The following is a 57,671-nucleotide window of genomic DNA, read 5'->3' as shown; positions in this document are numbered from 1 at the left end:
TCAGCGTGTCGATCTCCAGCACCGATGCCTTCGCCTCGGCCGATCCGGCCGATCCGGCGGCGATCTCGGCGGACTCCGGCAGCCGCGGCACCGCGGCCAGCAGGCTGCGGGTGTAGGACTCACGCGGTGTCGCGAACAGCTCGCGGACCGGCTGCTGCTCGATCACCCGGCCGTCGCGCAGCACCACCACCCGGTCCGCGATCTCGGCCACCACGCCGAGGTTGTGGGTGATGAACAGGATCGCGGTCCCGTTGCGGCGCTGGAGATGTCGCAGCAGGTCCAGGATCTCCGCCTGCACGGTGACGTCCAGCGCGGTGGTGGGCTCGTCGGCGATCAGCAGATCGGGTTCGCCGGACAGCGCCAGCGCGATCACGACCCGCTGCCGCTGGCCGCCGGACAGCTGATGCGGATACCAGTCCACCCGGCGCTCCGGCTCCGGAATGTCCACCTGCCGAAGCAGTTCGATCGCGCGGGCGCGGGCCGCGGCCCGGCCGATCTTCCCGTGCGCCCGCAAGGCCTGTGCGAGCTGGGTGCCGATCTTCTGGACCGGATTCAGCGCGGTCTGCGGCTCCTGGAACACCATCGCCACCCGGGTGCCACGCAGCGCGCGCAGCTGTTCCTCGGCGGCGCCGACGGTTTCGGTTCCGCCGAGCAGGATCGAGCCCTCGGCGCGGGCGCCGTCGGGCAGCAGGCCGGCCACCGACCGGGCGGTCAGCGACTTGCCGGAACCGGACTCTCCCACCAGGGCGACGACCTCACCCCGGCCCACCCGCAACGTCACCTTGTCCACAACGGTTCGCGCGCCGAAACGCACCGAGAGCTCCCGGATGTCGAGGACCGGGGCGGTATCGGGCGGGGAGGCGGGGGCAGCGTTCACGACGGGGTCCGTTCCGATCGGCGAGAGGACGGTACTGGATGCGGTCACGGTGGTCACCCCGCCCGACGGGCCCGGCCGAGGGCCTGGGCGATCAACAGGAAGCCGAGCGTCAGTCCCGCCACCAGCACCAGCGGTCCCACGGCGAACGCGGGATTGGCGTCCAGGTTCGGAATCGACTCGGCGATGATCGATCCCAGCGAGGGCTGCGGCGGGCGGACCCCGATGCCGATGAAGCTCATCGCGCTCTCCACGAACACGCCCAGCGACAGCGACAGCGCGAACTGGACGATGAGTGGCTCGAACACGTTGGGCAGCACATGCTTTCGCAGCGTCCACCAGGTTCCGGCGCCGATCACCTCGGCGGCCTCGACATAGGGCTGCTCGCGGACCCGCAGCACCGCCGTGCGGATCTGCCGGCCGAAGCCCGGGATCTCCGCGGCGATGATCACGATCACGACCGCGCCGGTGCCAGGGCCGATCACCGCGGCCAGCGCGATCGCGAAGATCAGCGTGGGGAAGGCGAGGATCACGTCGAAGATTCGCTGCGCCACCACATCCGCGACGGCGTTGGTGGTGGCCAGCAGACCGACCAGGGATCCGACGACCGCCCCGATCGGCACCGCGACGAACACGATGAGCAGATCGACCCGGATGCCGTGCAGCGCACGGGAGAACACGTCCCGGTTGAGATGGTCGGTGCCGAACCAGTGCGTGGCGCTCGCACCCAGCAGATTCGCGCCCGGAATCTGAACCAGCGGACCGTAACCGGTGAGCAGATCGGCGAACAGGCCCGCGGCGGCGATCACCACGACCAGCAGCAGTCCGGCCAGGCCCTGTCCGCTACGGAGGGCGCGCGGCAGCGAATGCGGTCGTCGCCCTTCGCCTTCGGTCGCGACTTCGTCGATCAAGGTGGTCATGCCGTATCCATCGGGCATGACCGGGGGGCCTGCGTGGGTACGCTCCGCTGCCGCCTCCGGCCCCTGACCGGTCATGCCGGGCCGCCGATCCGGATGCGCGGATCCAGCCAGGCGTGCACCAGGTCGGTGATCAGCTGGATGGCCACGAATATCACCACCGACAGCAGCAACAGCACCTGTACCACGGGATAGTCACGGCGGCTGATGCCCTGCTGGATGAGCTGGCCGATGCCCGGCCACGCGAAGGTGGCCTCGACCAGGACCGCGCCGCCGAGCAGTTGGCCGGTCTGCACGCCGAGCGCGGTCAGCGCGGACGGCGCCGCGTTGCGCAGCGCGCCGCGAATCACGATCTGCCGGTGCGGAATTCCCAGCGAACGCGCGGTGAGCACGTACTGCCTGCCCAGTTCGGTGCGCAGCGCCTCGGTGAGGAAGCGGGTCAGCGCCGCGAACACCGGCAGCGCCAGGCACACCGCCGGCAGGATCAGGTACTGCACGGCGATGTCGGGCCGGGCGATGAAGCCGTCCGGCGGTACGCCGCCCGCGGGCAGGATCGGAAAGACCACCGCGAACAGCAGCACCAGCAGCACGCTGGTGACGAAGGTCGGCACCGCGACCGCCACCGTGTTCAGCGCGGTGGCGAACGCGGTCAGCCAGCGGCTCGGCCACAACACCGTGGCCGTCGCCAGCAGCACCGCGGCCACGATCGCCAGCAGCAGCGCCGTCAGCGCCAGGACCAGCGTGTTACCGAAGGCCGCGCCGACCAGATCGGTGATCTGCCCGCCGATGATGTAGGAGCGGCCGAGATTCCAGGTGAAGATGTCGCCCAGCCAGGTGAGGTACTGGGCCGGAATCGACCGGTCCAGGCCGAGCTGGTGCCGGATGGCGGCGACGGTGTCGGGCGTGGCGTCGCCGCCGGCGAGGATGTGCGCCGGGTCGCCGGGCACCAGCCGCAACACCAGGAAGATCAGCACCGAGGCCACGAACAGGACGACCAGCAGAGACGGCAAGCGCCGCAACAGATATCGGATCATGCCAGATACACCCCGTTGTAGAGGGTTTCGCGGCGCTTGGTCCAGTCCAGACCGTGCACCTTCGCCGCGGTCGCCACCTGCTGGAAACGGACGCCGATCTCGATCAGGAACAGGCCCTCGAGCAGTTGGTCGGACAGCGCCTGGTACGCCTGCACCGCTCGGGCACCGGTGCCGTCGGCGGTCTGCCAGGCCGCGTCGGCGGCGGCCACGTAGGCCGGAGAGTCGTAGTGGGAGGCGTTCTTCCGGGCGTTGAACGGGTAGGCGCTCACGGTGAGCGTGGACGGCACGAACTGCGCCCAGGAATGGTCGGTGACCCACAGGCCGGGGAAGTTCGCGCCGATCAGGTTCTTCACGAAGGTCGCGTTCTCCTGCGGGTCCAACGTGGTCTCGATGCCGATCTCGGCCAGATTCGCCTGCACGATCTGCGCGGTCGACTGGTAGAACGGCGACAGGGTGTTGTAGGTCAGCGGCAGTTTCGGCACCGAACCTATCTGTGCCACAAGCGCTTTCGCCTTCGCGAGATCGCGGGAGTACTTCGTGTTGCGGGCCTGGTCGAAGGCCGGGGAGTTCTTCGGCCAGGGTACGTTGATCGGATATCCGCCGCCGCGCAGCACTTCCGAGACGATCCGATCCCGGTCCAGCGCGTAGGCGACGGCCTGGCGCAACCGCACGTCGGCCAGGGCCGCATTGGTGACGTTCGCGCCCACGTACAGTTGCAGCTCCGCGCCGTCGTAGTTGGTGGTCTTGAAACCCGCTGTCTTGCCGATGTTCTCGGTGTCGCGATAGTTGATCGCATCCGCGACGAGCACCCGGCCGGACTTCAGCGCGTTCAACTGCGCCTGCGAATCGCCGACGATCTGCGCCTCGATCCGGTCCAGGTAGGGCCGATCCGGCACCCAGTACCGGCTGTTCTTCTCGAAGACGAACCGGGTGTTGGGCGTGCGCTCGGTGAGCTGGAACGGGCCGGTGCCGATGTACTTGTCGCCGGTGGCGAAGGCGGCGAAACTCTCCTTGTCGATGATCGGCACGGTGTCGAGCAGATCGAAGATATTGCCGAGCGGATGCTCGAATTGCAGGACCAGCCGGTGCGGATCGCTGGAGTCGTAATTCGTGATCGCGGCGGCGGTACTCTTCAGCTGACCGGACCATTTCGGGTCGGCATAGGTGCGCAGCGAGAATTCGGCGTCGGCGGCGGTGAACGGGCGGCCGCTGTGGAAGGTGACGTCGTCGCGCAGTTCCAGCGTCAGCGATTTTCCGTCGGCGCCGGCGGTCCACGACTTGGCCAGCAGCGGGCCCGGTTGCACCTTGTCGTGCGGGTAGCGGATCAGCGATTCGTACACCAGGCCGATGAGCAGGACCGCGCCGGAGGTGTTGGTGAAGAAGTTGCCGGGCACCACATCGCTGATGGTGGCGATGCTGAGCGTGCCGCCCCTCACTGGCGCGGTGTTGTCTCCACCCTGCGACTTCTGTTCGCCGACAGCCGAACTGCAAGCCGCCAGGAGGCCACCGCCGGCGGTCGCGAGCGCGACCACGCTCGCGGTGCGCAGAAACGAACGGCGGCCCAGCGCGCCGGGGGTCGAATTCATCTGGATTCCTCGCGATACGGGCCGGTTCATCTCGTCAACCGGGATGCGTCGCGGTTGCGGTGGCCGGCCGTGGATTCGGCAGCGGCGAAGGAGCGCGCACCGGGACGGTGCGCGTCATTCGCATGCGGTGCAACAGCAGCACTCCGGTTCCGGCGCGGAACCGGCGGTGCGCGCGCTCGGTCGACTCGTGTGCATGGTTGGGACGGTATGACGCCTGCTGTGCCTGGTCACTGGTTATTCGCAGCGTGCACGAAACCCTTGCGAAAGTGTGTAGTCGATTGTGTACACGATGAGCGCAACCCTGGCTCGCCGGTGGCCACCGATGCTTGGCTGCCCGCATGCCCCTACCTGAGCACGCCCGCGGTTACGAACAGTTCGCCGGAACGATCGGCCGCACCACGGCCGGCTCCACTCCGGAGTGGACCTACCCGCCGGCGGCGCCCGCCGGCGCCCCCAACATCATCGTCGTCCTGGTCGACGACATGGGTTTCAGCGACATCGGGCCGTTCGGGTCCGAGATCGCGACGCCGACGCTGGATCTATTGGCACAGAACGGTATTCGACTGACCAACTATCACACCACGCCGTTGTGCTCGCCGTCGCGCGCGGCATTGCTGACCGGGATCAACTCGCACCGAGCGGGTTTCGGGTTCGTCGCCAATGCCGATCCGGGCTATCCGGGCCTGCGGCTGGAGCTCGCCGACGACGTACTGACCCTGCCGGAAATATTGCGGCACAACGGCTACGCCACCTACGCCGTCGGGAAGTGGCATCTGGTCCGCGATGCCACGCTGCATCCGGGAGCACATCGGGACTCGTGGCCGACCCAGCGCGGATTCGACCGGTACTACGGGTCGCTGGAGGGGTTCAACTCGTACTTCCATCCGAATCAGCTGATCTCGGACAGTTCGGCGGTCGACGTCGACGAATATCCCCAGGGGTACTATGTCACCGACGATCTCACCGACAAAGCGATCTCGTACCTGAAGGACCTGCGCGCGCACGACGCCGACAAGCCGTTCTTCCTGTACTTCGCGCATGTGGCGATCCACGGGCCGTTGCAGGCCAAGGACGCGGACATCGCCAAGTATCGCGGCCGGTACGCCGCGGGCTGGGACGAGTTGCGCCGCAGCCGGTTCGCCGCGCAACTGGCGGCGGGCCTGTTCCCGCCCGGCACCGAGCAGAAGCCACGCAACACCGAGCCGGGATACGAAGCGCAGGAATGGGATTCGCTGTCGGCCGAGGAGCAGCAGCGGTTCGCTCGCTACATGGAGGTGTACGCGGCGATCGTAGACAACATCGACCAGAGCCTCGGCCGGTTGCTGGACACCGTCGAACAGCTCGGCGAGCTGGACAACACGATCGTGGTGTTCACCTCCGACAACGGCGGCACCGCGGAGGGCGGTCCGGTCGGCACCCGCAGTTATCTGGCGGAATTCGCACACGTCGACGATCCGGACTGGGTCGGTGACGTCCCGCACGACGTGGATCTGATCGGCACCGCGCGGCTCGGCGTGCACTATCCGCGCGGGTGGGGGCAGGCGTCGAACACTCCGTTCCGGTTCTACAAGGGGCAGACCTTCGCCGGTGGGGTCCGGGTGCCCTTCGTGATCTCCTGGCCGAAGGGATTGCCGGAGAACACTCTTCGCGACGAGTATGTGTACGTCACCGATTTGGCGCCGACCCTGCTGGAGCTGGCCGGGCTGAATCGGCCGAGCGTTCGGAACGGGTTGCCCGCCAAGGAGTTCGACGGCGTCCCCGCGACCGGCGTGCTGCGTGATCCGGCCGTCCGGTCGCGGCATGTCGAGCAGTACTCGGAGATCACCGGGCATCGCGGGTTCTACCGGGATGGCTGGAAGTTGCTGGCGCTGCACGATCCCCGGCACGACGTCGACGATCCGCGGTGGCAACTGTTCGACGTGCGCACCGATCCGACCGAACTGCACGACCTTTCGGAACGGTATCCGGAGAAGGTGGCGGAACTGGCGGCAGCCTGGGACGAGGCGGGCTGGCGCAACACAGTGTTCCCGCTGATCACCCGGCAGGATCTGGCGCGGCGGCGGCCGGAGGAGGCGCGCTGGTCGCAGCCGCTGCGCATCCTGCCCGGCACCCCGACGCTGGAGCGCTACCGGTCGCAGCGGCTGATCGCCTACCGGGACTTCACCGTCACAGTGGAGCTGGGCGGTTACGCCGCCGGCGACGAGGGTGTGCTGGTGGCGCACGGCGATCCGCAGGGTGGCTATCTGCTGTACGTGCTGGGCGGGCGAATCGTGTTCGGTTACAACGGGTACGGCGTCTACACCGAGACCTCCGCGCCGATTCCGGCCGGAGCCCGGCGGATCGCACTGACGGCGACGGTGCGGCCGAAACTGCGCTGGGATTTCACGGTCACGATCGACGACGTGCCGGTGGCCGAACTCCTGGACCGGGTGCAGCTGGCCGGAATGTCGCCCTGGACAGGCATATCCGTCGGCGTCGACGCCCGCGGGCCGGTCGCCTGGGAGCTCCGTGAGCAGCGGGGGCCGTTCCGCTACACCGGTGATCTGCGCGCGGTGGTGTATACGCCTGGGGCGCTTCAGGTTCCGGCCGCAGCCATCCGCGTGCTGGAAACGGAGGCCGAACTGGTCGGCGAATAGATGGCCCGGGGCCGGGCCGGGGGTGGCGGTGTGCCCGGCTCGGCGGCCGCGCAGGGCACCGGCGGGGCAGTCGCACGGTGGCGGGCGACCGACGGGCCGGCGACGGAACGGCGGTGGCGCCAGGCCCGACATCGACATGGCGACAGCAACCCGGGCGGAACAGCGACGCGGCGACGACGGCATCACACCGCGGCGCGGGTGCCCTCGCCGGCCGAGCTGTCGATGACGACGGACTGCGCGCGGTGACCGGCGACGGCGACAGCGGGGGCAGCGCGAGGCAGGGCAGGGGAGGCCGCGGTGCCCCACGACAGACTCGGGCGGAACGGGACGAGGCCGGTGCGAGCGGACCGGGTGGCGGCGACCCGGCAATCTGTCGGCGAACGGTTCCCGCGGGTGCGACGGCGCCTGCGATCACCGGTAGGGACATATCCGTTCGGACCGGTCGCGACCCCTCGCTGAATGTAAACATTTGTTAATCAGCCGAGAAGCGGCGGTTTCCAAAGCTTCACCGATGAGCGTCCGGCGCGCTCTCCGATCATCGGAATTGCACGGTGCGGACGGTATCGGCCCAGGTCGGCCCCTGGACGAGGGTATTACGCGGCAATCGCGCAGTGACCGGCAGGTTTCCCCGAACTCACAGCGCACATTCCCCCGATCCGGGGTGTGAGGTGAATGTTTTGCCGCGCGTGGACGGCTCCCTACAGTCGGGATCAGCAGCCTGTCTCTCGCCCGTTGGGGGTGTCGTGGTTATTTCGGATACGCGGGGTTCGGCACCCGATTCCGCTACGGATCGATCCGGCGGGAATGCCGGTGACGCGCTGTTGCGCCTGGGCCGGTACTTCCATCGGGGTGAGGTGTCGGCGGATCTGCGGACCGTGCACAAGGTGGGCGGGCGGGACGCCGACGAGTTCTATCGGCACCGCTGGTCGCACGACAAGGTGGTGCGCTCGACGCACGGGGTGAACTGCACCGGGTCGTGCTCCTGGAAGATCTACGTCAAGGACGGCGTGATCACCTGGGAGTCGCAGCAGACCGACTATCCGTCGGTCGGCGCCGACAAGCCGGAGTACGAGCCGCGCGGCTGCCCGCGCGGGGCCTCGTTCTCCTGGTACACGTATTCGCCTGCGCGCGTTCGCTATCCGTATGTGCGCGGGGTGCTGCTGGAGATGTACCGGGAGGCGAAGGCGCTGCACAAGGATCCGGTGGCCGCCTGGGAGGCGATCGTCGAGGATCCGGAGCGTGCCCGGACGTACAAGTCGGCCCGCGGCAAGGGCGGATTCGTGCGGGCGGAGTGGTGGGAGGCGGCCGAGATCGCCGCGGCCGCGCACGTGCACACGATCAAGCGGTACGGGCCGGACCGGATCGCGGGCTTCTCGCCGATCCCGGCGATGTCGATGGTGTCGCATGCCGTCGGGGCGCGGTTCATCTCGTTGCTGGGCGGCTCGATGCTGTCGTTCTACGACTGGTACGCCGACCTGCCGGTGGCCTCGCCGCAGGTGTTCGGCGATCAGACCGACGTGCCGGAGTCCGCCGACTGGTTCGACGCCGGATATCTGATCATGTGGGGCTCCAACGTCCCCGTCACCCGGACGCCCGACGCGCACTACATGACCGAGGCGCGGTACCGCGGGCAGAAGGTGGTCGTCGTCTCCCCCGACTACGCCGACAACACCAAGTTCGCCGACGAGTGGATGCCGGCCCGGCCGGGAACCGATGGGGCGCTGGCGATGTCGATGGGGCACGTGATCCTGAAGGAATTCTTCGTCGATCGCGACACCCCGAGGTTCACCGACTACGTCACCCGCTACACCGATCTGCCGTTCCTCGTCACCCTGGACGAGGCCGAGGGCGGGTGGACCGCCGACGGCGAGTATCAGGGCCGCACCTGGCGGCCCGGGAAGTTCGTGACCGCCGCCGACCTCGGCCGCACCGGCGAGGGGGACGAATTCCGCACCGTGCTGCTCGACGGTGACGGAAATCCCGTGGTGCCCAATGGATCCCTCGGTGACCGCTTCACCGGATCGGGCACCGGGCGCTGGAACCTGGATCTGGGAGACGTCTCTCCCCTGCTGACGCTGCACGGCCACACCGACGATGCTGCGGCCGTGCAGTTTCCCCGCTTCGAGGGTGATCGCGCGGGGGTCTGCACCCGCGGTGTGCCGACCACGATCGTGGCGGGCCGGCGGGTGACGACCGTCTTCGATCTGCTGCTGGCCCAGTACGGGGTGGCGCGGCCGGGGCTGCCCGGGCACTGGCCCACGGGATACGACGACGCGACCGAGCCCAACACCCCCGCCTGGCAGGAGGGCATCACCGGGGTACCGGCGAGCCAGGCGGCGCGGATCGCGCGCGAATTCGCCGACAACGCAGAGCGTTCCGGCGGCCGGTCGATGATCCTGATGGGCGCGGGCACCAACCACTGGTTCCACTCCGACCAGATCTACCGCTCCTTCTTCACCTTGACGCTGCTGACCGGCTGTCAGGGCGTCAACGGCGGCGGCTGGGCACATTACGTCGGCCAGGAGAAGTGCCGGCCGGTGACCGGTTGGGCGACACTGGCTTTCGGGCTGGACTGGCAGCGGCCACCGCGCCAGATGCAGGGCACGGTGTTCTGGTACCTGGCCAACGATCAGTGGCGCTACGACCCGTTCACCGCCGATTCCTTCGCCTCGCCGCTGGGTTCGGGCCGGTTCACCGGCCGCACCGCCGCCGACAACATCGCGCTCGCCTCCCGGCTGGGCTGGATGCCGAGTTATCCCACCTTCGACCGCAATCCGCTCGATCTGGTGGACGAGGCCGAGGCGGCCGGCCGGTCACCGGAGGACCATGTCGTGGACGGCCTGAAGTCGGGTGAGCTGCGGTTCGCCTGCGAGGATCCCGATGCGCCGGAGAACTTTCCGCGTTGCCTGACCGTGTGGCGGGCGAATCTGCTCGGTTCCTCCGGCAAGGGCAACGAGTACTTCCATCGGCATCTGCTGGGCTCGGACTCCAACCTGCAGACCACCGATGCCGCGGGAGTCCGGCCGCAGGAACTGGTGTGGCGGGAGCAGGCCGCCACCGGCAAGCTGGATCTGCTGCTGTCGCTGGACTTCCGGATGACCTCGACCACGCTGTTCTCCGATATCGTGCTCCCGGCGGCCACCTGGTACGAGAAGCACGACCTGTCCTCCACCGACATGCATCCGTTCGTGCACGCCTTCTCCCCCGCCATCTCGCCGCCGTGGGAGGCCAAGACCGACTTCGAGGCGTTCCACCGGATCGCGCGCGGATTCTCCTGGCTCGCCGAGAAACACCTCGGGGTGCGCAAGGATCTGGTCGCGGTGCCGCTGCAGCACGACACCCCGGACGCGCTCGCCCAGGCCGGTGGCCGGGTCCGGGACTGGAAAGCCGGTGAGTGCGAACCGATCCCGGGCATCACCATGCCGAAACTGGTGGTGGTGGAACGGGACTACCCGCGGGTGGCCGAGCGGATGGCCGCGCTGGGGCCGCTGGTGGAGACCCTCGGGCTCACCACCAAGGGGGTGACCACCCGGCCCGACGCCGAGGTCGAATACCTGAAGGGGGTCAACGGCACCGTGATCTCCGGTGTCGCGCAGGGCCGTCCGTCACTGGCCAAGGATGTGCACGCGGCGGAGATGATCCTCGCGCTGTCCGGCACCACCAACGGCCGGCTGGCCGTCGAGGGCTTCCACGCGCTGGAGCGGCGCACCGGCACCGAACTCGCGGATCTGGCCGAGGAGCACGGCGGTAAGCGAATCACATTCGCCGACACCCAGGCCCGGCCGGTGCCGGTGATCACGTCACCGGAATGGTCCGGCTCGGAGACGGGCGGGCGGCGGTATTCGCCGTTCACCATCAACACCGAACGCCTGAAACCGTGGCACACGCTCACCGGCCGCCAGCACTTCTATCTCGACCACGACTGGATGATCGAACTCGGTGAACAGCTGCCGATCTTCCGGCCCCCGCTGGACATGACGGCGTTGTTCCGGGAACCGGGTGTCGGCGCGATCGGCGAGGACGGGATCACCGTCCGCTACCTGACGCCGCATTCGAAGTGGTCGATCCACTCCGCGTACCAGGACAACCTGCACATGCTCACGCTGTCGCGCGGCGGCCAGGCGATCTGGATGTCCGAACGCGACGCCGCGAAGATCGGTGTGGCGGACAACGATTGGATCGAGGCGCGCAACCGCAACGGCATCGTGGTGGCGCGGGCGATCGTCAGCCACCGGATGCCCGAGGGCACGGTGTTCATGTACCACGCGCAGGACCGGGCGGTCGACGTGCCACGGATCGAGGACAAGCCCGCGGCCGGCGCCGCCCGCGGCAAACGCGGCGGCATCCACAACGCGCTGACCCGCATCATGATCAAGCCGACCCATCTGGTCGGCGGCTACGCGCAGCAGTCCTTCGCGCTGAACTATCACGGTCCCACCGGTAATCAGCGTGACGAGGTCACCACGATCCGCCGCCGCAGCCAGGAAGTGGAGTACTGACATGCGCGTAATGGCACAACTGTCCATGGTGATGAACCTGGACAAGTGCATCGGCTGCCACACCTGCAGCGTCACCTGCAAGCAGGCGTGGACCAACCGCGGCGGCACCGAGTACGTCTGGTTCAACAACGTGGAAACCCGTCCGGGACAGGGATATCCACGGCAGTATCAGGACCAGGAGCGGTGGAAGGGCGGCTGGACCCTGGACCGCCGGGGCCGGCTCACCCTGAAGTCCGGTTCCCGGCTGAAGCGGCTGCTGAACATCTTCGCCAATCCGGATCTGCCCACGGTGTCGGACTACTACGACCCGTGGAGCTACGACTACGACAATCTGCTCAACGCCCCGGCGATGGACACCACCCCGGTCGCGCGGCCGAAATCGCTGATCACCGGCCAGGATACGAAGGTCACCTGGGGCGCCAACTGGGACGACGACCTGGGTTCCGGGCCCGAGCAGGTCGGCCGGGATCCGTTGCTGTCCAAGCTGTCCGAGCAGGTGAAGCTCGAATTCGAGCAGACCTTCATGTTCTATCTGCCCCGGATCTGCGAGCACTGCCTGAACCCGGCGTGCGCGGCCGCGTGCCCGTCCGGCGCGATCTACAAGCGCGCCGAGGACGGCATCGTGCTGGTTGACCAGGACCGCTGCCGCGGCTGGCGGCAGTGCGTCACCGGATGTCCGTACAAGAAGGTGTATTTCAACCACAAGACCGGCAAGGCGGAGAAGTGCACCTTCTGCTATCCCCGGGTGGAGGTCGGCATGCCGACCGTGTGCTCGGAGACCTGCGTCGGGCGGCTGCGCTACATCGGGGTCATGCTCTACGACGCCGACGCTGTGCTCGAGGCCGCCTCGGTGACCGATCCGAAGGACCTGTACCCGTCGCAGCTCGGCGTCTTCCTGAACCCACACGATCCGCGGGTGGTCGCGGCGGCCGAGGCGGCCGGGATCTCCCCGGAATGGATTGCCGTGGCACAGGATTCGCCGGTGTACAAACTGATCGTCGACTACCAGATCGCGCTGCCGCTGCATCCGGAATACCGGACCATGCCGATGGTCTGGTACGTGCCGCCGCTGTCGCCGGTGGTGGATGTGCTGTCGCAGACCGGGCACGACGGCGAACGGGCCGGAAACCTGTTCGGCGCCATCGACGCCCTGCGCATCCCGGTCGAGTACCTGGCGGAACTGTTCACCGCCGGTGACGTCGGGCCGGTCCGCGCCGCGCTGCAACGACTGGCGGCGATGCGGTCGTTCATGCGCTCGATCAACCTGGGCCAGGAGCCCGATCTGTCGATCCCGGACGCGGTACGACTGGCGCCGGAGGAGATCGAGGCGATGTACCGCCTGCTCGCGATCGCCAAGTACGAGCATCGCTACGTCATCCCCAGCGGTGCGACATCCCGCGCGCACGAACTGGATTCGCTGGCCACCGGATGCAGTCTGGACAACGACGGCGGACCCGGCATGACGGCGTTCGACGTGATGGCGGAGAAGTTCCACCTCACCGACACCAACGGCGCCGCACCGGACCAGAAGTCGCAGCGGATCAACCTGCTCGACTGGGACGGGTCGCGGACCGAGGGACTGCTGCCGACCCGAAACGGGCACGGGGGCAACGGCAGTGCCGCTGATGCCGATCGCAGCGGCGGCAGCGGCACGGCCGATGCCAACGGCAACGGCAACGGCAACGGCAACGGCAACGGCGACGGCAACGGCAACGGCAACGGGGCACACCACCACGACGGCGATGCGGTGGGCCTACCCGCCGGAAACGGCACCGACCGGACCACCGGCGAGACCGCACCGGAGCCGACCGGAGCAGCGCGATGAGCACCACCGATCGGCCGTGGCCGCGCCCCACAGTGTTCCGATCCCCATCGGAGCACCGCCTCGGCAGATCCGCTGCCGCGGGGCCGAACCGAGACGTAGGCATAGGCATAGGCATAGGCATAGGCCAGGGCATGAGCGTAGGCGCAGCCGCCAGCACAGGAACAGGCACGAGCATGGGCACGAGCATGGGCATGGGCACAGCCACCAGCACGGGCACCGGTACCAGCACAGCCACCCGCATGAGCACAGGCACAGCCACTACGCCGGCCGCAGACCGTAGCGCGGCATCGGCTCCGCTGGCACTGTGCCGCAGTGAAATTCGGCCCGCGCCGTTGCACACCGGCGTATTTCCGCACCGACACGCGACGCGAAGGGAGCCGCTGACATGGCACTGCTGAATCTGCGGCGGCGGCCCACCCCGGCAGTCCCCATGCCGGAACGCGATCGGCAGCTGGTGTGGCGGCTCTCGGCTCTGCTCCTGGACTATCCCGCCGCCGAGTTGCTCGCCATGCTCGACCAATTGTCTTCTGCCGCGGAAGAACTCCCGGAGTCGGTGCGCGGGCATCTGCTCGGTGTCATCACCCATCTGCGCGAGACCGATCCGATCACGCTGGCGCAGCAGTACGTCGAGACCTTCGACCTGCGCCGCCGGGCCAGCCTGCATCTCACCTTCTACGCCTACGGCGACACGCGCAAGCGCGGCATGGCACTACTGCGGTTCAAGCACGCCTACCGGCACGCCGGCGCCGAACTCGACGACAGCGAGCTGCCCGATCACCTGCCGGTGCTGCTGGAATTCGCGGCGACCGTGGACCCCGTCGGCGGTGAACGGCTGCTCGGTGAGCACCTCCCGGTCGTGGAACTGTTGCGACTGTCGTTGTCCGACAGCGGTTCCCCGTACGCCGCGATCCTGGCCGCGGTGGTGGCGACGTTGCCGCCGCTGACCACGGCGGACCGCCGGCGGATCGCCGAACTGGCCGCCGCCGGGCCCCCCGAGGAGGAGGTCGGCCTGGAGCCGTTCGCCATGGACCCCTCGATGTTCCCCGCTGGAGAGAGCCGTCGATGACCTCGATCGTCTGGCTGACGTTGCCCTACGTCGCCTTCACCTCGTTCGTGCTGGGCCATCTGTGGCGTTACCGCACCGATCAATTCGGCTGGACCACCCGGTCGTCGCAGATCTACGAGTCGCGGCTGCTGCGGCTGGGCAGTCCGCTGTTTCACTTCGGGATGCTCGGGGTGATCGGCGGACATGTTCTGGGCGTGCTGATTCCGCAGTCGTGGACCGATGCGGCCGGTGTCTCCGAGCACCTCTATCACGTGGTGGCGGTCTCGGCCGGATCGGTCGCGGGGGTGGCGGTGATCGTGGGAATCGGAATCCTGTTGTACCGCCGGATCACCGTGCCCGCCGTGCGGGTGGCGACCACCACCAACGACAAGGTGATGTACGTGCTGCTGGCGGGCGCGCTGATCACCGGACTGCTGAACACGGTCGGCAGCAACCTGCTCTGGGGCACCTACAACTACCGCGAGACGGTGTCGCCGTGGTTCCGCGGCCTGTTCACGCCACACCCACAACCCGACCTGATGGTGGGGACGCCGTGGACGTTCCAGGCGCACGGCCTGATCGTGCTGGCGCTCATCGGTTTCTGGCCCTACACCCGCCTGGTGCACATGTTCAGCGCACCGGTCGGCTACCTGGTCCGGCCCTATGTCGTCTACCGCAGCAAGGAGATCGACGCGCCCGATCAGCGCCGCTACGCCCGCGCCTGGCGAGCCCCGGTCACCCCGCCGACGCGCTGACCCGACTCCCGGCCGGCATCACGCCCCCGACTCCGGCCGGGCGCGCGGCCCGCAGGGCGCCCCACCCTGCGGGCCGCGAACGTCCTCAGCCGCAATAGTGCGGCGTGAGCTCCCGGAGTCCCGGCGACACCACCAGTACCCCGGCAACTCGGACCACCCCCATCCCAGGCTGTCGGCGTCGCGGCCAACTCGGGCTGTCGCCCTCCCCCGCCGACAACTACGACCGCTGTGGTCCCGGCATCACCAAGACGTCACGGCTCGGTCGCTCCCGGCATCCCCGAAGCGTCACGGCGGTCGCTCCCAATCGGCGGCTTAGTCGGTCCGCAGGAACTGCCCAGTGCGCCGGGACCCGAGCTCTGCCGAAGCCTCGCCGTTGCCGAAAACGTGTGTCCCGCCGACGAATACCGCGTTCACGGTGTCATCGTTGCGGTTGACCATGCGGGACAGTCCGCCGTAGCACGGCACCGCGCTCTCCGCGTACGCGTCGAGGCTGTCGTCCAGTTTCGCCGGATCGATCACGACCAGATCGGCCGGGTCGCCGGCGCGCAGGTGGCCGGCGTCGAGGCCGTACCAGTCGGCGAGTTCGCCGGTGAGCCGGTGCACGGCGTGCTCGACCGTCATGAACGGCCGTCCCGCCTGCTCCGCGCGGTACACCCGGCGCAGCAGCCGCAGCCCGAAGTTGTAGAAGGCCATGTTGCGCAGGTGCGCGCCGGCGTCCGAGAAACCCAGTTGCATACCGGGATCGGCGGCGAAGCGGTTCAGCACCTCCTCGCGGTGGTTGGAGATGGTGGTGCGCCAGCGCACCTTCGCGCCGTGCTCGACCACGAGGTCCAGGAACGCGTCCACCGGATGCGCCCCGCGGTCGGCGCCGACCTGCCCGAAGGTGCGACCGATCACCGATTCGTCCGGGCAGTCGACGATCTCGGCGTCGAAGAAGTCCCGGTGCCACACCCGGGTGCCGAACTTCCGCTCGTAATCCTTGCGGAACCGCCGCCGGTACGCCTCGTCCTGCAGCAGTTGCCGCCGTTCCTCGACCTGGTTCGACAGGTGCAGAGCCGCCGCGCCGGAGCCGAATTCCTCGAAGATCACGAAGTCGATGCCGTCCGCGTACACCTCGAACGGCACCGGGAGTTGCTGCCAGCGCAGGTTGCCGCCGAATCGGTTCAGCAGCCGGGCGGTGATCGGGAAGACCTTCGCGATCCGCGGATCCGCCTTGAGGTCGGCGGCCGACAGCAGGGACACCTTCAGCGGATTGCGCCACAGGCCCAGGGTGCTCATCGCCATCGACACCACGCTCTGCGGGTGGGTGACGTCCGGGCCGCCCTGCAGCGCGCGATCTCGTTGCCGCAGAATCGCGTTGAGCCGGTGGCGTTCCCGGGTGGTGGCGTAGGTGGAGGGCAGGGTCCGGGAGCGGCACAGTTCGCCGTCGATCTTGTCGAACAACAGCTGCTGCGAGGACATTCCGACGAAACCGGCGTCCAGCGCCTCGATCAGGTTGCGCTGCATGGCCTCCAGCTCGCCGGCGGTGGGCTTCACCTCCTTGCGGGTGGCGCGGTCCAGTCCCATCGCCGCCGTGCGGATGTCCGAATGCCCCAGGAACGCGGCCACATTGGGCCCGAGTGGCAGTCGTTCCAGCGCCGCGGCGTACTCGCCGGCACTGTTCCAGGTCTTCAGGTCGCCGATCGCGTCGATGACGAACTGCCGCGGAATCGCTTCCACGCGCCCGAACAGGTCGCCGGCGCCCTCGGCGTCCACGTGCACGGTGGACAGCGAGCAGGAGCCGAGCAGGATGGTGGTCACCCCGTGCCGGACCGACTCGGTCAGCGCCGGTTCCAGCAGGACCTCGACGTCGTAGTGGGTGTGGATGTCCAGGATGCCGGGGATCACCCACTTGCCGGCGGCGTCGACGACTGTGCCGCAACCGCTTTCGTCGAGCGGCGCCGCGGAGATCTCCGCGACCCGGCCGTCCCGGACCCCGAGGTGACGGACCGCCGAGGCGGCGCCGGTTCCGTCGAACCACCGGCCGTTCTTGATGATGCTGTCGAACATTTCTCGCAACCCTTCGATCGCCCCGACCCGAGGCGGGTCTGTCGTCAGATCGTTATCCCACGGCGGAGCACCTTGCCGGTCGCATTGCGCGGCAACGGTTCCGCGGTGATCAGCCAGCGAACCGGCACCTTGAAATACGCGAGCCGGGACGCGGCGAATTCGCGCAGGCTCGCCTCCTCGACGGCGGCCGGATCCTCGACCACCGCGACGGCCGCGACGATCTGGCCCAGATCCTCGTCGGGCAACCCGATCACGGCCGACTCGACGACCGCCGGATGTTCGTCGAGCACGCTCTCGATCTCGGCCGGGTACACGTTCTCGCCGCCGCGCAGGATCAGATCGCTGCGGCGGCCGGACATGAACAGGCAGCCGTCCCGGAGATAGCCGAAATCGCCACTGCGGAGCCAGCGTTCGCCGTCGATCGCCGCGGCGGTGGCGGCCTCGTCCTGCCAGTAGCCGAGCATCACGTAGGGACTGCGGATGCAGATCTCGCCGTCCTGCCCGTCCGGCGCCGGGCGGCCGTCGGCGTCGCGCACCTCGACCTCGACGCCGAACACCGCCCGCCCCACCGTGTCCGGATACGCCGCCAGATCGGCGGTGGTGGCCACGGTGGCGGCCGAACCCGCCTCGGTCAGGCCGTAACTCACCGCCAGCGCGACCTCCGCGACCGGCAGCCGCTCGCGCAGCCGCCGATGGAACGCCGCCGAGGACGGCGCCGTGTTCAGCGAGAAACCGGCCAGCGAGGACAGGTCGTATCCGGACAGGTCCTGCTGCAGCAGCCGATGCGCCATCGTCGGCACCGCCCCCCAATGGGTGACCCGCTCGCGCTCCACCAGGCGCAGCACCCGGTCGACATCGAAACCGCCGGAATGGATCACGACCGCCGCTCCGGTGGCCAGCCGCGGCAGGGCCAGGTTGTGCAGGCTCGCGATGTGGAACAGCGGTGAGGTGAGCAGATAGCGCTTGTCGCTGGGTTCGGCGAAGGGCTGCCCGGCGAAGCCCGCCATGACGGCGTCCATGAAGCGGTGATAGTCCACGATCGCCAACAGGTTTCGCTGGGTGGCGACCACGCCCTTGGGCCGGCCGGTGGTGCCGCTGGTGTAGAGGATCACCGCCGGATCGTCCTCGCTGACCGGGGTCCGCGGCCGCGGGCCCGGATGCTCGGCGATCAGGCGCGGCAGATCCTCCGCCATGGTGAGTACCGGTACCGCGGCGCCGGCCTCGGCCAGGGCGGCGGCCCGTTTCGCGTCGGCGACAACCACTTTCGGGGTGGTGTGGGCCAGCCCGTAGGCGATCTCGGGCAGCGCCCACCAGGCGTTGTAGCCGACCGCGATCGCGCCGAGCGCCTGGGCGGCGCCGAAGGCCACGAGCCATTCCGGGGTGTTGGCCGCGAGAATGCCCACGCGGTCGCCCTTTCCGACCCCGTAGCGCTGCGCCAGAGCCCGCGCCAGCCCGGCGACGGCGGACTCGTACTCGGCGAACGACATCCGGCTGCCGGCGGTCACCAGGTAGTCCCGGTCACCCCATTCGACGGCCTGGTCGAGCAGTTCCTGCAGCGAGCGGCGGCGGCGCGCCAGGACCGCCGTGGGCACCCCCAGGACGTCCTCCACGACCGTCTCGAAGGGGGCGCCGGGCTCGGACAGCCGAGCCCGGATCTGCGCCACGAACTCTCGCGGATCGACGGCATTCGTCATGCCTGCCCCTCACTGTGTCGAAGGTCGCCGGTGTCCGCACGATCATCGCGCCCGCGGCCCGGCCCGCGGGGCGGGAATCCCGCAGAGTGAACGCGGCCCCGAAACGCCGGACGTGATCCAGCACACAGGCTACACTCGCCGGCCGGCGAGCCGCCTCACTTGGGCGGAAGGGTGCGCACGAAACGCAGGCTGCGCTGCACCCACTGTTCCAGCACCTCGTCGGTGGCGATCAGTTCGGTGGCCACGTGCAGCCATCCGGACCGCTCCCGGCCGCCCATCACCATGGGCACCACCAACTCGCCGTCGATGAGGCGGTCGGACTCCCGCGGATCGACCCGGGACAGCAGGCCGCCGCGCCCGCTGGCGGCCACCGCCATATGACCGCCGATCAGAAAGGCCAGCCCGCCGAACATCTTCTTCTGGACCACATCCGGCAGTGCGGGACCCAGCAGATCCCGGATCCGTTCGGCCAGCTCCTCGTCGTATGCCATGCCCGTATTGTGGTCCGGGGCACCGACATATTCGCTGCGTGCGACCCGTGCGGCCGCCGTCGTTCCGACTATTCACCCAATGTTCGCGATTTCCGATTTGCCTCGCGGTTTCCGGTCGACCAGCATCCAGACACATGCCGTCAGATCGCTTGACCCCCGCCGGTGAAATCCCCGACACCGGAATCCCCGCTCCCCTCGCCGCCCACATGACCATGGCCGAACAGCACGAGTGGCACCGGGCGTATCTGCGCCGCCGGTCGGTGTCGCGCCGCAACTTCCTGCGCGGCTCCACGGCCGCCGCGGCGGTCGCGGCCCTCGGCATCACCCCGTTCGGCAAGCGCGCCTACGCCGACGACGCACAGCTGCTCGTCGGCGGCCGGCATGTCGGCTACGGCGCCGACTCGACCAGTCAGCTGCGGTTCGCCGGTCAGCTGTCGCGGAATCCGGGCGGTACCAAGGTATTTCTCGAGCACGGTCCCACCCCGGCGCTCGGCGGCTCGGTCGAGGCCGAGGTGCGCAACCTGGTGACCCAGATCCCCACCAGCGACGGGGGCGTGCTCGGGGCCGAGCAGTTCTACGTCCACGCGCCGGTGGACGGGCTCGGCGGCCGGGTGCCGCACTTCTACCGGTGGCGGACCGCCGACGGATTCGTGAGCGACATCCGTTCGGCCGCACCGGCGATGGCGTCCGCGCGGGACGCGGTGCTGCCCTTCCGGTTCACCATGCTCGGCGACCAGGGCACCGACGACACCCCGGCGCAGCCCGGCGGTCTCGCGCCCGGCGACTACGACGACGTCTACTACAAGGACGACAACGATCCGGCGGTGCCGCACACCGCCAACGTGCTGCGCCAGATCGCCGCCAGCAAGGGCGATTTCCACATCCTGGCCGGCGACATCGCCTACGCCGATCCGTCGGGTGCGGGCAAGAAGCCCCAATTCGTGCCGCACGGCGCCACTCCCGCCGACGGCTTCGACAAGTACAACCCCTTCGTGTGGGACGTGTACCTGAACTCGATCGAGCTGAGCAGCTCGGTGACGCCGTGGATGTTCGCGACCGGCAACCACGACATGGAGGCCGCCTACGGCGACCACGGTTACGGCGGACACGCCGCGCGCCTGGATCTTCCGAACACCGGCCCGGCGGGCTGCCCCTCGGTGTACACGTTCACCTACGGCAACGTGGCGGTGCTGTCGCTGGACGCCAACGACGTCTCCTACGAGATCAAGACCAACACCGGCTACTCCGGCGGCGCCCAGACCGGTTGGGTGGAGCGGACTCTCGCCGCGCACCGGGCGAACCCGAACATCGACTTCATCGTCTGCTTCTTCCACCACTGCGCCTACTCCACCACCGACTCGCACGCCAGCGACGGCGGCGTGCGCGACGCCTGGACCGGGCTGTTCGACAAGTACCAGGTGGATCTGGTCCTGCAGGGCCACAACCACATCTACGAGCGGACCGATCCGATCCGCGGCGGGCAGCCGACCCGGGCCGCGGGCGACAACTCGATCGTGTACGGCGCCACCGACGGCACCGTGTACTACACCGTCGGCGCCGGCGGCCGTCCGCGCTACGGCTTCCAGCCCGGCTCGCAGGAGACCTACCGCGGGCACGAGGTCGCCGACACCAGCGTCCCGAACAGCTATGTGTGGGGCGCGGACGGCAAGAAGCAGGACGAGGCCATCGGGTGGTCGCGGGTGCGGTTCCGCAACTACTCGTTCATCCGCGTGGACGTGCGCCCCGGCTTCTTCTCCAGCGAGATGGACGTCGTCGCGGTCGACGAGTACGGCCGGGAATTCGACAAGGTCACCTACCGCCGCCAGGTCCACGCCTGACGGATACGACGAGGCCGGTCCGCGATCGTCGCGGACCGGCCTTGCCGGACAAGCGTTTCCGGTTGCGGTTCAGACTCCGAGGGCGCGGGCGAAGACACTCCAGGAGTTGTGCAGATCGTCCTGCCAGTACGGCCACGCGTGAGTTCCGTTGCGGTGCACCACTGTTGCCGGGATGCCCAGTTGCTGAAGCCGGCCGAGCAGACTGCTGTTGCAGTTGTCGACGAAGGTCTCCATCCCGCCGCCCACCGCGATCCGGTCGGCCAGCGCGCCGATGTTGCCGTGCAGCGACGGATCCTCCAGCCGTTCGTGCGCACCGAGCGTGCCGTTCCCGGTGGAGATGTAGAGGGCGGTGCCGCGCAATCGTTCCGCGTTCACCACCGGATCGTGGGCGACCCAGGTCTGGTCGGTCCAGCCGCCCCACATGTTGTCCGCGTTGGCGCCGTAAGGACTCAGCTGCGCGTGGACATAGACGCGGGCGACCGGATCGCTGACCCGGGGACAACCGCTGTAGGAGCCGACCGCCTGGTACAGGCCGGGCGACTCGATCGCCAGATCCAGTGCCGAGGTCGCCGACATCGACACTCCCGCAACGGCATTGCGTCCGGTCATCTGGAACTGCTCGTTCAGCAGCGGCGGCAGTTCCCGACCGAGGAAGGTGGCCCACTTGTTGCGGCCGAGCACCGGATCGTCGGCCACCCAGTCGGTGTAGTAACTGGCCCGGCCGCCCATCGGCACGATGACGTTGACCGGCTTGTCGGCGAAGAACTCGGCCACGTCGGTGCGGTTCATCCACGGCCCGCCGTCCTCACCGCCGTCGACCGCGTTGAGCAGATACAACGCCGGCGCCGGGCCGTCCGGATGCGACATCCACAGCGAGATGTCGCGATTCATCGCCGCCGAGTGCACGACCACATCGAACTGACGGCCGCCGAGCGGCCGGACGGAGACGACAGCCGACCCGTTCGGGTCGGCGACCGGGGCGTCGGGCTCGGCCTGCGCAGCTGCGGGCAACATACAAGCAAATGCCGCGGACGCTGCGACCACATAGCGTAGTAGCGGTTGCATGCCGGAAGTATTTCACCGGCAAGACGGAATTTTCGGGCACTCAGCGGGCGTGTTCCGCCGCGCGATGAACGCGCAGCGCGGTGATGTCCTCGGCCGCCGGACCGTCGACCCGCATCCGTTCGGCTATCGCCCACCGCAGCTTCTTCGGCAGATCCGGGGCCAGCGCCGTGAAATACGCGTACAGCCAGTCCGCCCGGCCTGCCAGGAACGGGAAATCGGTGCTCATCATCGTGCGCAGCACCAGCATCGGCACCGGCGCGTCCAGCGGGTGGAATTCGCGATTCCACAGGCCCGGCACATCGCAGCCCGGATAGAACTGGCCGAGCATCCAGCCCCGCGACACCACCTCGGACTTGCGCGCGCGGTGCACCTCATCGATCCGGTCCGTGCGGGTGAGTCCGGGGAAGATCGTGATCAACGTCAGGCTGCGGGCCTCGGCCGGGGTGCGGCCGCGCAACCCGCCATACACCTCGATGGCCTCGGCCACGGCCGCGTCGATGTCCGCCACCCCGAGCGCGTCGCCACCGGTCACCAGCCCGGCCCAGAGCACCCGCCGGGTGCTGCTGTGGCGGACGAACGGGCACACCGCGCCGTCCCGGCCGAGCTCCGGATGCGGCCGGGCCAGATGCTCGTCCACCCATCGGACCAGCCGCCCGGCCGCCGGATCCAGCCGTGCCCAGCGATGTGGATCGTCGTAGACGTTCCACCATTGAATTCCGGTGTCCGCCTTCCTCTTCGACGCCCGCATCGCCATCGCGATCACCGCGCGTCTTCGGTTTCCAGGTGCGCGGCCAGGAGCGGGCCGATGACCGCGACGACATCCGCGTTGGTGAGCTGGGCGTGGGTCGCGTCGACGGGATGTTCGATCAACCGGCCTCGCACGTGCGGCCGCCACATCCGGGAATCGAACAGTTCGGTCTGCCCGCGCGTGGCCGAGAAGTAGAGCAGATCGCCGTCGAACACACCCGGCCGATAGCCGTGCGACAACCGGACGCCGTCGACGTACCCGCGATGCAGGCGGGTCAGCTGGTCGGCGGTGAGACCCGACCCCAGCGACGCGCCGGTGGCCAGGATCTCGGCCGCCTCCTCGGCGGTGAGATCCGCGAGCGAATCGGCGTCCTCCGGTTCGTCGCCGAGCAGGTGGGTGAGCAGATCACGCATCCGCGGGACCGGTGGCGGCGGCATGTCGTCCGGGAACACGACACTGTCGAGCATCGCCAGCACCCGCACCGCGAGGCCGCGCTGCCGGAGCCGCACCGCGACGGCGTGCGCGATCTGACCGCCCAGCGACCAGCCCAGCAGGTTGTACGGTCCGTGCGGCTGCACGCGGAGGATCTCCGTCACGTAGCCCTCGGCGAGATCGTCGATGGACGCGTCACTGCGGGGCTCCCCCGACAGGGTGAGTGCCTGCAGACCGTAGACCGGGCGATCGCTGACGTAGCGCGCCAGCCCGGAGTAGCACCAGGCCAGTGGCACCGCGGAATGCACGCAGAACAGCGGTGACCGGGCACCGCCGGAGCGCAGCGTCAGCACGACGCCCAGCGCGTCGTCGGCCACCGTACCGTCGTCGGTCGCGATCCGTTCCGCCAGCGCCACCACCGTCGGCGCCGTGTAGAGCCAGCGCACCGTCACCGCCTTACCGGTGGCGGCCACCAGTTCCGCCGAGAGTTCCACGCCCATGAGCGAATCGCCGCCCAGATCGAAGAAGTCGTCGTCCAGGCCGACGCGCTCCGCGCCGGTGATCGCGGCGAACTGCTCGGCGACCAGGATCTGCAACTCGGTCTCGGGTGCGCGATAGGGCTGTAGCACCATCGCGGGTGCGGGCAGTGCCGCGCGGTCCACCTTGCCGTGCGCGGTGACCGGCAGCCGATCCAGTTGGACCAGCTGCGTCGGCACCAGTGCGGCCGGCAGCAGTTCGCGCAGCTGGTGGATGAGATCCGCGGTGTCCATGTCGGTTCCGGCCACCGCCGGGACGACGTAACCGATCAGGCGGGCGTTGCCGTGCGAGGTGTCCACCGTCACCACCGCGCGGCCGACCGTGGGCAGTCCGTTCAGCGCGGTCTCGACCTCGCCGGGTTCCACCCGGCGGCCACGCAGGGTCAACTGGTGGTCGGCGCGCCCGAGGAAGGTGAATCCGGTTGCCGCCGTGGCGAGTACGAGGTCGCCGGTGCGGTAGAGGCGTTCGCCGCCGCCGAACGGATCGGCCACGAACCGCTCGGCCGTCGTGCCCGGCCGGCCGAGGTAGCCGTGCGCGACACCCGGACCACCCACGTACAGCTCACCGCGGCCACCCGGCGGCACCTGCTGCAACCGCGAATTCAGCACCACCGCACGCACTCCCGGTAGTGCCGCGCCGATCGGGGCCGGTTCGTCGGCGACCAGCGGATCCGACTGGGTCACCATGATCGTGGTCTCGGTGGGACCGTAGCCGTTGAACATTCGCAGTGCGGGCGCCCATTTCCGGATCAGATCGGCCGGGCAGGCCTCACCGCCCACCACCACGGCCCGCAGGCCGGGCAGATCCTCCGGCGCGAGCGTCGCCAAAACCGCCGGGGTGGTCAGGAAATGGGTGATCCGCTCGGACTCGAGCAGCCGCCGCAGCTCGGTACCCGCCACCACCGCCGGCGGCACCACCACCAGCCGCGCGCCGGATGCGAAGGCGGACAACAGTTCCAGCAGATGCGCGTCGAAGGAGGGCGCGTTGGCGTGCGACACCCGGGCGGTGGCGTCGACCCGATAGCGGTCGACGATGTGATCGGTCAGCGCGCCGAGGCCGCGGTGACCCACGAGCACGCCCTTCGGCCGGCCGGTGGTGCCGGAGGTGTAGATGACATACGCCGGATGATCCGGATGCAGGGCCGAGATCCGATCGCGGTCGGTGACGGGTTCGCCGGACCGCCGCGCCACGCGCGCCGCGAGTTCCGGATCGTCCATGGCCAGCCAGGTCACCTCGGGGGGCAACATGGTCAGCGTCGCCCGGGTCGTGAGACCCAGGCGCGCACCGGAATCCGCGACCAGGGAGGCGAGGAACCGGGCCGGGTCGGCGGGGTCGACCGGGGCGAAGGCCGCGCCGGTGCGCGCCACCGCCAGCAACGCCAGCACCGACTCCGCCGAGCGCGGGACCGCCAGGGTCACCACGGTTCCCGGGCCCGCACCGTGATCGATCAGCTCCCGCGCCCAGCGCGCGGATATCTCGTCCAGCTCCCGATAGGTCCAGCTGCGGGTGCCGTCGGCGAGGGCGACGCCGGTCGAGGACATGTTGGCGCACAACAGATCCGGCAGCAGCCGCCCCTCGGCGGTGCGCGGCCGGGCGGCGGGCGGCGGCGCCGGCTCGGGATCGAGGGTGCGCACCACCTGATCCGGTTCGGCGTCCAGGAAACGGTGGAAGTAGGCCAGGAAGCCGCGGTGGTGCCAGGCGAGCGTATCCGCCGAGTACAGCGCCGGATTGGCCTGCATGTCGATGCTGGCGGCGCGGGCGTCCGGGCCCAGCTGGAATCCGTTGACCAGCAGGTCTTCTACCATGCCCAGCGACATCAACCGGGCCTGCGCGGTCATCGCGCCCAGTTGCAGTGGCTCGATCATGCCGAGCGCGTTGAGCACCGGCCCGAATCCGCCGCGCACGACCTGATAATCGCCGCGGTCGTGCATCATGTCCTCGTAGCGGTATCGCTGGTGCCGCAGCGCGCCGATCACCCGGGTCCGGACCTGCTCGACCGCGGCGGCGACGGTACCGCCGCGAATCGCCTTCAGCCGCAACGGAACCACGTTGGAGACCGAGCCGGCCGATCGGCGCAGCGCCGCCGTCGCGCGCGCCGCCACCGGCAGCGACAGCACCACGTCCTCGTTGCCGCTCATGGCGCTCAGATAGCAGGCGAAGGCGGCGACGGTCAGCTCCGGGAAGCTGGCGCCGCTGCGTTCCTGGGCTGCCTCGAGCAGCAGAGCCGTCGCCTCCGGCAGGGTCGCCTCGACCCGGTGCGGCAGCGGCATCGGCGCGGCCCGGCGGCCCGCCAGCCCGACCACCTCGCCGCCCTCGGCCAATTGCTCATGCCAGTACGCACTGTCGGCTCTGGCCCGTGGCGACTCCCGATAGGCGCGTTCGTCCTCGAGGATCTCCAGCATCGACATCGGCCGCTGCGTCGCGGTGATTCCGGTGTGCCACTTCGGCCGTTGCGTACTGGCGCGCATCCGCAGCAGCGCGTCCGCCGCCTCGTCGTCGCCGAACGAGGCCGGATCGACCGTCAGCGCGTACAACTCGGTGGTGCGTCGCAGCACCGCGACCGTCCCGACGCCGTCGAGCACGATGTGATGGCTGCGCAGGTACAGCAGATGCCGGTCCGGGCCGACCCGGAACAGGGTGGCCAGCGAGAGGCGGTCGCGCAGCAGATCCATCGGCAGCCGGTAGTCGCGCTCCATGATCTCCGTGGCGGCCGCGATCGGATCCGGCCGCCGGCTGACATCCTCGATGCGCGGCACACTGAACGCGTGCGGATCCAGGTACTGCCGCGGCTGCCCGTCGACGAGCCGAAACCGCAGATGCGGCGACTGCAACTCCCATGCCGACTGCGCGGCGCAGTGCCGCAGCAGATCCACGTCGATGCGGCCGGCCATATCGAGATACAGGGCAACCGTATTCGGCACCTCCGGATACAGCTGCTGGGCCACCCACCAGCGCAATTGCGCGACGGACAACGGATATTCGATGTCGGGCCCGATCGCCGTGGGCGCCGCCGGCGGCGGAGTTCCGAGGTGCACCGCGCGATCGGTACAGAGGGCGTTCACCCCCTTACCGCCGTTCCGCATTTCAGTGCCGAAATCCGGCCCCGTGGCGACAGCCGTTGCACCCGGTGCGCCCTGCGACCCGTCGTCAGCTCCCGTCACCATGCCTCCTCGCATGCGGAGAACACCTACACGTACGTACCTAGCAACTGAACGGCATACACGATGGAGCGGGCGGGTTTTCGGTGACGCGCCACGAAACCGGCACCGAGACCCCGCTTTCCCACCGAACGCAGAAATTCATCGGCGAGCAAGCGCCAATGATTCTATAGCTGAAACGTTGCCAAAGTCCGAATCCGCGTCGCCGATCGCCCGTCGTGGACGTCACCGTGTGCTCGGCGCAGCCGTAGCCGGCGACGCCGCCGACCTCCGGCGACACCGGCACGGCCGGGCTCCGCCGCCCGGCGTAGGCCGGAAATCGAAGTGCCCCAACCACTTCTACTTTTCGGTGATTCCCGGTCCGGAGATGCCCCTGACCGCCCCACCCGCCACCGGCACGACGCCGGCGATCCGGTCGGACATCGGCGCCCTCCCGGGCGTGCCGGGTCTCGCGGCCCACCCGATCACATGGACCGGATCGGACCGGTGCGCGCACGCCGGCCGGACGGCACCGCGCCCCGGAGCCGCCCGGGCAGCCGGCGTTCCGGATCGTGCCGCTCCGTCGACCGCATTCGGTGACGCGGCCGCCCGGATCGCGCGGTTCAGGGCTGGTCGTGCGCGTCGCGCAGACCTTGGATATCAATCTTGGACATGCCACGCAGCGCGTCGCCGACCGCCGCGGCCCGCTCCCCGCTCATCAACTCGGGCAGCGTGGTCGGGATGATCTGCCAGGACAGTCCGTAGCGGTCCACGAGCCAGCCACAGGGGCCCGGCGCGCCACCATCCGAGGTCAGCGCGTCCCACAGCCGGTCCACCTCGTCCTGGGTGTCGACGAGTACCTGCAGCGAGGCCGCCTCGGAGAGCGGGTGGTCGGGACCGCCGTTGAGCAGGCTGACCGTATGCCCGGCCAGCACCAGCGAGACGACGAAAGCGGACCCGTCCGCGTTACGGGCGATCTCGGTGATCTCCGAGCCGGGAATCAGCCCGGTGTAGAACACGGCGGCTTCCTCGGCGCCGTGATCGAACCAGAGAAACGTGGTGACGATGGTCATGCGGACACTCCTCGAGGTGGTGGGAAGCCGGTTATCCTCATCGATGGCACCGGCCACCGGGACTCATCGGCCGACGCCGCACAGCATGTTCAGGGCCGATCGGCTCGCGGGATCGGCGGCCCGATAGATGACAACGTAGTGGTCCGGATGCTGTACCGGCATCAACGCCTCGAAGTCGACGGTGAACCGCCCGACCTCGGGATGCAGGATGGTCTTCGCACCGCTGCCGTGCACCCGCACATCACGATCGGCCCACATGGCCGCGAATTCCGGACTGCCGGAGACGAATTCGTCGATCCGCTCGGCCAGTTCGACGTCGTCCGGGTGTGCGGCCCAGGTGGCCCGCAGATCGGCGATGCATTCTCGCAACCGCTCCTCGCGGTCGGCGTAACGGTCGCGAATCTCCGGATGGAACAGGAACAGCCAGATGCCGTTGCGCTGTTGCGGCGGCAGCGCCCCGTAATCGAGGATCACCCGCGCCATCTCGGGATTCCAGGCCAGGATGTCGTTGCGATGGTTGCGGACCATCGCCGGCAACGGCGACAGATCGTCGAGCAACCGCACCAACTCCGGCGGCGCGGCGACCGCCGACCGACTGTCGTGGGCGGGCCGCTGTTGAGCGAGATCGAACAGATAGGAGCGCTCGTCGGGGGCCAGCCGCAAAGCGCGCGACAGCGCCTCCAGCACCTCTGCCGAGGGCCGCAGCCCGCGCGCCTGTTCCAGCCGCACGACGTATTCGGTGCTCACCCCGGCCAGTTCGGCGACTTCCTCGCGCCGCAGCCCCGGCGTCCGCCGCGCACGCCGCCGCACGGGCAGTCCGAAATCGTCCGGATCGAGACGCTCGCGCCGCGCCCGCAGGAACGCGGCAAGCTCCCGAGCCGTGTCCACCGCACCGGTCGTCATCCCTCGATCCTACGGGGCACGAATGGCACCGGCCCTACCAGGAAATCCTCAGTTCCTTGTACAGACAGCTACTTACGGAGCGGACGGGCTGCGCCGCACGCCGAGCGACGCAGCTGCGGGACCGAGGCGGTCAACCAGACAGCGCGTTTGTACCGATCGCCGGCGAGTGGGATTCGAGCGGCTTCCTCAACCCAAATAGGGTTGACTCCGTTTCTCGGCGTAATGATTCAGCCGAAGCCGCACCGTGTCGTGGACAGGCAGCTTCGAGAGTTCATCCAACCGTAGAAACCGAACCTCCGTCGATTCCGCACTGACGGCTATACACCCACCGACCACTCGTCCATAGAAAGTTATATTGAACTCTTGCCGCACCTCGCCATCAGCATAGGCGATGACATGCGCCGGATCTGTGTATATGCCGAGCAGCCCGGTGATTTCGATGTCGAGACCGGACTCTTCTTTCGTCTCACGGACCACGCACTCCTCCAGCGTCTCACCTATCTCCATCACACCGCCGGGCAACGACCAATTGCCCGAATCGCTACGCCGCTGCATGAGAACGGCACCGTCTTCGTCCACAACGAGAGCAGAACCACCTGGAACCAAACTGTTCGCTGCCGGCGCATCTGCGTCACGATAGTAGTCACGCCGTCTGCCCATAATCGACCGCTCCCAACTCATAAGGGGTCACCGTATCCCAGATCTGTTCTACCTGATCCGCAAACGAACCGAACATTCCGTGCGGCGAAAGCTGTCGAAGATACAATGCCGGATGCTGGTACCCGCGAGCACGGAAAAGATACGGGGTCACTATCATCCGGTCATCGAATCTGAATACGGAGTTGTATAAATGAGCAGTGTGGAGACCGACTCGGCACCCAGGTGTCTCCGTGAGCCGTCCCAGAGTGCTCAGCGCATTTCGGATTCGCCCCGGCAGGGTACCACCCATCTGCTCCAGATCATCCCGTTCCATGACATGCGGACAGTCCGGATCCGCGAAGGCCAATCGAACCCGAGTACCCGAAAGACATTTCTCTGCGATGACATCATTCGCGTCGGGGAGTAGTTCGAGAACGAACGGATACGCGTATCCAACGATATCGATGCGCTCACGCGCACCCTGTAAGAGGGAGATCCACAACTCGTTCGGAATATGAGCGCGGTGGGCGTATGCACTCAGGATCTCCGCAGTCGCCGGAGCGCCGGCGGTCAAATCGGGCCGACTCTCCGGCCACAGCACCGTCTCCGACTCGCCGAGTACGGCTGCCACCGCTATCCGCGTGCGGCGATGCGGAACTCGGCCGGCCAGCCACCGATTGACCGTCTTCACATCGACGCCGACAGCCGCTGCGAGTGCAGCCGAGTCGAGTTGCGCTCGCAGCATGGCCGACTGCAGACGGTGAGTCATGTCCACATGCTAGGGGACGCGGCGTGGACGTTTCGAGGACTTCGAAATGTCCACGAAAACGTCCCTGGCGCAGTTCAGCTGTCCGCCAGTGATTTATAGCGTTCACAAGTAGCACCCCGGCACCGGTTCGAATGCTCCGACGCCGGGCGTGCACTCCAATTGCGCATCCGATCGATGTCCGCCGTTCGGCCAACAGTGACGATCCGAGCGGCCGACATCGGAGGTAACGCATTCAATGATCGAATGAAGGGGGCACGGCGATGCTCCGTGTCGAAATCCCTGCCCACATCGACCGAGACGCCACTCTGCGCGTGAAGATCCACGACGCATGCGGTTTCACCTGCACGTTCTGTCACAACGAAGGCACACCGGTCGCCGCCGACAACCGACACCGACCGGCAGGACCGTTCGCTATCGCCGGCCCGAGCGGTCGAATGTCGATCTACGCCACCACCAACGGGGCAACATTCCTCCCGGCACCCGTTCCGGATGACCAGACGTTCGCCCATGCGCTGGTAGCCCTCAGGAATGCTTTCGAGCTGACCGAGTTGCATCTCACCGGAGGGGAACCGACCTTGCACCCCGCCGTCGCCGGTCTGACCCGGATCGCCGTCGACGCCGGCTACCGAGTAGCCATGACCTCCAACGGAGAACGCGGCGAACGCGTCATCCCGGAGTGCGCCACCGCCGGCCTGGACCGAGTGAACTTCTCGATCTTCGGCACCACCGCAACCGAACTCGCCGAAGTCCAACACACCCGATTCCGTAACCCCGTTCTGGCGCAACGGAAAATAGACGCACTCCAGCGATCCATCGCCACCTGCGCGGAGCACGGCGTACGCGCCAGCGCCAACATCGTCGTACCCGACCACACCCACGCACCGCGCGTACACCGTCTCCTCGACGAGTACTCGCCCCGGCTGACCGTCCGACTGCTCAACTCACTCGACCGGGGCGCCGTCTCGATCCAGGCGATCGAACGTGTCCTGGCCGAGCGGGGTGCCGTCGCCGAGGCGCACTATGTGACCGCCGGGGTATCCGGTGCGCGCACCGCCTACCGCCTGCCGGACGGACGCAGGGTCTACTTCAAGCAGATCCGCCCAGTCCGGCTCCCGAGGACGTGTGCGGGATGCCGTTTCAACAACGGCACCGATTGCGAAGAAGGCTTCTACGGAATCCGCCTGTACTACGACCGGTCCGGCACCTTCCACGTCGGTGTCTGCATCCAGCGCATGGACCTCTGCATGCCGTTACCGCAATTCCTGACCAGCCCACTACGCCACGAAATCCTGACCCTGCGCCGAGCCGAATACCACCGGCTCACCGCGCGTCGTGCCGGATAGCGTTGACCGCCAACCAACCCTGTAGAGGAGACGTCCATGCCCATCGAGCACGAAGCGAAAATCCTCGGCATCGACCCCGACACGATCGAACGCCGCATCCTCGAACTCGGCGGCAACAACCACGGCGAACGCTTCATGCGCCGCTACGTCTACGACATCACTCCCAGCGACGAATCCAGGTGGATCAGGCTCCGCGACAACGGAAACAGCGTCACACTCGCCGTCAAGGAGATCACCAGCGACGCCATCGACGGCACCCACGAAGTGGAAGTCACGGTAGACGACTTCGCTGCCACCAACAGCCTGCTGGGCATACTGGGCTTCACCCCGAAGTCCTACCAGGAAACCAAACGGGTCAGCTTCACCCTCGACAACGCACAACTCGAACTCGACTCCTGGCCCCGGATCCCGCCGTACCTGGAGATCGAAGCACCGACCAAAACCGACGTGATCCGGATCGCCGAGCTGCTCGGCTACAGCGAGTCCGACCTCACCGGCGAGAACACCATCAAGATCTACGCACGCCACGGCATCGACCTCAACACCCTCCCGGAACTGCGATTCTAGAACCGAAACGATCACCGCACCGCCGCGCCGACACCGGCGCGAAAAGCTCCCCGCTCAGCGGAAGGATCAGGCCGTTGACGCGAGGAGAGGGCAGCCCCCGGCTCCCGACAAGCGCTCGGGGCAGAGGCTGCCCCCTCATTCTTGGAGCAGATGACAGCAAGCAGGGGGTTAGGCGAGCTCCCGGCCGGGTCCACCGCACCGGTCGTCATCCCTCGATCCTACGGGCCATGGGTAGTACCGGCCTTACCAGGAAAAACTCTCCCTTATCGGATGCTCGCGCGGTTCGCAGACTGGAACTCGAATCACGGAAGCGATCAAGGAGATTCGATGTCACGCACTCTCGACACGTACCGGCTGCTCGGCCGCTCCGGTCTGCGCGTCTCGCCATTGGCGCTGGGCGCCATGACGTTCGGCGCGGACTGGGGCTGGGGCGCCGATACCGAGGACGCCCGCAAACTGTTCGACACCTATGTCGAGCGCGGCGGCAACTTCATCGACACCGCCAGTATGTACACCGACGGCACCTCGGAGCGGCTGCTCGGTGAGTTCACCCGGGGCAATCGCGAAAGTTTGGTGCTGGCAACGAAATACACCATGTTGCGGCGGCCCGGTGATCCCAATTCCGGTGGGAATCAGCGCAAGAGCATGTTCGCCTCGGTGGAGAACAGTCTGCGGCAGCTGAATACCGATTACATCGATCTGCTGTACTTGCACGCCTGGGACGGGCTGACGCCGGTCGAGGAGATCCTGCGCGGGATGGACGATCTGGTCCGGCAGGGCAAGGTGTTGTACGTGGCGATCTCGGACGCGCCGGCCTGGCAGGTGGCGCGGATGCAGACCATCGCGGATCTGCGTGGCTGGTCGCCGCTGGTGGCGTTGCAGGTCGAGTACAGCCTGCTCGAGCGCACCGTGGAGCGCGAACTGATCCCGATGGCCGGCGAACTGGGGCTGGGGGTGATCCCCTGGTCGCCGCTGGCCAGCGGGGTACTGACGGGGAAGTACGGGCGCGACGATCTGCGCGGCGAGGCGGTCGCCGAGCCGGAGGGCACTCGCAAGAATCTCGCGAAAGCCCAAGGATCGCTGACCGAACGCGGACTGGCGATCGCCGATGTGGTGCGGGAGGTAGCGGCCGAGCTCGGTCGCACCCCGGCCCAGGTGGCGCTGGCCTGGACCCTGTGCAATCCGGCGGTGACGGCGCCGATCATCGGCGCCCGCACCGCCGCCCAGCTGGAGGACAACCTCGGCGCGCTGGAGGTCGAATTCGAGCCGGTGCATCTGGCCCGCCTCGAGGCGGCCAGCGCCATCGATCTCGGTTTCCCGCACGAATTCCTGGACCGCGCGATGACCCGCGCGGTCACCTTCGGCGACCTGAAGATCGAAGCCCGACGCTGAGCAGCGAGCACGACTCGCTCGGCGGACGGATCGATACCCGGCGAAGAGGTGCGTCCCAGCCAATTAAAAATGAACGAGAATCCGCCCCTCGTTCCCCGGATCTGCTTCGACACGCCGGTAGAGTTTCTTCAAGCTCGGCTGCGCGAGCTTGGCGAGGACGCGGCGTTTCAGGGTTCCGGAACCTTTGCCCGGAATGATCTCCAGCAGGTCCGCTTTCTGCGCGGCCGCACGAAAGACCGCACTGCGGATGGCCTTGTCGATGTCGCGATCGCTCCGGAAAACCGGGTGAAGATCGACTGTGAGCGTGCCGGCCACGTTGGACTCCTGAAATCCGCGATCCTGGCGGTCATCATGCCACGCCGGATCGCGGATCCGGATGATCCCCGGGTCGGGACGGCTTCGCCGGCGGCCCGGCACCTGGAGGTACGACCGCTACGACTTCGGCGACGAGGTGTCCTGCCGCCTCGATCAGGCGACGGCGTCGAGCAGGATGTCCGCCGCGGTGCGGTAACGGTCGGCGAGCAGGCGGACGACCGACGAGTGCACGCCGATCGGGTCGGCCACACCGTCGGCGCCTGCCGTGTGCAGGCGCTGCTGGAACAGGCCCTCGGCGAGCAGGTACGAGCTCACGAAGACCCTTTCCTGTCCCGATTCGCGTAGTGCGGCAATCACTTCGGGGACGCGCGGGCCGCCGGTGGCGATCGTGCCGACTCGCACGGTGGTGTGCAGGAGGTCGCCCAGCAGGGCGGCCGCTCGGCGGACGTCGTGGCGGGCACGGGCATCCGAGGATCCGGCGGCGGCGAGCACCACCGCGTCACCGGATCGCCAACCGGCCGTGCGCAACCGGGCGCGCAGTACCCGGGCCAGTGCGAGGTCGGGGCCCATGGCCGGGGTGACCGTCACGGCCGGATGGCCGCTCTCGGCCACCTCGCGCGGTACGTCCCGGTACACGTGGTAGCCGGAGGCCAGGAACGCCGGAACCACTACGGCCGGACGCTGATTCAGGTCGCGCAGCACTTCGGCCGGGGTCGGGCCGAGGACGTCCACGAAGGCCGTCCGGACGATCGGTGCGTCGGAAAACCCTGCGCTGCTGCGCAATTCGTGGTCGACCGCGGCGGCGAGGTCGGCGATCATCTGCACGCCCCGCGCGCTCCTGGTGCCGTGGGCGGCCAGCACCAGGGCCGGTGCGGTCACCAATTTCCCGCCACGGGCGCGAGCCGGCGCGGGCGCAGCGACGGGACGTAACCGACCGGGGGGCGCGGGTTGTCGTCGCCGCACTCGGCCGGATCCAGGGCGAGGCGGTAACCGCGTTTCACCACGGTCTGAATGGCTTTCGGGGATCCGAGGCCGGCGCGCAAGCGGGCGATGCCGGTCTCCACCGCGTGCGTGTCGTCACCGCCGCCGGGCAGCGCGGCGAGCAGGTCCTCGCGCGACACCACCCGGCCGGGCTGCCGGGCCAATGCCCGCATCAGGGCCATCGGCGCGGGGGCCAGCTGACGGACGGTGCCGTCCACCACGACACAGCCGCCGCGCACGCTCAGGATGTGGCCGCCGGCGTGAATCTTGTTGGCGCGCCGCGGCAGTTCCTCGGCGACGTGGCGGGCCAGCGCGCCCAGCCGGGCGCGGCCCGGCGAGGTGGTGGGCACGCCGAGCTCCTCCAGCGGGGCGGCGGTGATCGGGCCCACGCACGCGGGCAGCACCCGGGTGCGGAAGGCGTGCACGACGGCGTCCAGCAGGCCGGTTTCCTTGGCGCGCATCAGGAGTGAGGCCACCGCGGGCGCGCTGGTGAAGGTCACGCAGTCCAGCCCGAAGGTGACGATCGCCTCGATGAGGCGGTCCATCGGCTGCCGATCCTCCGGCGGCGTCCAGCGATACACCGGCACCGGCACGACATCCGCTCCGGCGCAACGCAATACCTCGCAGAAGTCCGGTACCGGCTCCCATTCGGTGGTGGCGCCGTGCAATTGGACGGCGATGCGGACGCCCTCGACGCCCTCACCGAGCAGGTGGTCGAGCACCTCCGCCGACGACTCCGACGCCGGGGACCACTCCTCGCGCAGTTCCGCGGCGCGGATGGCGCCCTTGGCCTTCGGGCCGCGGGCCAGCAGGCGGGTGCCGGCGAGCGTGGTGCGCAGGTCCTCGGCGAGGCCCCAGCCCTCCGCGGCCTCCATCCAGCCGCGGAAGCCGATGCCGGTGGTGGCGACCGCCACCTGCGGCGGGTCGGCGACCAGCTGCCGGGTGACCCGCTCCAGCTCGGTGTCGTCGGCCAGCGGGATGATCCGGATCGCCGGGGCGGCCACCACGGTCGCGCCCCGGCGGGACAGCAGCGTGCCGAGTTCGTCGGCGCGGCGCGCGGCGGTCACGCCGACGGTGAAACCGTCCAATTCTCCCGTCACGGTAGCTCCGCCGGTTCGCACGGCGCGACCGGCTCGTTCGAGACGGACACGATCCCGTCCGACACCTGGACCGCGTGGACCGGCAGCGTGACCGCCGAGTCGTCCAGGCAGCGGCCGTCCAGCAGCGAGAAGGCCTGCTTGAGCAGCGGCGACGCCACGATCGGCACGCCGCCGCGGTCGCCGACGATACCGCGGGACATCACCGCGGCCCGGCCGAACGGATCGATGTTGCCGACGGCGTACAGCGAACCGTCCGGCAGCAGGAACAGCGCGGCCTGCTGGCCACCCTTCAGCAACACCGCCACGCCGCGGCCGGAAATCAGATAGTCGAGACGGCAGGCCTGGGTCCAGCCGGTGGTGGTGACCGGCGTTGTCACGGTCGTATCGATCACGGTCATCGGTAGCTCTCCTCCGAACGCCTTACCTAGTTGGTACCGGCACGCTGTTTCCGGGCGATTACGCGCCCATTTCCCCCGCATGCCACCGGGTGGACCAGCTGTGACGCGAGTCTCATCGGGCTGCGGAGCCCTCCGCGATACCGGGCATACCGAGCAGAACGGGTGTCTTGCGCTCGCCACTGTCGTCGAACGTGATCGTCGGATCGGCTTCCTCGGGAGCGTTGACGAAGGAGACGAACCGCGACAGCTTCGCCGGATCGTCGAGCACCGCAGCCCACTCGTCGCGGTAGCCGGCGACATGCCGGACCATCGCCGCCTCCAGTTCCGCCGCGATCCCCAGCGAATCGTCGCACACCACCGCTTTCAGATAGTCGAGCCCGCCCTCGAGGGCCTCCTGCCACGGCGCGGTGCGCTGCAGCCGGTCGGCGGTGCGGATGTAGAACATCAGGTAGCGGTCGATGTACTTGATCAGCGTCTCGTCGTCGAGATCGCCGGCCAGCAGCACGGCGTGCTTGGGGGTCAGGCCGCCGTTGCCGCCGACGTACAGGTTCCAGCCGTGCTCGGTGGCGATGACGCCGACATCCTTGCCGCGGGCCTCCGCGCATTCCCGGGCGCAGCCGGAGACGGCGAGCTTCAGCTTGTGCGGCGAGCGCAGGCCCCGGTAGCGCTTCTCCAGCAGCACCGCCATGCCGACGGAGTCCTGCTGACCGTAGCGGCACCAGGTGGAGCCGACGCAGCTCTTCACCGTGCGCAGCGATTTTCCGTAGGCGTGCCCGGACTCCATGCCGGCGTCGACCAGCCGCTGCCAGATCTTCGGCAGCTGCTCGACCCGGGCGCCGAACAGGTCGATCCGCTGGCCGCCGGTGACCTTCACGTAGAGGCCGAAATCCTTTGCGATGCTGCCGATCTCGATCAGCTGATCGGCGGTGACCTCACCGCCGGGCATCCGCGGCACCACCGAATAGGTGCCGTTCTTCTGCATGTTCGCCAGGAAGTGGTCGTTGGTGTCCTGCAGCGCCGCCTGCTCGCCGTCCAGGATGTGATCGCTGGAGGTGGACGCCAGGATCGACGCCACTGTCGGCTTGCAGATGTCGCAGCCCATGCCGCGGCCGTGCCGGCCGATCAGCTGCGAGAACGTCCGGATGCCGGTGCTCGCCACGATGTGGAACAGCTCCTGCCGGGACTGGTCGAAGTGCTCGCACAGCGCCTTCGACATCTCCACACCGGACTGTTCCAGCAGCTTCTTCAGCATGGGAACGCAACCGCCGCAAGAGGTTCCGGCCTTGGTGCAGCCCTTGATCGCCGGTACGTCGCAGGCGCCCTCGTGGATCGCGCCCACGATGGCGCCCTTGCTCACGTTGTTGCAGGAGCAGATCTGGGCCTCGTCGGGCAGCGCGTCCGCGCCGAGTTCGGCGCCGGCCGGCGAGATCAGCGCCGCCGGTTCGGCGGGCAGAACGCTACCGACCAGCGGCCGCAGCGCCGCGTACGCCGAGGCGTCGCCGACCAGGATGCCGCCGAGCAGGGTCTTGGCGTCGTCGGAGACGACCAGCTTGGCGTAGGTGCCGCGGGCCGCGTCGTGCAGCACCACCGACAGCGCGCCCGCGGTGACGCCGTGCGCGTCGCCGAAGCTGGCCACGTCGACGCCCAGCAGTTTCAGCTTGGTGGACATGTCGGCGCCCGGGAATTCGCCACTGCCGCCGAGCAATCGGTCGACCGCGACCTCCGCGGTCGTGTAGCCGGGGGCGACCAGGCCGTAGCAGCTGCCCTCGACCGCCGCGACCTCGCCGACGGCCCAGATGTGCGGGTCGGAGGTGCGCATCCCGAGATCGGTGATCACGCCGCCGCGCGGGCCGACCTCGAGGCCGGCGTCGCGGGCGAGCTGGTCCCGCGGGCGGACACCGGCGGAGAAGACCACCAGGGCGGCATCGATCACCGACTCGTCCGACAGCGTGATCCGAAGTCCCGCACCGTCTTCCGCGGGTTCGATGGCCGAGGTGCCGACGCCGGTGTGCACCTCCAGGCCGAGATCGGTGACCAGCCGCTCCAGGATGGCGCCGCCGCCCTCGTCGACCTGGGCCGGCATCAGGCGGCTGTTGTACTCGACGACGTGCGGGGTCATGCCCAGCAGCCGCAGCGCGTTGGCGGCCTCCAGGCCCAGCAGCCCGCCGCCGACGACCACGCCGACCGCGCCGGGCCCGGCCGCCTGCGCGGTGGCCCGGATGCCGTCGAGATCCTCGAGGGTCCGGTAGACGAAACAAGCGGGCAGGTCGTGGCCCGGCACCGGCGGCACGAACGGGTACGAGCCGGTGGCCAGCACCAGGGCGTCGTAGCCGACGACGTCACCGGTGGAGGTGGTGACCTTGCGGGTCGCGGGGTCGATCGCGTCGGCCCGCACCCCGACCCGCAGGTCCACCAGATCGTCGCCGGCGTACTCGTTGCCGGGCAGCGCCAGCTGCGCGGCGTCCCAGCTGCCGACGTAGGACGACAGTCCGACCCGATCGTAGGCGGGCAGCGTCTCCTCGCCCAGGACGACGACCTGCCAGCGGCCGTCCAGGTCACGGGCGCGCAGCGCCTCCACGAACCGGTGACCGACCATGCCGTGTCCGGCGACGACCACGGTCTTGCGGGCACCGGGCTCCACTGCGGCGTTCATGCTCTGTCCTTTGTGGTGTCGGGTCGGAATGTCGGATCAGTGAGCGGTGTTCGGCACGACTGCCGCGCCGCTGTCGGTGGCCTCGGCCTCCAGCACCAGCGCCTCGGCCTCGGTCACCACACCGGTCGCGGACCCCTCCTCCGGGCGGGCCGATGCGCTGGAGCGCGGGCGGCGCAGGAACACGGCCCAGCAGACCAGCGCGCAGACCAGGTAGAAGACCGTGAACACCCAGAACGCGGTGGTTGCGGACTTGGTGGCGGAGTACGAGGAGCGCAGCACCAGGTTGATGCCCACGCCGCCGAGCGCGCCGATCGCGCCGACGACACCGATCAGGGCGCCGGAGGTGTTCTGTGACCAGGCCGCCCGGGCAGCCGGATCGAGCCGCAGCCCACGGGATTTCGCGTCGAAGACAGACGGGATGATCTTGGTGACCGCGCCGTTGCCGATGCCCGACACCAGGAACAGGACGATGAATCCGGCCACCAGCGCCACCATCACGCCGCCCTTGGGGGCGTGCTTGTGCCCGTCGGCGACGGCGCTCGCGGCGGCCACCATGATCGCGCCGGCGGTCATCGCGAGGAAGCTGTACAGCGTCACCTTGCTGCCGCCGATCTTGTCGGCCCATTTACCGCCGTACGGCCGCGACAGCGAGCCCAGCAGCGGGCCGATGAACGCGATCTGCGCGGCGTGCAGAGCGGCGGCCGCCGCCTTCGCCCCGCCGGCGATGAAACCGATCTGCAGCACCTGGCCGAAGGCGAACCCGTACCCGATGAACGACCCGAAGGTGCCGATGTACAGGAAGGCGATGGCCCAGGACTGCGGGACCTTCAGCGCGGTCAGCATGTAGCCGTAGTCGGCCTTCTGGTTACGGACGTTGTTCATGTTCAGCGCCGCGCCCACCGCCGCGAGCACGATCAGCACCAGGTACACCAGGCAGACCACCGAGGCGTGCCCGTACTGGCTGCCGAGCGTCGCGATGACGGCCAGGCCGACCAGCTGGATCGCCGGCACGCCGATATTGCCGCCGCCGGCGTTCATGCCCAGCGCCCAGCCCTTGCGCCGCTGCGGGTAGAAGACGTTGATGTTCGCCATCGACGACGCGAAATTGCCGCCGCCGAGTCCCGCGAATGCCGCCACGATCAGGAATGTCGTGTAGGAGGTGCCCGGGTGATTGACGAAATACAGCGTGAGCAGCGTCGGAACCAACAGCGCGAGCGCGCTGAAGATGGTCCAGTTGCGGCCGCCGAACTTCGCGGTGGCGACGGTGTAGGGAACGCGGAGGATGCCACCGACCAGAGTGGGGACGGCGCCGAGGAAGAACTTGCCGGCCGGGTCGATGTGGAATACGTCGGTCGGCATGAACAGCACCATCACCGACCAGATGGACCACACCGAGAATCCGATGTGCTCGGCGAACACCGACCAGATCAGGTTGCGGCGGGCGATCTGCTCACCGCCGCCCGCCCAGGCCTCGACGTCTTCGGCATCCCAATGGTCGATGTCGTGATTGCGTGGCAGCGTGGTGGTCAACTCGGGCCTCCTGGAATTCGGATGGCCCAACCGTAGGAAACGGGTATTGCGGTGATGCTGCGCGAAATCACCGGTGCATCAACGGTTGCTCACGTGGTTTCGGGGGCTCCGGTGAGGGGGAAACCATTGTTTCGCCCGTGTGACACAGGCGTTTCCGCCGGTCAAGAAACACCGACAATCGCAGGTCGGAGCGGTGAGAGGTGCCGCGGGCGTGTGTTGTCGCCCACACATCGTTGCTCTCGCAAGAAATGATGCTCCGGCCCTCACCGCCCGGCAAGCCGTGCGATGAGCATTCCCGGCGCGCGCATTTCCGATATCAGCGCGACCGGGCGAACCCGAGGGTGTCCTCCAGCAGCCGCGGCTTGCACGCCTGCCAGCCGGCGATCAGCAGTACCACCTGGACGGCCGCCAGCAACGCGAACGGCGCGGCCCAGCCGCCCGAAACCCCGTGCAGCACACCGAACAACAGCGGGCCGACGCATGCGACGATGTACCCCACACCCTGGGTGAAGCCGGACAGCGCCGCCGATCCGGCCTGGGTGCGGCTGCGCAGATTGATCAATGTCAGCGCCATCGGGAAGGTGCTCGGGCCCAGGCCCAGCAACAGCACCCACAGCACCGGCGCGCCCATCGGCGCCAGCAACAGTCCCGCGAAGGCGGCGAAATAACAAGCGACGCAACCGATCACGACCACGAACGGATTGCGCATCCGCGCGGCCAGCGGCGGCGCGGTCAGCGCGGACACCAGTCCGATCAGCGCGAACACGCCGACCATGCCGCCGCCGAACGCGGCGCTCGCGCCGGCGTCGGTGAAGATCTTCGGTAACCAGGTGAACATGGCGTAGGTGGTCAGCGAGGTCATGCCGAACATGCCCGCCATGCCCCACGCCACCGGCGAGCGCCACACCGGGCCGGCGACCGGCCGCTCGGCGGCGGCCTGCACTGCCGGCCGGTCCGTGTCGGCGAGGTCCGGCAGCGCGTCCAGCGCTGTGCGATCCGCCAGATCCCGGCCCCGGCGGCCGCGCAGCACGCCGGCCCACGGCAGCACCGCCACGAACGCGAGCACGGCCCACATGCCGAGCGAGATCCGCCAGCCGTGCGCCTGCGCCACCGGCACGGCGACCAGCGCCGGCACCACCGTGCCGAGCTGCACCATGGTGATGTAGACCGAGCTCAGCACCGACACCCGGTCGGCGAAGTACCGCTTGACCAGCGGCGGGATCACCACGTTGCCGACGCCCATCCCGGTCAGCGCCAGCGCCGAGCACACCAGCAATTCCCAGGTCTGCGGGACCACGGCCCGCACGACCTGCCCGGCCCCCGCGGCGAGCATCGCGACCAGCACCGTGCGCTCCAGGCCCAGCCGCTGCACCAGCACCGGGGTGAGCAGCCCGGCCAGCGCGAACATCGCGGTCGGGATCATGCCGAACACGCCGACGACGGCCGTCGAATAGCCGATGTCGTGGCCGATCCGCTCGGCCAGCGGGGTGAACGCGGTGACCGCGGTCCGCAGGTTGAGCGCGGACAATACGATCGCCGCCAGCACGAGCAGCCGCCCCTCGCGGAGGGAGGGGCGGGACAGGGCGGCGGTGGTCCGGCGATCGGCGGTTACGGTCACGTAAAAATCATAGGATGATTGGACGATACGAAGCAACGGGATACCCGCGCTGTAGGCTGTGACGCGTGCAACCCGTCCGCCGCACCAGCCTCATCGCGCAGGTCACCGAGCAGCTGCGTGCCGAAATCCGCTCCGGCAGCTGGCCGGTCGGCTCCCGCATCCCGACCGAGCCGGAACTGACCGAGCTCACCGGCACCGGCCGCAACACCGTCCGCGAGGCCGTGCAGGCCCTCGTGCACGCCGGCATGCTGGAGCGCCGGCAGGGCTCGGGCACCTACGTCATCGCCACCTCCGACCTCGGCGGCACGCTGACCAAATACTTCGCCGACGCGCAGGCCCGGGACGTGCTCGAGCTACGGCAGGCCCTCGACACCACCGCGGCGCGCCTGGCCGCGCAGCGCCGCGACGACGCGGACATCGCGGCCTTGCAGCGATTGCTGGAGGAGCGCAGGCAGGCCTGGGACGAGACCGGCGCCGAGGCCCTCGACATCGATGTGCAGCTGCACCGGGCCATCGTGGTGGCCAGCCACAACGCGGTGTACCTGGAGTTCTACGATTCGCTGCTGCCGGTGATCGAGCAGGGCATCCGGGTCAACATCGCCCGCGCGCTCGGCCCGTACCACCACGAGCACGCCGAACTGGTGCAGGCCGTCGTCGACGGCGACGCCGACCGCGCGGCCCGCGCCGCCAATTGTTTCCTCGGCCTGCTCATCTCCGAATATTCGGACCGCTGAACGACTTTCACACCATCAGGCGCACCATATCGGCGGTGCGGGCCAGTCCCGCGAACGCCTCCGGGGTGGACCGCGGATGCAATGCGTGTACCGCGAGCCGGAACATGACCGCCCGCAACAACATCTGCGGCCATTCCGGCAGATCGGTCCAGCGCCGCAGCAATCCGTCGTCGGCGCCGCCCCAGGACAGCGCGTCGACGACGATCACGCCCGCGGCCCAGGCCGCGGGCCGCCAGTACGGGGTGATGTCGGTGAGGCCGGGGCCGTCCTCGGCGGCGAACAGCACGGTCCCGAACAGATCGCCGTGCACCAGCTGCGGTGGGGTCCGGACCTGCTTGCGCAGGGTGGACAGCTGGGTCAGCATCTGCAGGCTGCGCTGACCGTCCGGGGAGGTGGCCGGTTGCATGCCACCGAGTTTCAGGGCGCGCAGCGGGACCGGCTCCCACGCCGCCCGGTCGGCCGCCGCGAACACGTCGACATCCCCGTAGGGCGCGACCGGCTGCTGTGACAGGAACCGCGGACGCTCCAGCGCGCCGGTGGACCGGTGCAGCCGCAGCGACACCGAGACGACCTCGTCGTGCCGGGCGTCGGGGACACCGTCGAGATAGGTGTCCGCGCGCCAGCCCGACACCACGTATCGGCCGTCGGTGGCCCGCACCGGGCGGGCCAGCCGCAGCCCGTCGACCTTCAGGTTCTCGCGGACCTTCGCCGACCACGCCGCGCGGGCGTGATCGGCCACCGGGCTGAGCACCACGTCACCGCAGCGCCATCCGCCGTCCCAGTCGCCGAGCGCGACCGGCGTCACCTCGCGAAGCCCGAACGTGCCGCGCACGTGTTCGGGAGGTTCCACAGAAGTCACGGACCGTACCGTATCCCGGACCGGTCGGCATCCACGGGAGCCGCGCCGGGACCGCCGGGCGGCTCAGTAGACGGGCAGGGACGGGTCGATCTGGTTGGCCCAGGCGAGGATTCCGCCCTGCAGATGGGTGGCGTCGGAGAAACCCGCCTGCTTGAGCGCGGCCAGCGCCTCGGCCGAGCGGACCCCGGACTTGCAGTGCAGCACGATCGGGCGATTCTGCGGCAGTTCGGCCAGCGCCTCGCCGGAGAGGATGCGGTCCTTGGGGATCAGCGTGGCGCCCTCGATGCGGACGATGTCCCACTCCACGGGCTCGCGCACGTCGATGATCGCCACGTCCTTGCCGGCGTCGAGCATGTCCTTCAGCTCGCGCGCGGTGATCGTGGAACCGATCGCGGCGGCCTGGCCCTCCTCCGACACCACCCCGCAGAAGGCGTCGTAGTCGATCAGTTCGGTGATCGGCTCGCGGGCCGGGTCGCGCCGCAGCTTGATGGTCCGGTAGTTCATGTCCAGTGCGTCGTAGACCATCAGGCGGCCGAGCAGCGACTCACCGATGCCGGTGATCAGCTTGATCGCCTCGGTGACCATGACCGAGCCGATCGACGCGCACAGCACACCCAGCACGCCACCCTCGGCGCAGGAGGGGACCATGCCCGGCGGCGGGGCCTCCGGGTACAGATCGCGGTAGTTGATGCCGCGGCCGTCCGGGGCGTCCTCCCAGAACACCGAGACCTGGCCCTCGAACCGGTAGATCGAACCCCACACGTACGGCTTGCCCGCCAGCACCGCGGCGTCGTTCACCAGGTAGCGGGTGGCGAAGTTGTCGGTGCCGTCGACGATCAGGTCGTACTGCCGGAACAGGTCGACCGCGTTGTCCGGCTCCAGCCGGATCTTGTGCAGGTGCACGGTCACATGCGAATTGATCTCGACGATGGAATCGCGTGCGCTGTCGGCCTTGCTGCGGCCGATATCGGATTCGCCGTGGATGATCTGCCGTTGCAGATTCGACGAGTCGACCTCGTCGAATTCCACGATGCCGAGGGTGCCGACGCCGGCGGCCGCCAGATACAGCAGGGCCGGCGAGCCCAGCCCGCCCGCGCCGATCACCAGAACCTTGGCGTTCTTCAGGCGTTTCTGCCCGTCGACGCCGACGTCGGGGATGATCAGATGCCGGCTGTAGCGGGCGACCTCGTCCTTGGTCAGCTCCGCGGCAGGCTCCACCAGAGGCGGCAGGGTGGCTGATGACACGTTTCTCGGACTCCTCGAATCGACTTCGCTCGGCGCGCGTGGCTTCGAACGCCACACGTGCAACGCCACGAATCGCATCGTTCTTCCCCACCATGGTGCCGCACCCCCGGACCGGCGCCACGACCGCCCCGGCGCTGCTACAGGCGTGGATACGGCCAGGGGTTGAATCGGCACTTCTTGCCGTCCATCGGCACCACACCCTGCGGATCGAGGGCCGCGATGTCGTCGTTGGCGGTACCGAAGGTCTGTTGCATCATCACCGGGGCCAGCCCGCCGTCGGTGCCGCACGGCTGGTGCTCGTGGTAGCCGATCGCGTGGCCGACCTCGTGATTGATCTGGTACTGGCGATACGAGCCGATGTCGCCGTCGAACGCGACCGCACCGCGCACCCAGCGCACCTCGGACAGCACCACGCGGCCCTCGTCGGAGTCGTAGCAGGACGAGTCGATGGGGATCTCGAAACCGCAGAGCGTCCGGGTGGTCTGGCGGGAGGCCAGCGCGATCCGGAAGTCCGGGGTGCCGGTCGCGATGCGCTGGAAACCGAAACGAGCGTCGTGGATCCAGCTCTTGGGATTGGCCAGCGTCGCCTCCACCATGGCCGCGACCGCCTCGTCGCCGCCGAGTTCGGCGGTGTTCACGCCGTTCTCCACCTCGACGGTGTAGGTGAAGAGGTGGGTCTCGGCCGCGCCCACCCGCGGCGAGCCGCCGGGCACCTGATGCCAGGTACCGGCGCCGACCTCGGCGTACTGGCCGCCGTCGGGAAGCGATCCGGACAGCCGCCCGACGAAATTGCCGTCGCCCTTCGGCGGGGCGCCGATCACGCCTGCCTTGTCGGAATGCCTGCTCAGATTGCCGACGACCGGCGCCGGGCCGAGGACGGGCTCGCCGACCCCGCGGACCGCGTCGACGGCCACCAGGACCGTGATCACCGTGAGGATCGGCAGCGCGTAGGCCCGCCAGCCGTAGGTGGTGACGAACCGACGTAGCCGGCCGGGTTTCGCGGTCTCCGGTTCGGGTAGATCCTCCGGTGCCGGGTCCCATTGCGCCCGCAGTGGCTCCCCGGGCGGGGAGTACCCGGCCGGTCTGGCCCGTTGGTCGGTCACCACCACAGAGTCTCACAACCAGCGGCGTCGCTTTCCGGCGCCCGGCACTCGATGCGTTACGGTTGCGGGTTTCCTCGCGGAAATGCGACATTTCCCACCACATCCAATTACTGACCGATTGCCAACAGCAATTGCGGTGCCGCGACAACCCCCAGCGGTGGTTGCCTGGATGCCGTAAGCTCCCGCCCCGGTGGCCTCGAGCACCGGCACTTCGCCACTGGATGCGGGTATCGTTCTTGGGATACCCCCTGGAGAGCTCTGCCGGACCGGCACCGTCAACGGGAAAGATGTGGGAGAAGCGAAATGACCGACCTCGTGGACCGGGCGACATCGCATCGAGCGTCGTCCGAGGCCATGGCTCCGACCAAGCGCGGCACCCGCCTGCCCCGTGACGCGCGGCGGGCGCAACTGCTAGCGGCGGCCAGCGAGGTCTTCGTGCTACGCGGCTATCACGCGGCGGGTATGGACGAGATCTCGCAGTGCGCGGGCGTCTCCAAACCCGTTCTCTACCAACACTTCTCCAGCAAGCTGGAACTGTATCTGGCGGTCCTGCAGAACTACATCGACATGCTGGTCTCCAGCGTCCGGCAGGCCCTGCGCTCCACCACCGACAACCGGCAGCGGGTACGGGCGGCGGTGCAGGCGTACTTCGACTTCGTCGATCACGAGACCCAGGGCTTCCGGCTGGTGTTCGAATCCGACCTGACCAGCGAGCCGCAGGTGCAGCGCCGGGTGGAGCAGGCCACCGAGGCCTGTGTGGACGCGGTGTACGACCTCGTCGCACACGATTCCGGATTGGACCCGTACCGGGCCCGCATCCTCGCCGTCGGGCTGGTCGGCGCGAGCCAGATCACCGCCCGGTACTGGCTGGAGGCCGACCGCCCCATCCCGAAGGAGGAGGCGGTCGACACCACGGTCGCCCTGTGCTGGGGCGGACTCTCGCACGTGCCCGCCCGCGGACCGGGCAACTAGACCGCGGCGAACCCGACCCGGCCGCTGGTGGTGCTGCCGATCTCCACGTAGGCGACCTTGGCGGCCTGGATCAGGTACTTGCGGCCCTTCTCGTCGACGAGGGTGAGCACGGCGTCGCCGCCACCCAGTGCGCCGGACACCAGCGTTTCGACCTCTTCCTGGGTCTGCGAGCTCGCGATGACGAGTTCGCGCGGGCTATCCGCAATGCCGATCTTGACCTCCACGGCCGAACCTCCTACGTGTCCAGTGACTAGTTGGTCCAAGGCTAGTGCAGCGGCGGGCGGCGCCGTTATCGGTGCGGGTGCGCTGTCAGCGAACGGTTCCCGCGCCGAGCGGACGGCAGCGGATCAGGCCAGGCCCAGGACGCGCATGCGCTCGGTGTGCCGGGTCTGCATGTGGTCGAACAGGGCGGCGATGCCGTTCAGGTCGCCGGTGGCGCCGAGGACCAGCTCGGTCAGCTCGTCGCGCTGGGCCATCACGAACTGGGCCTGGGTGATCGCCTCGCCGAGCAGCCGGCGGCCCCACAGAGTGAGGCGGTCGCGCTCGGAGCGGCTCACCTCGACCGCGCTGCGCACCTCCTCGACCACGAATTCGGAGTGGCTGGTCTCGGCCAGCACGTCGCGCACGACGCTCGAGACCTCGGGGGCCAGCGCGACGGCCAGCACGGTGTAGAAGTCGGCGGCGATGCCGTCGCCCACGTAGAACTTGACCATCGACTCCAGCCACGTCGACGGATCGGTGGAGGTGTGGTAGTCGTCCAGCGCGTCCACGAACGGCGCCATCGCGTCGAAGACGTCGACGCCGCGGCCGGCCAGCGCCTGCTCGAGTGTGCGGAAGTGCTCCATCTCGGCGGCGGCCATCTTCGCCGCCGCGACCTTCCCGCGCAGGGTCGGCGACAGCTCGGCCTCCTCGGCCAGCCGATAGAAGGCCGAGATCTCGCCGTAGGCGAGGACGGCGAACAGGTCGGTGACGCCGGGGTGGTCGGCGGGGATACGGACCTCGAGGTCGTCGGACTGGGGCGGCGCGGCCGGCGGGTTCACTCCCATGCCTCCAGCCTAGCCGCCGGTCCCGTGCCCCGGCACCCCGGCCGGGCCGCCGGAAATGCGGAAATACCGCGAATTCCGGTGCGCCACAGCGCGAATACCGATCGCGTCGAACACGCGCGCCGCGGCGGTTCGGAAATCCGATCCGCAATTGCGGGTGGCGGAAATCGGGTGCAGAAAGCTATCACGCTACAATCTCTGTGGGCAACGAAAATTTCGGCTCACAGACGCCGGTTCGCAATCGAGCCGGAGCAGCCGAGCAGGGGTTGATCGTCGCCCGTGAAAATGTGCGCGCACCAGATCCGCGACACCGCCGCGCCGGGTAGCTGCCCGTCCCCTCGGGCCCGTTGCGCCGGATGCGGCGCCCGCCGGCCCCCCGTGGCTGCCAGAGCAGCCGCGTCGGCCGCAGCGAGCGCCGGCAGCGGCTGCAGCGCCGGAAACGGCACAGGCGGCAGGCAACCGCCGGATCCGTGGTCCGCCCCGTCGGCACGCCGTCCGCATCGGACCGGCCGCCGCCGGTGCTTCCCACACCTCGTGCGCGCGAGATGCGATAACACGAGGAAGGCACGAACCTGAGCAAGATCACCATCGAACCGGAGCCCGGTTTGACCGACACGCTGCTGACAGCGGAACTCGACCCGGCTCATACCGCACCCACCTTCGCCGAACTGGGCGTACGCCCGGAGATCGTCCGCGCGCTGGGCGAGCTCGGCATCGAACGCACGTTCGCGATTCAGGAACTCACCCTGCCGCTGGCCCTGGCCGGCGAGGATCTCATCGGCCAGGCCCGCACCGGCATGGGCAAGACCTACGGCTTCGGCGTGCCGCTGCTGCACCGGGTGGCCACCGTCGGCTCCGGCACCACGCCGCTGGACGGCACGCCGCGGGCGCTGATCATCGTTCCCACCCGCGAACTGTGCATCCAGGTGACCGCCGATCTGGAGAAGGCCGCCAAGCACCTCGGCAGCAGCCAGGGCCCGCTGCGGGTCACCTCCATCTACGGCGGCCGCCCCTACGAGTCGCAGATCTCGGCGCTGCGCACGGGCGTCGACGTGGTCGTCGGCACCCCCGGCCGACTGCTCGATCTGGCCGAACAGCAGCATCTGATCCTCGGCAAGGTCGGCGTCCTGGTGCTCGACGAGGCCGACGAGATGCTCGACCTGGGCTTCCTGCCCGATATCGAGCGCATCCTGACCATGGTGCCGGAGCGCCGGCAGACCATGCTGTTCTCGGCCACCATGCCCGGCCCGATCATCACCCTGGCCCGCACGTTCCTGCACAAGCCGACGCATATCCGGGCCGAGGAGGCCAGCGATTCGGCGGTGCACGACCGCACCGCGCAGTTCGTCTACCGGGCGCACGCGCTCGACAAGAGCGAACTGGTCGCGCGCATCCTGCAGGCGGAGACCCGCGGCGCCACGATGATCTTCACCCGCACCAAGCGCACGGCCCAGAAGGTGGCCGACGACCTCGCGGACCGCGGCTTCGCGGTCGGCGCGGTACACGGCGACCTGGGCCAGGTCCAGCGGGAGAAGGCGCTGGACAAGTTTCGCAAGGGCAAGATCGACGTCCTGGTCGCGACCGACGTCGCCGCGCGCGGCATCGATATCGACGACGTCACGCACGTCCTGAACTACCAGTGCCCCGAGGACGAGAAGACCTACGTGCACCGCATCGGCCGCACCGGCCGGGCCGGGCGCACCGGTGTCGCGGTCACCCTGGTCGACTGGGACGAACTGAACCGCTGGGCGGCGATCAACGCCGCGCTGAGCCTCGGCATGCCCGAGCCGGTGGAGACCTACTCCCGCTCCCCGCATCTGTACTCCGACCTCGGCATCCCCGAGGGCACGACGGGTGCGCTGAGCCGCAAGCCGCAGCGCGACGAGGACGCCGTGGTGGTGGAGCGCGAGCCCCGCGCCACCCGGTCCCGCTCCCGCCGGCGCACCCGCGCCGGACAGCCGATCGACCCGGCCGCCGAGGGCATCCTCGAGGCCACCGACGGGGGCGCCGCCGAGGCGGCCTCCCCCGCCGAGGGCGAGGACGCCGACAAGCCCCGTCGCCGCCGGCGCCGCCGCCGGACGGGTGCGGACGGCGCCGACGACACCACGGCTACGACCGACACGTCGAGCACCGACGACGGCGAGAGCACGGTCGTCGCCGAGGAGTCCGACGGTGAGGGTGCGGACAAGCCCGCCCGTCGCCGGCGCCGCCGTCGCAAGCCGGCCGGTGCGCACGACGCCGAGGCGAGCACCGAGGTGGCCGCCTCCGCCTGATCCCCGCATCACGCACTGCCCCGGACCCGAGGTCCGGGGCAGTGTCGTCCGGCAGGTCGCGCGAGTGCTGCCGCGAAACGCGGTCCGCGGCGGCCGTGTGCGCCGGTCGGCCACCGGCGTCGGTGTCGGCGGCGGCACACCGTGGCCGGCGATCCGAGGCCCTCCTGTTGTGGCGCCGGGCCCGAGTGCTCGGACCGGGCGAGAGATTATCGGCGTTCGAAGACCTGCGTGGGATCGGATAGGCTCGCTGACGTGCTCGTACCCGAACGGCGGACGCGCGCCGACCTCGTTGCCGCAGCCGTGATCGCCGTCGTCGTGGTGATCCTGGTGGTCGTCGTGTGGGCGAAAAGCGATGCGCGCGGGACGATCTCCGAGCCCGCCGGGCGCGCGGCGGCTCCGGCCGCGCCCATCGACCGGCTGCCGCAGTCGCTGCACGAACTGTGGCACGCGCCGGACGGGTCGACCGATCGGGCGCTGGCGGTCAGTGGGGTCGCGATCACGGCCGACGACGGGACCGTCACCGGCCACGATCCGGTGACCGGCAAGCAGTTGTGGAAGTACCAGCGGAACATGCCGCTGTGCGGCGCGGAGAGCCAGTACGGCGCCGTCATCGCCACCTATCGGGATCGGCGAGGGTGCAGCCAGACCGCGCTGCTGGCCGCCGACACCGGGGCCCGGCGGACGGCGCGCAGCAGTTTCATGGACCAGCGGGTGACCTTCGTGATGGACGGCACTTACACGGTCGCCCAGGGCCCCGATCGGCTGGAGGTGTGGCGTTCGGATCTGGTGCGCACGCTGGAGTACGGGTATGTCGACGCGCCGGTGAACCCGCGGACCCAGCCCCGCAAGGGTTGCCGATTGCTCTCCGCCGCTTCGAGTTCCACCCGGCTGGCGGTGCTGGAACGTTGCCCCGACGATGTCGCGGATCGGCTGACCGTGCAGAATCCGGCGCCGAAGGACAGCACGGTGCCCGAGGAATACGGCTCGCACGTGCTGACCGAACCCGGCGCCACCGCCGACGGCGCCCGGGTGATCGCGGTGTCGGACAACCGGGTCGCGCTGTATCTGCCCGGAACAGAAAGCACCCCACCGGAATTCGCGGTCTACGATGCCTCGGCCAATCTGATCGTCACACATCGGCTCACGGCGCCGCTGTCGGATCGCACCACCGTGGCGCGGGTCGGGTCGGCGTTCACCGTGTTCACCGGCAACAGTGTGATCGCTTTGAACACAACGACTTTCGATCCGATGTGGACGGCGGCCGACGCACTGGGCACCCCCACCCAGATGGCGGGGCAACTGCTGCTCCCGGTGTCCGACGGCATCGCGGTGATCGATCCCGCCACGGGTGCCGCCACGTCACGAATCCCGTTGCAGCGCACCGACTATCACGGTGAGTTGATCACGCTCGCGGGCACCGGGTCGACCGTCCTGGAACGCCGGGGCACCGAACTGTACGGCGTCGGGCAGTCCTGATCCGCCGCGAGGCGACCGGCCGGGGAACCCGGCGCACGGTCCCGGTGGGGCGATCGACCACGGATGGACCCGACCCTCAGCGGCGGGTGAGCGGCGGGCGCAGTTCCAGATGTTCGCGCAGGGTGGTGCCGGTGTAGGCCGTGCGGTACGAACCCCGTTCCTGCAGTTCGGGAATCAGCCAGTCGACGATCTCGTCGAGCCCGGTGGGTACCAGGTACGGCGAGATGTTGAAACCGTCGCTCGCACCGTTGCGGACCCAGCGGGTCAGTTCGTCGGCGACCCGGCCAGGGGTGCCCTGGAAACCCGAGCGGAAGGAGGTGGCGACGGCCACCTGCCGGAGGCTGAGCTTCTTCTCCTCGGCGAGGGCGCGCCACTGCTGCGCGATCGCGAGGCGGCTCTGACCGTCGCGTTGCGCGCCGCGGGTGCCGCCGATCGCCGAGTCGTCCGGATCCTCGTGCGGCAGTGGGCCGTCGGGGTCGTAGCCGGACAGATCCCGGCCCCAGACCTGACCGACCAGCGACAGGGCGGTGGCGCCGGTGATCTGATTCTCCAGCACCCAGCGGGCCTTCTCCTCGACCTCGGATTGCTTCTCCGCCAGCACGATCTGGGTGCCGGGCAGGATCCGGATGTCGTCGGCGGGCCGACCGGCGTCGACCAGGCGGCGGCGGATGTCGTGGGCGAACGCCAGCGCGTCGTCGAAATGCGTGCCGTGCGGGGAGAAGATGACCTCGGCGTGCGCGGCGGCGAAATCGCGGCCCGCCGGGGAGACACCGGCCTGAAAGATCACCGGGTGGCCCTGGGGGCTGCGCGGCAGGGTGGGCGTGATCGACGCGCGGAAGTGCTCGTTGTCGCGCTCGACCCGGCGCACGCCGCCGCGCAGCCAGCCGGCGCTGTGCCGGGAGGGGGCGATCGCGTCGTCCGGCCAGGAATCCCAGATCTCACGGGCCACCCGGAGGAATTCCGCGGCCCGCTCGTAGCGCTGCGAATGATCGAGGTAGCCGCCGCGGCGGAAATTCGCACCGGTCCAGGCGTTGTCGGTGGTGACCGCATTCCAGCCGGCCCGGCCGCCGGACAGCACGTCGAGCCCGGACAGCCGGCGGGCCAGGTCCGCGGGCTCGTTGTAGGTGGTGTTCTGGGTGGCGACCAGGCCGATCCGGTCGGTGATCCCGGCGAGGGCCGCCAATTGGGTGACGGCGTCCGGGCGACCGGCGATATCGGTGTCGAGCAGCTTGCCGTCCTGCTCCCGCAGCCGCAGACCCTCGCCGAGGAAGAACGCGTCGAACAGGCCCCGCTCGGCGGTGGTGGCGACGCGGCGGAAGGTCTCGAAGTCGATCTGCGAGCCGCTGGTGAGGTCCGACCAGATCGTGGTGTGGTTGACGCCCTGGAAGAAGATCCCGAAATGCACGCGGGCGTCCGGGAACGGCACCTGGCCGGCGGCGCGTTCGTCGGTCATCGGCTGAGCTCCTTCGCGTAACGATTGGCGGGCCGGGACAGGCCGAGATTCGCGCGCAGCGTCGACCCCGGGACGGGCCGCCGGATCAGCCCCGAGCGCAACAGCGGGGGCAGCACCAGCCGGAACAACTCCGGCAGATCCTCGTCGACGACCGCCGGATGCAGCCGCACGCCGTCGAGACCGCCGGACAGCTCGGTGAGCAGCGTGACCAGTTCGGCGGCGGCGCCCGCGAACCTCGAACGCTCTGCCGCCGTGGGGTTCTCGTGCCCGTCGAGCTCCGCGAGCCGGTTCGTCGCGGTGGCCGCAGGCGTATCCAGCGCGATCTCGAGATCGGCGAAAACCAGTGTGGCGCCGGCGCTCCGGGCCTCGTCGGCGGCGGCCAGGGTCGCGGCGGTCGTCGCGCCGCGCACGAGCACGACGTCCACATCCCCCGGCTCGTACCCGAAGACCACGACCTGCCCCTGCGGCGGCCGCGGCACGATGGCGGGCCCCTTCACCGCGAAGGTCTCACCTTCGAAGTCGATGTAGTGCAGCCGATCCCGATCCAGGAACCGGCTGGTGGCGAAGTCCCGGATCACCGCGTCGTCGTCCCACGAATCCCACAGTCGCCGAGCGACTTCGACGGAATCCACCCGCTCGCGCCGGATCTCGGCCTCGGTCAGCCGCGGTGCCGCACCCCAGGCGACCGCCGCGGCGGGATCATCGGCGACGAGCCAGCCGGCCCGCCCGCGCGACGCGTAGTCCAGCGTCGCCAACTGCGAGGACAGGTGGAACGGTTCGGCGTAGGTCGCCGCGGCCACCGGTACCAATCCCAGCGTGCTGGTGGTGGCCGCGACGAAACCGGCCCTGGTGAGCGCGTCGATCCGCCCCGCCGGGCCGGCACCCGGCGGCAGGATCGAATCGTCGAAGGTGGCGAACGTGAAACCGGCGTTCTCCGCGGCCGACACCCGATCCCGCAGCGTCCGCCCCGTGAGCAGACCATCCGGCTCGTGCGTGGCCCGCCGCCACGCCGCGGGGTGGTATCCCTCCCCGTCCAGCTCGATACCGACCACGAACGGATACGTCCGCGCACCGCTGTCGCTCGCCATAGGTTCGACTGTCATCGAACCGCGCTCCCACCACCATGCTTTCCCTCACCCTGATCCGAATCCCGCCCCCGCCCAGCCCATCCCGCACCCCAGCCGGACTCCTGACCGGCCGGGAGCACGCGGCCGGGAGCACACGGCACCCCCGCCTATGCGGGTGGTGCCGGGTTCAGAGGTGTTGAGGTGGTGGCCTTTCAGCGGGAACGTCCGGGGAGCAAGCGGATGAGGGGGTTGCGGCGGGGAGTGGGGGCGATCCAGTCGGCGATGTCGGTGATCACGGACTCGTCCACGTGGTGGGGGCGTTGGTAGTCGGCGGGGGTGGAGGGGCCGGTTCCGAAAAAGAGCATGTGGTCGAGAGCGTCGTGGATTCGAAATGTCGTGCCGGGGTGCTGGGCGAGGCCGGTTTGCCAGCGGGGAAGGTCGTCGGTGACCGTCACCTGATAGTCGCGGCCGCCCTGGACGATCAGGATGGGGCGGTTCAGGGTGGCGGCGGTGGCGACCGGGTCGTAGGCGCGCAGGTCCAGCCAGTAGGAGGCGGGCCAGCCGAAGAGCAGGTCGGTGGTGGGGGTGTGCGGAGAGAGGGCCGGGTTCGCGGTGGCGGCGGCTTGTGCCGACAGTGTTTCGATTGTGGCCGTGGCGTTTTCGCCGGGGTCCAGTTCCGCGAGGTAGCGGGCCACCCGGACCGCGGCTCGGGGCAGGGGGACGGTGTCGCCGGCGAGGATCGCTACGCCGGCTACGGCGGGTTCGGCTGCCGCGACTCGCGGGGCCGCCTTGCCGCCGCCGCTGTGGCCGGCGACGAATACCCGCGCAGGGTCGACGGCGGGGTGATGCCGCAGGTGGTGGACGGCCGAGATCGCGTGCGGCAGATACTCTTCGGTCATCGTGAAGCCGGGCTCGGCGGCCACCTCGCCGTGCACGAGGGTGAGTTTGTCGAAGCGCAGCACCGCGATTCCCCGAGTGGCCAGGCCGTGGGCGAGATCCTTGAAGGGCTTGTTGGGGCCGGTGGTCGCGTCGCGATCGGTGGGGCCGGAGGCCAGCAGGACCACCGCGGGGTGCGGACCGCGGCCGCGGGGCAGGGTCAGGGTGCCGGGGACCGCCCGGGGAGCCTCGCCGAGGGTGACTTCGTGCTCGGTGTGCTTGCCCCGGCCGTACGGCGGCGGTGTCCAGTCGTCGCCGGCGGCGGGGGCCAGGCGGAAGCCGTGCAGTGCTCCGGTGGCGTCGACGGCGAACACCGCGGTCAGGCCGCCACGGGCACAGGTGAGTGGAATTCGCACGCGCACAAGGCCTTCCGGGGACGGTTCGGTGACGCCGGCGGCCGTCTCGCGGACCTCGCCGACCCGGGCGAGCTCGCCGGTCCAGGCGACGGCGACGGTCTGCGCCGACACGACCGCCCGCAGCCGGGGAGCGAACATCCGCTCGAGGTCGTCGAACCGCTGGGCGCGCAGCAGCGCCACCGCGGATTCGGCCACAGCCGTGGGGTCTGTCGCCATCACGCTACCTTTCTCATTTTTGAGAAAGGTAGCAGGTTGTGAGAACGTTCGATAGTGGACGTCTTCGAACTGCTGGCGCATCCGGCGCGGTTGCGCATCGTGCACGCGCTCGGCGGCGACCGGACGCTCACCACCTCCGAACTGTGCGCGCGACTGCCGGACGTGTCGAAGGCGACGGTGTATCGGCACGTCGATCTGCTCGCCGGCGCGGGGGTGGTCGAGGTCGCCGAGGAACGGCGGGTGCGCGGGGCGGTGGAACGTCGCTATCGGTTGCGGCGCGAGCGGGCCGTCATCGATGCCGATGCCGCCGCGGCGCTGCCCCGGGACGACCACCGCCAGGTGTTCGCCACCGCGCTCGGTGTGCTGCTCGCCGAGTTCAACGCATATCTGGACGACGAGAACGCCGATCCCGCAACAGATCTCGTCGGTTACCGGCAGCACGCGATCTGGCTGGACCGGGCCGAACTGGAACAGCTCATCGCCGGGTTGCGCGCGGCGATCCTCCCCCACCTGGCGCATCCGCCGGACGGGCGGGGCCGATACCTGCTCAGTCCCATCCTGTTCCCCGTCGAGTCGCCCGAGGGCTGACCGGCCATGGCCCGCCGCACGTGCGGCATGATCGGAGTCATGGCCGAAACCGAGTACCGACTGGTGTTGTTGCGGCACGGTGAGACGGCGTGGTCGGCGGCGCACAAGCACACCGGGCGCACGGATGTCCCGCTCACCGAGCTCGGCGAGCGGCAGGCGCGCGCGGCGCGGGCCCTGCTGGACGGGCTGCGCCTGCACCACCCGCTGGTACTGACCAGCCCGCGGCATCGGGCGATCCGGACCGCCGAACTGGCCGGGCTGTCCGGGGCGCGGCCGGACGACGACCTGGTCGAATGGGATTACGGCGACTACGAGGGGCTGACCACGCCGGAGATCCAGCGCACGGCTCCAGGGTGGACCGTCTTCACCGGCGAGGTACCCGGCGGCGAAACCCTCGCCGAGGTGGCGGCCCGGGCGGATCGGGTGCTGGATTCGGTGACGCCGGCGCTGGCCGGGCGCGACGTGGTCCTGGTGGGACACGGGCACTTCTCCCGGGTACTGATCGCCCGCTGGAACGAGTTCGATGCCCGGGAGGGGCGCCGGTTCTTCCTGTCCACGGCGGGCATGTCGGTGCTGGGGCACGATCACCAGGCTCGGAGCACGTTGGCGCACAATCTGGTTCCGACTCTGGAGGATGATCGATGATCCGCCCGGCCACCGCCGCCGACGTTCCCGCCCTGGTGCGGCTGGTGTACGACCTCGCCGACTACGAGAAGGCCCGCGATCAGTGTGCGCTGACCGAGGAGCAGTTGCGGACCGCGCTGTTCGGCCCCGCCCCGGCGCTGTTCGCCCATGTGGCCGTGGACGATTCGGACGGGACGGTGCTCGGCGGCGCCATCTGGTTCCTGAACTTCTCCACCTGGGACGGCGTGCACGGCATCTACCTGGAGGACCTGTACGTCACGCC

The 57,671-nt window shown here is 69.2% G+C and carries 45 protein-coding genes (2 of these 45 only partly in view); 16 read left to right on the top strand and 29 right to left on the bottom strand.

Features of this window, described 5'->3' with window-relative positions; all coding sequences use genetic code 11:
* From NRB56_RS19435 to NRB56_RS19420, 4 genes are all read right to left on the bottom strand, one after another.
* Positions 1–877, bottom strand: the 5' portion of a protein-coding gene (locus NRB56_RS19435) for an ABC transporter ATP-binding protein (protein ID WP_319943254.1). It extends 779 nt beyond the left edge of the window; the window shows 877 of its 1,656 coding nt (coding positions 1–877); the start codon lies at positions 875–877; the stop codon falls past the left edge of the window.
* Positions 878–930: 53 nt separating this feature from the next.
* Positions 931–1,794, bottom strand: coding sequence for an ABC transporter permease (locus tag NRB56_RS19430; protein WP_153344171.1), 864 nt, complete (start codon positions 1,792–1,794; stop codon positions 931–933).
* Between the two features lie 71 nt (positions 1,795–1,865).
* On the bottom strand, positions 1,866–2,825 hold the full coding sequence (locus tag NRB56_RS19425; protein WP_153344169.1) for an ABC transporter permease: 960 nt from the start codon (positions 2,823–2,825) through the stop codon (positions 1,866–1,868).
* On the bottom strand, positions 2,822–4,411 hold the full coding sequence (locus NRB56_RS19420) for an ABC transporter substrate-binding protein (RefSeq protein WP_153344167.1): 1,590 nt from the start codon (positions 4,409–4,411) through the stop codon (positions 2,822–2,824). The genes NRB56_RS19425 and NRB56_RS19420 overlap by 4 nt, the downstream gene beginning before the upstream one ends.
* A 338-nt stretch (positions 4,412–4,749) precedes the next feature.
* On the opposite strand from NRB56_RS19420, the gene NRB56_RS19415 reads away from it, so the two are divergent.
* The 5 genes from NRB56_RS19415 to narI all read left to right on the top strand — a co-directional run bounded on the left by NRB56_RS19415 (position 4,750) and on the right by narI (position 15,171).
* Entirely contained in the window at positions 4,750–7,047 is a 2,298-nt protein-coding gene (locus NRB56_RS19415; RefSeq protein ID WP_153344166.1) for an arylsulfatase, read from the top strand.
* A gap of 743 nt (positions 7,048–7,790) precedes the next feature.
* Entirely contained in the window at positions 7,791–11,546 is a 3,756-nt protein-coding gene (locus NRB56_RS19410) for a nitrate reductase subunit alpha (RefSeq protein WP_406603503.1), read from the top strand.
* 10 nt (positions 11,547–11,556) lie between these two features.
* Positions 11,557–13,371 (top strand): nitrate reductase subunit beta, encoded by a 1,815-nt coding sequence (gene narH / locus NRB56_RS19405; protein ID WP_227838051.1) that lies wholly within the window; start codon positions 11,557–11,559, stop codon positions 13,369–13,371.
* A gap of 385 nt (positions 13,372–13,756) precedes the next feature.
* Positions 13,757–14,437: a nitrate reductase molybdenum cofactor assembly chaperone gene (narJ, locus tag NRB56_RS19400; RefSeq protein ID WP_153344162.1), complete on the top strand. Its 681-nt coding sequence runs from the start codon at positions 13,757–13,759 to the stop codon at positions 14,435–14,437.
* Positions 14,434–15,171 (top strand): respiratory nitrate reductase subunit gamma, encoded by a 738-nt coding sequence (narI, locus tag NRB56_RS19395; protein WP_153344160.1) that lies wholly within the window; start codon positions 14,434–14,436, stop codon positions 15,169–15,171. Before narJ ends, narI begins: the two co-directional genes overlap by 4 nt.
* Positions 15,172–15,483: 312 nt before the next feature.
* On the opposite strand, the gene NRB56_RS19390 is transcribed toward narI, so the two are convergent.
* The 3 genes from NRB56_RS19390 to NRB56_RS19380 all read right to left on the bottom strand — a co-directional run bounded on the left by NRB56_RS19390 (position 15,484) and on the right by NRB56_RS19380 (position 19,405).
* The gene (locus tag NRB56_RS19390; protein ID WP_153344159.1) at positions 15,484–17,220 is read right to left on the bottom strand and encodes an N-acyl-D-amino-acid deacylase family protein; all 1,737 of its coding nucleotides are present in this window, start codon (positions 17,218–17,220) and stop codon (positions 15,484–15,486) included.
* 44 nt (positions 17,221–17,264) lie between these two features.
* A complete protein-coding gene (locus NRB56_RS19385; protein ID WP_153344157.1) occupies positions 17,265–18,914 on the bottom strand; it encodes a class I adenylate-forming enzyme family protein in 1,650 nt (549 codons plus the stop codon).
* Positions 18,915–19,069: 155 nt separating this feature from the next.
* Positions 19,070–19,405 carry a TfoX/Sxy family protein gene (locus tag NRB56_RS19380; RefSeq protein ID WP_153344154.1) on the bottom strand — a complete coding sequence of 112 codons (336 nt, stop codon included), beginning with the start codon at positions 19,403–19,405 and terminating at the stop codon, positions 19,070–19,072.
* A 134-nt stretch (positions 19,406–19,539) separates the two neighbouring features.
* Between NRB56_RS19380 and NRB56_RS19375 the strand changes: the two genes are divergently transcribed.
* Entirely contained in the window at positions 19,540–21,243 is a 1,704-nt protein-coding gene (locus NRB56_RS19375) for a metallophosphoesterase (protein WP_153344152.1), read from the top strand.
* 69 nt (positions 21,244–21,312) lie between these two features.
* On the opposite strand, the gene NRB56_RS19370 is transcribed toward NRB56_RS19375, so the two are convergent.
* The 7 genes from NRB56_RS19370 to NRB56_RS19340 form a co-directional block, all read right to left on the bottom strand.
* Positions 21,313–22,257: an alpha/beta hydrolase gene (locus tag NRB56_RS19370; protein WP_227838013.1), complete on the bottom strand. Its 945-nt coding sequence runs from the start codon at positions 22,255–22,257 to the stop codon at positions 21,313–21,315.
* 91 nt (positions 22,258–22,348) lie between these two features.
* Positions 22,349–23,062 carry a DUF6875 domain-containing protein gene (locus NRB56_RS19365; protein ID WP_227838011.1) on the bottom strand — a complete coding sequence of 238 codons (714 nt, stop codon included), beginning with the start codon at positions 23,060–23,062 and terminating at the stop codon, positions 22,349–22,351.
* A 5-nt stretch (positions 23,063–23,067) separates the two neighbouring features.
* Positions 23,068–27,189, bottom strand: a complete 4,122-nt coding sequence (locus tag NRB56_RS19360) for a non-ribosomal peptide synthetase (protein WP_227838009.1) — start codon at positions 27,187–27,189, stop codon at positions 23,068–23,070.
* A gap of 596 nt (positions 27,190–27,785) precedes the next feature.
* Entirely contained in the window at positions 27,786–28,235 is a 450-nt protein-coding gene (locus NRB56_RS19355; protein ID WP_153344147.1) for a VOC family protein, read from the bottom strand.
* Positions 28,236–28,298: 63 nt separating this feature from the next.
* Positions 28,299–29,138 carry a helix-turn-helix domain-containing protein gene (locus tag NRB56_RS19350; RefSeq protein WP_153344145.1) on the bottom strand — a complete coding sequence of 280 codons (840 nt, stop codon included), beginning with the start codon at positions 29,136–29,138 and terminating at the stop codon, positions 28,299–28,301.
* Between the two features lie 186 nt (positions 29,139–29,324).
* Positions 29,325–29,798, bottom strand: a complete 474-nt coding sequence (locus NRB56_RS19345; protein WP_153344476.1) for an NUDIX domain-containing protein — start codon at positions 29,796–29,798, stop codon at positions 29,325–29,327.
* Positions 29,782–30,546, bottom strand: a complete 765-nt coding sequence (locus NRB56_RS19340; protein WP_153344143.1) for a helix-turn-helix domain-containing protein — start codon at positions 30,544–30,546, stop codon at positions 29,782–29,784. The genes NRB56_RS19345 and NRB56_RS19340 overlap by 17 nt, the downstream gene beginning before the upstream one ends.
* Before the next feature lie 260 nt (positions 30,547–30,806).
* Between NRB56_RS19340 and NRB56_RS19335 the strand changes: the two genes are divergently transcribed.
* From NRB56_RS19335 to NRB56_RS19325, 3 genes are all read left to right on the top strand, one after another.
* On the top strand, positions 30,807–31,889 hold the full coding sequence (locus NRB56_RS19335) for a radical SAM protein (protein WP_153344140.1): 1,083 nt from the start codon (positions 30,807–30,809) through the stop codon (positions 31,887–31,889).
* Positions 31,890–31,925: 36 nt separating this feature from the next.
* Positions 31,926–32,456 carry a class IV adenylate cyclase gene (locus NRB56_RS19330; protein ID WP_153344138.1) on the top strand — a complete coding sequence of 177 codons (531 nt, stop codon included), beginning with the start codon at positions 31,926–31,928 and terminating at the stop codon, positions 32,454–32,456.
* A gap of 327 nt (positions 32,457–32,783) precedes the next feature.
* Entirely contained in the window at positions 32,784–33,848 is a 1,065-nt protein-coding gene (locus NRB56_RS19325) for an aldo/keto reductase (RefSeq protein WP_153344136.1), read from the top strand.
* A 63-nt stretch (positions 33,849–33,911) separates the two neighbouring features.
* Here NRB56_RS19325 and NRB56_RS19320 read toward each other — a convergent pair whose 3' ends face one another.
* The 7 genes from NRB56_RS19320 to NRB56_RS19290 all read right to left on the bottom strand — a co-directional run bounded on the left by NRB56_RS19320 (position 33,912) and on the right by NRB56_RS19290 (position 42,443).
* Positions 33,912–34,163: a Smr/MutS family protein gene (locus NRB56_RS19320; RefSeq protein ID WP_319943220.1), complete on the bottom strand. Its 252-nt coding sequence runs from the start codon at positions 34,161–34,163 to the stop codon at positions 33,912–33,914.
* A 153-nt stretch (positions 34,164–34,316) separates the two neighbouring features.
* Entirely contained in the window at positions 34,317–35,042 is a 726-nt protein-coding gene (locus NRB56_RS19315; protein ID WP_319943219.1) for a sirohydrochlorin chelatase, read from the bottom strand.
* Positions 35,039–36,244, bottom strand: a complete 1,206-nt coding sequence (locus NRB56_RS19310; protein ID WP_319943218.1) for a uroporphyrinogen-III synthase — start codon at positions 36,242–36,244, stop codon at positions 35,039–35,041. The genes NRB56_RS19315 and NRB56_RS19310 overlap by 4 nt, the downstream gene beginning before the upstream one ends.
* On the bottom strand, positions 36,241–36,642 hold the full coding sequence (gene nirD, locus NRB56_RS19305) for a nitrite reductase small subunit NirD (RefSeq protein WP_153344133.1): 402 nt from the start codon (positions 36,640–36,642) through the stop codon (positions 36,241–36,243). The genes NRB56_RS19310 and nirD overlap by 4 nt, the downstream gene beginning before the upstream one ends.
* 112 nt (positions 36,643–36,754) lie before the next feature.
* A complete protein-coding gene (gene nirB, locus NRB56_RS19300) occupies positions 36,755–39,295 on the bottom strand; it encodes a nitrite reductase large subunit NirB (protein WP_153344131.1) in 2,541 nt (846 codons plus the stop codon).
* 36 nt (positions 39,296–39,331) lie between these two features.
* Positions 39,332–40,825, bottom strand: a complete 1,494-nt coding sequence (locus NRB56_RS19295) for a nitrate/nitrite transporter (RefSeq protein ID WP_153344129.1) — start codon at positions 40,823–40,825, stop codon at positions 39,332–39,334.
* A gap of 316 nt (positions 40,826–41,141) precedes the next feature.
* Complete coding sequence (locus tag NRB56_RS19290) at positions 41,142–42,443, bottom strand: MFS transporter (RefSeq protein WP_319943217.1); 1,302 nt, start codon at positions 42,441–42,443, stop codon at positions 41,142–41,144.
* Positions 42,444–42,508: 65 nt separating this feature from the next.
* Between NRB56_RS19290 and NRB56_RS19285 the strand changes: the two genes are divergently transcribed.
* Positions 42,509–43,177, top strand: a complete 669-nt coding sequence (locus tag NRB56_RS19285; RefSeq protein WP_319943216.1) for a FadR/GntR family transcriptional regulator — start codon at positions 42,509–42,511, stop codon at positions 43,175–43,177.
* A gap of 7 nt (positions 43,178–43,184) precedes the next feature.
* On the opposite strand, the gene NRB56_RS19280 is transcribed toward NRB56_RS19285, so the two are convergent.
* The 3 genes from NRB56_RS19280 to NRB56_RS19270 all read right to left on the bottom strand — a co-directional run bounded on the left by NRB56_RS19280 (position 43,185) and on the right by NRB56_RS19270 (position 46,390).
* Positions 43,185–44,036 (bottom strand): TIGR02569 family protein, encoded by an 852-nt coding sequence (locus NRB56_RS19280; protein WP_319943215.1) that lies wholly within the window; start codon positions 44,034–44,036, stop codon positions 43,185–43,187.
* Between the two features lie 63 nt (positions 44,037–44,099).
* Positions 44,100–45,281: an adenylyltransferase/sulfurtransferase MoeZ gene (gene moeZ / locus NRB56_RS19275; protein WP_319943214.1), complete on the bottom strand. Its 1,182-nt coding sequence runs from the start codon at positions 45,279–45,281 to the stop codon at positions 44,100–44,102.
* 137 nt (positions 45,282–45,418) lie between these two features.
* On the bottom strand, positions 45,419–46,390 hold the full coding sequence (locus NRB56_RS19270) for a DUF3152 domain-containing protein (RefSeq protein WP_319943213.1): 972 nt from the start codon (positions 46,388–46,390) through the stop codon (positions 45,419–45,421).
* 297 nt (positions 46,391–46,687) lie between these two features.
* Between NRB56_RS19270 and NRB56_RS19265 the strand changes: the two genes are divergently transcribed.
* Entirely contained in the window at positions 46,688–47,356 is a 669-nt protein-coding gene (locus NRB56_RS19265) for a TetR/AcrR family transcriptional regulator (protein ID WP_153344127.1), read from the top strand.
* On the opposite strand, the gene NRB56_RS19260 is transcribed toward NRB56_RS19265, so the two are convergent.
* Both NRB56_RS19260 and NRB56_RS19255 read right to left on the bottom strand, forming a co-directional pair.
* Positions 47,353–47,580, bottom strand: a complete 228-nt coding sequence (locus NRB56_RS19260; protein WP_319943212.1) for a DUF3107 domain-containing protein — start codon at positions 47,578–47,580, stop codon at positions 47,353–47,355. The genes NRB56_RS19265 and NRB56_RS19260 overlap by 4 nt on opposite strands.
* Positions 47,581–47,703: 123 nt before the next feature.
* Complete coding sequence (locus NRB56_RS19255; RefSeq protein WP_153344123.1) at positions 47,704–48,402, bottom strand: ferritin-like fold-containing protein; 699 nt, start codon at positions 48,400–48,402, stop codon at positions 47,704–47,706.
* A gap of 602 nt (positions 48,403–49,004) precedes the next feature.
* On the opposite strand from NRB56_RS19255, the gene NRB56_RS19250 reads away from it, so the two are divergent.
* Complete coding sequence (locus NRB56_RS19250; protein ID WP_227838007.1) at positions 49,005–50,672, top strand: DEAD/DEAH box helicase; 1,668 nt, start codon at positions 49,005–49,007, stop codon at positions 50,670–50,672.
* Between the two features lie 252 nt (positions 50,673–50,924).
* The gene (locus NRB56_RS19245; RefSeq protein ID WP_227838005.1) at positions 50,925–52,148 is read left to right on the top strand and encodes an Rv3212 family protein; all 1,224 of its coding nucleotides are present in this window, start codon (positions 50,925–50,927) and stop codon (positions 52,146–52,148) included.
* A 76-nt stretch (positions 52,149–52,224) separates the two neighbouring features.
* On the opposite strand, the gene NRB56_RS19240 is transcribed toward NRB56_RS19245, so the two are convergent.
* From NRB56_RS19240 to NRB56_RS19230, 3 genes are all read right to left on the bottom strand, one after another.
* Positions 52,225–53,601 (bottom strand): NtaA/DmoA family FMN-dependent monooxygenase, encoded by a 1,377-nt coding sequence (locus NRB56_RS19240; protein WP_153344119.1) that lies wholly within the window; start codon positions 53,599–53,601, stop codon positions 52,225–52,227.
* On the bottom strand, positions 53,598–54,689 hold the full coding sequence (locus tag NRB56_RS19235; RefSeq protein ID WP_153344463.1) for an LLM class flavin-dependent oxidoreductase: 1,092 nt from the start codon (positions 54,687–54,689) through the stop codon (positions 53,598–53,600). The genes NRB56_RS19240 and NRB56_RS19235 overlap by 4 nt, the downstream gene beginning before the upstream one ends.
* A gap of 191 nt (positions 54,690–54,880) precedes the next feature.
* On the bottom strand, positions 54,881–56,176 hold the full coding sequence (locus NRB56_RS19230; RefSeq protein WP_153344116.1) for an alpha/beta hydrolase: 1,296 nt from the start codon (positions 56,174–56,176) through the stop codon (positions 54,881–54,883).
* A gap of 54 nt (positions 56,177–56,230) precedes the next feature.
* Between NRB56_RS19230 and NRB56_RS19225 the strand changes: the two genes are divergently transcribed.
* The 3 genes in view from NRB56_RS19225 to NRB56_RS19215 are tightly spaced (at most 39 nt apart) and all read left to right on the top strand, a layout consistent with a single transcriptional unit that may run on beyond the window.
* Positions 56,231–56,764, top strand: coding sequence for a helix-turn-helix domain-containing protein (locus NRB56_RS19225; RefSeq protein WP_319943211.1), 534 nt, complete (start codon positions 56,231–56,233; stop codon positions 56,762–56,764).
* A gap of 39 nt (positions 56,765–56,803) precedes the next feature.
* Positions 56,804–57,409 (top strand): acid phosphatase, encoded by a 606-nt coding sequence (locus NRB56_RS19220; RefSeq protein ID WP_227838003.1) that lies wholly within the window; start codon positions 56,804–56,806, stop codon positions 57,407–57,409.
* Positions 57,406–57,671: the 5' portion of a GNAT family N-acetyltransferase gene (locus NRB56_RS19215; protein ID WP_153344112.1), read on the top strand. It continues 211 nt past the right edge of the window; 266 of the gene's 477 nt are visible here — the first part of the coding sequence; it begins with the start codon at positions 57,406–57,408; the stop codon falls past the right edge of the window. The genes NRB56_RS19220 and NRB56_RS19215 overlap by 4 nt, the downstream gene beginning before the upstream one ends.

This window comes from Nocardia aurantia, assembly GCF_009604425.1.
Classification (GTDB): domain Bacteria; phylum Actinomycetota; class Actinomycetes; order Mycobacteriales; family Mycobacteriaceae; genus Nocardia; species Nocardia aurantia.
Note: the sequence above shows the minus strand (reverse complement) of the source record. Positions and strands in the feature narration are given on the sequence as shown.

Excerpts from the sequence above, each read along its gene's own strand:
- narI (WP_153344160.1), top strand. The coding sequence starts at position 14,434 with ATGACCTCGATCGTCTGGCTGACGTTGCCCTACGTCGCCTTCACCTCG.
- NRB56_RS19235 (WP_153344463.1), bottom strand. The coding sequence starts at position 54,689 with ATGGCGAGCGACAGCGGTGCGCGGACGTATCCGTTCGTGGTCGGTATC.
- NRB56_RS19385 (WP_153344157.1), bottom strand. The coding sequence starts at position 18,914 with ATGACGAATGCCGTCGATCCGCGAGAGTTCGTGGCGCAGATCCGGGCT.
- NRB56_RS19370 (WP_227838013.1), bottom strand. The coding sequence starts at position 22,257 with ATGTTGCCCGCAGCTGCGCAGGCCGAGCCCGACGCCCCGGTCGCCGAC.
- NRB56_RS19325 (WP_153344136.1), top strand. The coding sequence starts at position 32,784 with ATGTCACGCACTCTCGACACGTACCGGCTGCTCGGCCGCTCCGGTCTG.
- NRB56_RS19335 (WP_153344140.1), top strand. The coding sequence starts at position 30,807 with ATGCTCCGTGTCGAAATCCCTGCCCACATCGACCGAGACGCCACTCTG.
- NRB56_RS19365 (WP_227838011.1), bottom strand. The coding sequence starts at position 23,062 with ATGGCGATGCGGGCGTCGAAGAGGAAGGCGGACACCGGAATTCAATGG.
- nirD (WP_153344133.1), bottom strand. The coding sequence starts at position 36,642 with ATGACCGTGATCGATACGACCGTGACAACGCCGGTCACCACCACCGGC.
- NRB56_RS19375 (WP_153344152.1), top strand. The coding sequence starts at position 19,540 with ATGCCGTCAGATCGCTTGACCCCCGCCGGTGAAATCCCCGACACCGGA.
- NRB56_RS19345 (WP_153344476.1), bottom strand. The coding sequence starts at position 29,798 with ATGGGCAGACGGCGTGACTACTATCGTGACGCAGATGCGCCGGCAGCG.
- NRB56_RS19330 (WP_153344138.1), top strand. The coding sequence starts at position 31,926 with ATGCCCATCGAGCACGAAGCGAAAATCCTCGGCATCGACCCCGACACG.
- NRB56_RS19230 (WP_153344116.1), bottom strand. The coding sequence starts at position 56,176 with ATGGCGACAGACCCCACGGCTGTGGCCGAATCCGCGGTGGCGCTGCTG.
- NRB56_RS19240 (WP_153344119.1), bottom strand. The coding sequence starts at position 53,601 with ATGACCGACGAACGCGCCGCCGGCCAGGTGCCGTTCCCGGACGCCCGC.
- NRB56_RS19415 (WP_153344166.1), top strand. The coding sequence starts at position 4,750 with ATGCCCCTACCTGAGCACGCCCGCGGTTACGAACAGTTCGCCGGAACG.
- NRB56_RS19220 (WP_227838003.1), top strand. The coding sequence starts at position 56,804 with ATGGCCGAAACCGAGTACCGACTGGTGTTGTTGCGGCACGGTGAGACG.
- narH (WP_227838051.1), top strand. The coding sequence starts at position 11,557 with ATGGCACAACTGTCCATGGTGATGAACCTGGACAAGTGCATCGGCTGC.
- NRB56_RS19430 (WP_153344171.1), bottom strand. The coding sequence starts at position 1,794 with ATGACCACCTTGATCGACGAAGTCGCGACCGAAGGCGAAGGGCGACGA.
- NRB56_RS19340 (WP_153344143.1), bottom strand. The coding sequence starts at position 30,546 with ATGACTCACCGTCTGCAGTCGGCCATGCTGCGAGCGCAACTCGACTCG.
- NRB56_RS19425 (WP_153344169.1), bottom strand. The coding sequence starts at position 2,825 with ATGATCCGATATCTGTTGCGGCGCTTGCCGTCTCTGCTGGTCGTCCTG.
- NRB56_RS19360 (WP_227838009.1), bottom strand. The coding sequence starts at position 27,189 with ATGGTGACGGGAGCTGACGACGGGTCGCAGGGCGCACCGGGTGCAACG.
- NRB56_RS19350 (WP_153344145.1), bottom strand. The coding sequence starts at position 29,138 with ATGACGACCGGTGCGGTGGACACGGCTCGGGAGCTTGCCGCGTTCCTG.
- NRB56_RS19355 (WP_153344147.1), bottom strand. The coding sequence starts at position 28,235 with ATGACCATCGTCACCACGTTTCTCTGGTTCGATCACGGCGCCGAGGAA.
- NRB56_RS19420 (WP_153344167.1), bottom strand. The coding sequence starts at position 4,411 with ATGAATTCGACCCCCGGCGCGCTGGGCCGCCGTTCGTTTCTGCGCACC.
- NRB56_RS19390 (WP_153344159.1), bottom strand. The coding sequence starts at position 17,220 with ATGTTCGACAGCATCATCAAGAACGGCCGGTGGTTCGACGGAACCGGC.
- narJ (WP_153344162.1), top strand. The coding sequence starts at position 13,757 with ATGGCACTGCTGAATCTGCGGCGGCGGCCCACCCCGGCAGTCCCCATG.
- nirB (WP_153344131.1), bottom strand. The coding sequence starts at position 39,295 with ATGAACGCCGCAGTGGAGCCCGGTGCCCGCAAGACCGTGGTCGTCGCC.
- NRB56_RS19265 (WP_153344127.1), top strand. The coding sequence starts at position 46,688 with ATGACCGACCTCGTGGACCGGGCGACATCGCATCGAGCGTCGTCCGAG.
- NRB56_RS19255 (WP_153344123.1), bottom strand. The coding sequence starts at position 48,402 with ATGGGAGTGAACCCGCCGGCCGCGCCGCCCCAGTCCGACGACCTCGAG.
- NRB56_RS19380 (WP_153344154.1), bottom strand. The coding sequence starts at position 19,405 with ATGGCATACGACGAGGAGCTGGCCGAACGGATCCGGGATCTGCTGGGT.